Source organism: Azospirillum sp. UENF 112521 (assembly GCF_058780665.1).
Window position 1 is genome coordinate 282,252 of sequence record NZ_JBSNCI010000007.1, and the last position, 55,853, is coordinate 338,104.

The following is a 55,853-nucleotide window of genomic DNA, read 5'->3' on the forward strand; positions in this document are numbered from 1 at the left end:
CAGCCCGCGGGCCCGCGGGCTGTCGCCGCCGTCAGGCTCGCCGATGATGAACCGGTTGTGCGCGCCATGAACGACGACGCCCGGCTCGACGATCTCGTTGGGCGACATCACGACCCCGCCCAACGCCCGCGCCGGCCCGACGTTTCGCCAGAGCGCGGCGTCGGGATCGAGCAGCGGCAGCGGACCGCCGCCCTCCCGCAGGCCGCCTTCCCGCAGGCCATGGTTCCACCACCACGGGATCCCGTTCAACAGGAAGACCGCGACCCCGTCGGGAGCCAGCAGCCGGGCGAGCGCGCCCGCCACCGCTGGCAGGGCCGGCGCCTTCAGCGTGACGACGACGATGTCCTGCGGCGGCAGGATCGACGGGTCGTCGGTCGCCACCGGCACCGCGACGCGGAACTCTTCCCGATCGCTCCGGAAGGTCAGGCCGTGCCCGCGCATCGCGGCCAGGTGAGGACCGCGCGCGACGACGGCGACGCCAGGGATACCGGCGCGCAGCAGCCTCGCCGCCACATGGCTGCCGACCGCGCCGGCCCCGAAGATGCAGATCCGCGGGGTGGTCATCGCGCCGCCGCCGGTCCGATGCAGAAGCCGGCGGCTTCCGGCGTACCGACGGCCCCCGGCAGCGACAGCTCCCAGTCGAGATAGGCGCGCGACGCTTCGAGGTTGCCGCTGTGGCGGTCATGGAGCCAGAACAGATGGTCGATGCGGTCGGCATCGTCGGGGTCGGAAGGTGACGTGACGACCGTAAGCCCGGCGGCCGTCCAGGCCGCCTCGCCGCCGGGAAGGACCGCGGCCGGAATGCCGGCCTCCTCCAGGTCCAGGGCGAGGAGATGGGCGGTCACCGGATCCCGCCCGGTCACCACGACCCCGGCCGCGCGGTCGAACCGTTCCGGCGGGCCGAGGCGCGAGCGGTTGGCCCAGAGCGCTCCCGCCGGGTGGGAGCGGCGGTAATCGCCGCTGGAATCCGAGAAGAGCAGAGCCGCACCGCGCCGCAGCCGGTCGCCCGCCTCGTTGGCGGAAAGGACCTTCGCCCGCGGGGAGGCGACGGGCACCGCATGGGCGGGGGGCGGGGCGGTCCCCGACACCAGCCCGGGCAGGACCAGCGCATCCCAGCCGAGCTGGCGCAGCCAATGCGCCGTCACGGTGGCACGCACGCCGTCGTCGTCGGTCAGCACGATCCGTGCCCCGCGGGTGGCCGCCCATGTGTCGAGTGCCTGCACCAGCTGCCCGCCCTGGGCGGACGGAACCCCGTCGGCATGCTCCCCGGCATGTTCGGCCGGCAGGCGGACGTCGAAGAGATAGGTGGTTCGGGCGGGATCGGCACGCAGCCGCTCCAGCGCGGCGCGGTCGATCACCGGGACGGCGAAGCGCCGGGCAAGGTCGGCAGCGCGCCGCCGCGCCGTTTCGCGGGACCCCGGCCCCACCGGCGGCCGGGGCGGAAGCGGCGTGTCGCGTTCCAGCTCGAAACCGGCAAGGCGCCAGCCCTGGGTTCCGCCCGACAGGGCGACCACGCGGTTGGGAACGCCGGCGTTGATCAGCGCCTGCGCGCCGATGATGCCGCGTGTCCGGCCGGCGCAGGACACGACGACGAGGCTGTCCGGCGAGGGAACGAGGTCGGCGAAGCGGTGGACGATCTCAGCGCCCGGCGCGCTGACGGCACCGGGCACATGGAAACGCTCGAACTCGTCGGCGGTGCGGCTGTCGAGGATCACCAGATCGGCCCCGGCCCGAATGAGCCGGTCGAGTTCGGCCGCCTCGATGTCCGGTGTATGATAGGCATGTTCGACGCATTCGGCGAAGGCCTTGCCCGGCACGTTGACGCTGGGGAAGAGCGGCAGGCCGGCGGCGGACCAGGACTCCACCCCGCCGGACAGCACATGGACACCGGTATAGCCGAGCGCCGAGAGCCGGCTGGCCGCCCGCGCGGCGACCGGCTCTTCGGCCAGCAGGACGATGCGGGTGTCGGCGCGCGGGACGAGCGCGGCGATGTCGAACTCCAGCCGGCTGAACGGAATGTTGACGGCGAGAAGCGGATGCCCCTCGCCGAAGGGGCCTTCCTCGCGCAGGTCGAGGAAGGCGATCTCGCCGCCGTCCTCCAGCCAGTCCAGAAGAGTCCGGGGATCGATGCCGGTCGTCCCGGCTGGCGTTTTGGCCGGGGCGTGGGGGAAGGCAGTCACGGCGGTGCCCTTTCGGTCGAAAACGGAGACGGTCATTCGCGGTAGCCGGGGTTCTGGCGGTCGAGCAGCCGCTTCAGGGCGCCGAAATGCAGCTCGTGGCCCGACGGCACGCCGGGGGCCAGCGGGGTGCCGGTGATGGTGGCGTGGACATGCGCCACCATCTCGCCGGGCAGTTCGCGAAGCGGCTTGCCGGACCATTGGGCGAAGAGCTGCACCCGCGCCGCCCGCTCCAGCGTGTAGAGCCGGTCGTAGGCTTCCGAAATGGTCCGGCCGGCGACCAGCACGCCGTGATGCGCCATGATCAGGATGGTCTTGTCGCCGAGGATGTCGGCCAGACGCTCGCCCTCGGCCGGGTCGCGGGCGAGGCCGGTGTAGTCGTCGTCATAGGCGATCTCGGCGATCAGCTGGGCCTCGGTGTGCCCGATCGGCAGCAGCCGCTGGTCCTGCAGCCGGGTCAGCGCGCTGGTGTAGGGCATGTGGGTGTGGAACAGCGCGGCGTGCTGCGGCTTGCGCCGGTGGATGGGGGCGTGGATGCAGAAGGCGGAACGCTGGAGCGGTCCCTTGCCGTCGAGCAGGCGGCCGTCGTAATCGACGGTGAGCAGGTCGCCGGCCTTGATCTCCGACCAGTGCAGCCCGAGCGGGCTGACATAGAAGCGGTCGTCGTATCCGGGAACCGCCAGGGTGAAATGGTTGTAGATGCCCTCGCTCATCTCCTGGATCACCGCGAGGCGCTGGGCCGCGGCCAGATCGACGCGGGCCTGCCTCTGCTCGGCCGTCTCGAAAGTCGGGTCATGCGCGGGGACGGGCTTGCCGGTGACGGCGTTCATTGGACGGTGTCCTTCTGCAGGAAATGGGGAAGGGACGGGACTGCCGCGCCATCGGGCGCACCATCGGGCGCGGCATCGGTCGCGGAATGGAGATGGCAGGCGACCGCATGGCCGGGGGCGATCTCGGCCAGCCGCGGCGCCTGCTCGCGGCACAGGCGGGTCGCGAAGGGGCAGCGGCCGGCGAAGCGGCATCCGGGCGGCGGATCCTGCGGCGCCGGCAGGTCGCCCGGCAGCAGCCGGGTCCGGTCCAGCCCGCGCCGTTCGGGGTCCATGCGCGGAACCGCGGCGATCAGCGCCTGGGTGTATGGGTGGGCCGGCGACCGCCACAGGGCCGCGCGGTCGGCGATCTCGACGATCTGGCCGAGATACATCACGGCGATCCGGTCGGCGAGATGCTGGACCACCGAAAGGTCGTGGCTGATGAACAGGTAGGCGATCCCGCGCGACGCCTGGAGGTCGGCCAGCAGGTTGAGGATCTGCGCCTGCAGCGAGACGTCGAGCGCCGAGACCGGCTCGTCGCAGACGATCAGGCTCGGCTCCAGCATCAGGGCGCGGGCGATGGCGATGCGCTGGCGCTGGCCGCCGGAGAATTCATGCGGCAGCCGGTCCGCCATCTCCGGGTGCAGCCCGACCTGGGCCATGACCTCGCGCACCCTGTCGCGCCGCTCGCTCCGGTCGCCCCGGCCATGCACGGCCAGCGGCTCCTCCAGGGCGCGGCGGATGCGCTGGCGCGGATCGAGCGAAGCCGCCGGATCCTGGAACACCATCTGGAAGCGGCGGCGGTGCGGGCGCAGATGGTGGCCGCTCAGCCGGCCGATGTCCACGCCGTCGAGCCGGATGGCGCCGGAATGCGGATCGACGATCCGCATGATCGCCTTGCCGAGCGAGGATTTGCCGCAGCCGGACTCGCCGACCAGACCCAGCGTCCTGCCGGCGTGCAGGGAGAAGGACACGCCGTCAACCGCCATCAGGGAGCCGCGCCGGGTGGCGTAGCGGACGCGGAGATCCTCGACCTCGAGAAGCGCGCTCATTCCGCCGCCCTCCATTGGCTGCGGTCGGTCCATCGCGGGACCTGTCGGGGCGTCCAGGCCGGCAGTTCGACCTTGTGGCAGGCGACCGCGGCCCGCCCGTGCCGCTGCAACGGCGGAACGGCGGCGCAGCCGGCATCGGCGTCGGCGCAGCGCGGAGCGAAGGCGCATCCCGGCGGGATCGCGCCCGGCAGGGGCACCAGGCCGGGGATTTCCTGCAGCCGCTGCCGCGGCGGCGGCTCGCCCAGCGTCAGCCGCGGCTTGGCCCCCATCAGCCGGCGGGTGTAGGGGTGCAGCGGGGCGGCGAACAGGCCGGGCGTGTCCTGCTCCTCGACCTTGCGTCCGGCATACATGACCAGCACGCGGTCGGCGGTTTCGGCAACGACGCCGAGGTCGTGGGTGATGAGGATCAGCCCCATGCCGAGGTCGCGGCGCAGCTCGTCCAGCAGGCAGAGGATCTGCGCCTGGATGGTGACGTCGAGCGCCGTCGTCGGCTCGTCGGCGATCAGCAGGGCGGGGTTGGCGGCGATGGCGATGGCGATGGCGACCCGCTGGCGCATGCCGCCCGAGAAGCGGTGCGGATGGTCGTCGAGGCGGCGGTGGGCGTCGGGAATATGGACGAGATCCAGCAGCTCCGCCGCCCGCGCCCGCGCCGCCCGGGTACCGAGCGGGCTGTGGGCGCGCACCGCCTCGGCGACCTGCTCGCCGACGGTCAGCACCGGATTGAGCGCCGACATCGGGTCCTGGAAGACGATGCCGATGCGGTCGCCGCGCACGGCGCGCATCCGTGCCTCGGGCAGGCCGGTCAGGTCCAGCCCGTCGAGCCGCACCCGTCCGCCGATCCGTCCCGGCGGCGCCACCAGCCGGGTCAGCGCCAGCGCCGTCATCGACTTGCCGCAGCCGGATTCACCGACGATGGCCAGCGTCTCGCCGGCCTCGACCGAGAAGGACAGCCGGTCGACGACGACGGCGTCGCCGAAACGGACGGTCAGGTCTTCGACCTCGAGCAGGCTCATGGGTCACCTCACGGGGGTGCGGGGATTGAGGAGGTCGTTCAGGCCGTTGCCGATCAGCATGAAGCCCATGACGGTGAGGAAGATCGCCCCGCCGGGAAGCGCCGTCATGTACCAGGCGGTGCGCAGCATCGGCCGGCCGGCGCCGACCATGCTGCCCCAACTCATCCCGTTGGGGTCGCCGAGGCCGAGGAAGGACAGCGAGGCGTCGGACAGGATCGCCTGGGCCACCAGGATCGAGGCGGCGACCACGACCGGGGCCAGGCTGTTCGGCAGGACATGGAGCAGGACGATCCGCCCGTGTCCCATGCCCAGTGTGACCGCGGCGTCGACATAGTCGAGCCGGCGCACCCGCACCGCCTCCGCCCGCACCAGCCGGGCGATCTGCGGCCAGGCGGTGATGCCGATGGCGAAGCTGATGCTGGCGGTGGTCGGCCCGAGGATCACCACCAGGATGATGGTGAAGAGCAGGCTCGGCATGGTCTGGAACAGTTCGCTGATCCGCATCAGCACGTCGTCGGTGGCGCCGCCGAAATAGCCGGCCAGCACGCCGGCGGCGATGCCGACCAGCAGCGCCAGCGCCGCCGCGGCGATGCCGACGGTCAGCGAGGTGCCGGCGGAATGGGCCATCGCCGCCGCCATGTCGCGGCCGAGCATGTCGGTGCCGAGCGGGAAGCGGGCGTCGATGCCGGGCCAGGTGCCGGCGGGGCCGGCCATGTCGCGCGGATCGCCCGGATAGAGCAGGCCGGCGGACAGGGCGACGGCGACGACGGCGGCCAGCAGCAGCAGGCCGACCAGCAGCGCCCGCGAACCGCGCAGCCGGCGCAGTCCCGGCGTGCGCATCAGGCGCTGGAGGATGCCGCCCGGCATTCCGCCATGGGTCGGGGCGGACAGGCTCATTGACGGACCTCCACCCGCGGATCGAGCGCCGCATAGAGCAGGTCGACCGCCAGATTGACGACGATGACGATGAAGGAACTGCACAGGAAGATGCCGAGCAGCAGGTTGACGTCGCGCGAGAACACCGCCTCCTGCGCCAGCCGGCCGAGGCCGGGCCAGCCGAACACCGTCTCGACCACGACCGTGCCGCCGAAGATGGCGCCGAGCTGCAGGCCGGTGACCGTCACGATGGGCAGCAGGGCATTGCGCAGCACATGGCGGACTACCACGCGGGCCTCGGTCAGCCCCTTGGCCCTGGCGGTACGCACGAAATCGAGCCCGTAGACCTCCAGCATCGCCGAGCGGGTGATGCGGACATAGATCGACAGGAAGAACAGGCTGAGCGTCACGGCCGGCAGCACCAGATGCCGGCCGATGTCCAGCCACTCGTCCCAACGGCCGCGGTAATCCGCCCCCACCGTCACCATGCCGGCCGACGGCAGCCAGCGCAGTTCGATGGAGAACAGCACGATCAGCATCAGCCCGACCCAGAACAGCGGGGTGGCGAAGCCCATGGTGGAGACGACCGAGATCGCCTCGTCCAGCAGGCTTCCGCGCGACCGCGCCGCCACCACGCCGAGGAGCACGCCGATCAGGAGCGCGAACAGGATCGCGGTCAGCGATAGCAGGATCGTCGCCGGCAGGCGTTCGAGGATCAGCTCGCCCACCGGCATGCCCTGGCGGAAGGAATAGCCGAGGTCGAAATGCAGGATGCCCTGGATGTAGTTCAGGAACTGGAGGTGGACCGGAATGTCGAGCCCGTAGAGCCGGCGCAGGTTCTCCATGAACTCCGGCGTCGCCGAGCCGGACTCCCCGGCGATGACGTCGGCGAGGTCGCCCGGCGTCAGCTTCAGCAGCAGGAAGTTCAGCAGCACGATGGCGAAGGCCATCGGCAGTGCCTGGACCAGCCGGCGGAAGACGTAGCGCAGCGATGTCGGCATGGCGTTCTCCGTCCGCAGTCGGCCGCTACAGGGCCAGGCTCTGGCCGCCGTCCACCGCGACCAGCGCGCCGACCATGTAGCTCGCCCGCTCGCTGGCCAGGAACAGCGCCACCTCGGCGATCTCGTGGGCCTCGCCGTAGCGGCGCAGCGGCGTGGCGGCGGCACCGGCGGCCAGCGCCTCGTCGCGGCTGATGCCGAGGCGCTTGGCCTCCAGGGCGAGGTTCTGTTCGATGCGGTCGGTCAGGGTGAAGCCGGGATTGATGGCGTTGATGCGGATGCCGTAGGGCGCGTATTCGCGGGCGAGCCCCAGCGTCGACAGCAGCAGGGCGGCGTTGGCCGAACCGCCCGGCAGATGGGTGCCGGAGGGAATCCGGCCGCCGGTGCCGACGATGTTGACGATGGCGCCGATCTGGCGGGGCGGAGGCAGCCGGGTTTCCGTCCGGCCGTCCGCCCCGGCCCCGGCCCGTCGCCGGAAGCTCTTGAGCACGGCGTCCTGGGCATGGATGTAGGGGAAGAACTTGGCGTCCAGCCCGGCCTTCCAGGCGGCGGCGTCGAGTTCCTCGGCCGGCGTGCGCTTCGCTGCGCCGGCGCTGTTGATCAGCACCTCGATCGGGCCGAAGGGGCGTTCGGCCTCGGCGACGGCGCGGGCCGCTTCGGCGGCGTCGGCGAAATCGGCGGCGACCGTCGCGACCTCCAGCCCCTCGGCGGCCAGGGCGGCCTGTGCGGCGGCGAGGTTCTCACGGCTGCGCGATGCGATGACCACGCGCGAGCCTTCCCGGGCGAAGGCGCGGGCGGCGGCGAGGCCGAGCCCCTTGCTGCCGCCGGTGACGAGGACGACCTTGCCGGCAAGGGCGAGATCCATGGCGAAACTCCTGTTGATCTGGCGGTTCAGGCTGTCGGGCCGGGATGGCGGAAGGCGTGGCCGGGATGGCGCGGCGAAAGCCGGGCGCGGCCGGGACCGAACAGCTTCTCGCGCAGGGTGCCGGGGCTGTATTCGGTCTTGTAGACCCCGCGGTCCTGAAGCTCGGGCACCAGCAGGTCGACGATGTCGGTCAGGTTGGCCGGCTCCACCACGCGGGTGAGGTTGAAGCCGTCGGCGCCGGCCTCGACCCAGGTCAGCAGTTCGTCGGCCACCTGCGACGGCGTGCCGACGACGAAGGGACCGCGCCCGCCGACCTCGCCGAAATCGGCGAGATCGCGCACCCGCCAGACGCGGTCCGGGCTGCGCAGGGTCATCGCCTCGATCTTCGACTGCATGCCGTTGCTCTTGACGTAGCGCACCGGATCGTCGGGGCCGTATTGCGAGAAGTCGATGCCGGTCCAGCCCGACAGCAGGGCGAGCGCGCCGCGGGTGTCGAGATGGCTGCGGTACTCCTCGTACTTGTCGCGCGCCTCCGCCTCGGTCGAGGCGACGATGACGGTGGCGCCGACGAAGACCAGCAGATCCTCCGGGTGCCGGCCATAGGCGGCGGCGCGGCGGCGGATGTCGGCGGCGGCCTCCGCCACCGCGGCCCTGCTCTGGTTCATGAACACGCATTCGGCGTGGCGGGCCGCGAATTCGCGGCCGCGGCCCGAGGTGCCGGCCTGGTAGAGCAGGGGCGTGCGCTGCGGCGAGGGTTCGCTGAGATGGATGGCGTCGAGGTCGAAGAAGGTGCCGTGATGGGTGATCCGGTGGACCTTCTCCGGCCGGACGAAGACCCGGCCGGCCTTGTCGCGAACCGCGGCACCGTCCTCCCAACTGCCTTCCCACAGCCGGTAGGCCAGTTCCAGGAACTCGTCGGCGCGGTCGTAGCGCTGGTCGTGCTCCCGCACCCCGCCGTCGCCGATTGCGCGGGCGGCGCTCTCCAGATAGCCGGTGACGATGTTCCAGCCGACCCGCCCCTTGGTCAGGTGGTCGAGCGTGGAGAAGCGGCGGGCGAGGTAATAGGGCTGCTCGTACCCGACCGACGCGGTGACGCCGAAGCCGAGATCGCGGGTCGCCGCGGCCATGGCGGAGATCAGGACCGACGGGTCGTTGCTCGGGATCTGGGCGCCGGCCGCCAGCGCCGCGTCCGGCGTGCCGGCATAGACGTCGTAGACGCCGGAGACGTCGGCCAGGAAGATGCCGTCGAGCTTGCCGCGCTCGGCGGTGCGTGCCAGCTCGATCCAGAAATCGAGGTCGGTATAGTCGGCGCAGCGGTCCTTCGGGTGGGTCCACAGGCCGGCCCAGGAATGGCCGGGCGCGTTCATGTGGAAGGCGTTGAGACGGATTTCCCTACGGATTTCCCCGTGGCGGGTCCGGCCGGTCATGCCGCGTCCTCCGCCGGCAGATGCCGGAAGGCCGCCGCCGGATGCGGAGCGCTCAGCCGGGCCCGTCCGGGGCCGTAGAGCTTCTCGCGCAGCGTGCCGGGGGCATAGTCGCGCTTGTAGGCGCCGCGGCGCTGCAGTTCCGGCACCACCAGATCGACGAAGTCGACGTAGCTGTCCGGCGCCACCGCGTAGGCGAGGTTGAAGCCGTCGGCGCCGACCTCATCGACCCACGACTGCAACTCGTCCGCCACCTGTGTGGGCGAACCGACGATCACCGGCCCCTGCCCGCCGATGCCGGCATGGCGGGCGATCTCGCGCAGGGTCCAGGAGCGGTTGGGATCGGCGGTGGTGAAGGCCTCGATGGTGGAGACCACGCCGTTGTCGCGGTCCTCGAAGCGCAGGATCTCGTCGGGATCGCGCCCGGCGAGATCGATTCCGGTCCAGCCGGAGAAGAGCACGAGGGCGCCTTCGTGGCTGATGTAGCTCTGGTAGTCCGCCAGCTTGGCCTTCGCCTCCCGTTCGGTCTCGCCGGTGATGACGGTGACGAGCGGGAAGAACAGAAGCTCGGCCGGGTCGCGGCCGTTCTCGGCGGCGCGGCGGCGCACGTCGCGGACGACGGCGCCGGCCACCGTCTTGGTAGGGGCGGCCAGGAAGATGCCTTCGGCGTGCCGGGCGGCGAACTGGCGCCCGCGCTGCGACCCGCCGGCCTGGAAGAGCAGGGGCGTGCGCTGTGGCGACGGCTCGGTCAGGTGGATGGCGTCGAGGCGGTAATGCTCCCCGTCGTGACGGACGCGGTGCACCTTGGCGGGATCGGCGAAGATGCCGGCCTCGCGGTCCCAGAGGACCGCATCGTCCTCCCAGCTGCCCTCCCACAGCTTGTAGACCACCTCCATGAACTCGTCGGCGATGTCGTAGCGCCGGTCGTGGGCGACGATGCTGCGCCCCAGCCCCTTGGCGCCGGCTGCCGACTTGCCGGTGACGATGTTCCAGGCCAGCCGGCCGCGGGTGAGCTGGTCGAGGGTGGACAGCCGGCGGGCGAACAGATAGGGCTGCTCGAAGGACAGGTTGCCGGTGACGGCGAAGCCGAGGTCGCGGGTGGCGTGCGCCATCGCCGGGATCAGCAGGATGGGATCGTTGGTCGGCACCTGCGACCCATGGCGCAGCGCCGCCTCGATCCCGCCGCCATAGACGTCGTTCACCCCGATGCCGTCGGCGAGGAAGACGGTGTCGAACCTGCCGCGCTCCAACGTGCGCGCCAGTTCGACCCAGTAGCCGAGATCCTGGTAGGAGGTCGAGCGGTCGCGCGGATGCCGCCACAATCCCGGCGACTGGTGGACCGGCCGGTTGACGACGAAGGCGTTGAAACGGATTTCCTTGGCCATGCGTTCCTCTCAGGCCGACAGCCAGGCGTCGGCGAGCGAGGCCAGCGCCGCATCGGGGGCCTGTGACAGACCCCGGAGTTTCCGGCTGTGGATGGTGACGTGCCGCATTTCCGACAGCGGCAGGATCGGCAGATCGGTCATTGCGATCGCCTGCAACTCGCCGAACAGCGCCTTGCGTTTTCCGGCATCCGGCTCGACCTGGAGCGCCTTGATGACGCGGTCGGCCTCCGGGTTGTCGTAGCCGGTGTTGTTGGAGGTCGGAACCCCCCGGACATGGTTGGTCGACAGCAGCAGCCGCGGCAATCCCATCTCCGGATCCATCATCACGGCGACGGTGTTGCTGTCGATGTCGTAGGCGTAGTCGGTGTAAACCCGCCTGGTCCAGCTCGGATAGTCCTGGCCGCGCAGCACGAAGTCGATGCCGACCTTCTTCAGGTTGTTGCGGATGTATTCGCCGGCATCCCGATAGGTCTCGCCGAAGGGCAGATAGTCGTGGGTGACGGTGAAGCGGACGCCGTTCGCCCCCCGTGGCAGGCCGGCCTCGTCCAGCAGCGCTTCCGCCCTGGCGGGATCGTGGTCGTGGCGCGGGACGTCGGGATTGTGGAAGCGGGAGAGCTGCGATGGCACGGGGCTCACCGCCGGCTTGCCGAAGCCGTACCAGACCGTGTCGATCAGTCCCTGGCGGTCGATGGCATGGGCAATGGCGCGCCGCACCCGCAGGTCGGCCAGATGCGGGTTCGACAAATTGAAATCGAGCAGGAAGACGTGGGACTGGAAGGCATAGCCGCTGGTGCTGACCGCCAGCGCCGGGTCGTCGCGGAGCCGGGCGACATCGGCGAGCGGGACCGCGGTGAAGGGAGCATAGTGGATCTCGCCGGTCTCCAGGGCCACCGCCCGCGACGCGGCATCGGGAATGATCCGGAAGACGAGGCGGTCGAGGTGGGGCTTGCCCTCGTCCCAGTAGGCGGGATTGCGGTCCAGCACGATGTGCTGGCCCTTCCTCCACTCCTTGAAGATGAAGGGGCCGGTGCCGACCGGCGCGTTGTTCCTGGGGTTCTTCAGGATGTCGGTGTTCTCGTACAGGTGCTTCGGCATCACCTGCGATTCCGCCGCGTTCAGCGCGCTCAGGATCACCGGGGCCGGCGCCGAGAGGCGGAAGATCGCGGTGTGCGGATCGGGCGTCTCGACGTCGAGCAGGGCGGCGAAGGTCACCCGGCCGCGCGCATGCAGCTTCTTCCACAGCTCCAGCGCGCTGAACCGTACGTCGGCGGCGGTGAAGTCCGCGCCATCATGCCATTTCACCCCTTTGCGCAGCCGGAAGACGATGCTGCGGCCGCCGTCCGACACCTCCCAGGATTCGGCCAGCGCCGGCTGCGGCAGCATCTCCCCGTCGTAGCGCAGCAGACCGTCATAGACGTTCGCGCTGACCGAGGCGTTGGCATAGTTGTTGTTGATCGCGCTGGCGAGTGCCGTCGGTTCCGGCTGGATGACCGCCACCAGGGTGCCGCCGCGCACCGGCTGCCCGGCGGCGGGAACCGGTGCCGCGGACGCCACTCCTCCCGGCAGTCCCAGCGCGGCGAGCGCGACGAAGGCCCCTTGTGAGAAGCGGCGGCGCGAGACCGCCGGAAGCGGCGGTCGTGAGGGATTCTTGAGCAACGCGGCCTCTCCCGGCCGGCATCGGCCGGCCTCTGTCCTGATGGCGTTGAGAGCGATCTTGCGGCTGGCATCCGGCCGGACCTGACATTGCCCGTCTGGCCCGGATCCGCACGGGCGGGGGTGGCTGGAGGGTGTCCAGGGGTTCCCGCCCGTCTGGTTTCTACCCTTACTCATTTTTGTCTATAAGATCCATAGACAAAAATATCCCGGTATGTGATTTTATGTATAACAACGATGGACATGCGTAAAACCTGTCCAGATTTCCAGGCTTTCCCGTGGAACCGGGCGGCCCTCCGTGCGGCCCGGCCGTCCAGGGACTTACCCCCGTCCCGACCGTCCGCAGCCCTTCCGCCGCCTTCCGTCTTCCATTCCAGCGTCATGCGCCATCCAGCGAGAGCCGCCATGAGCCCCCCAAGACAGCTGCACCTGAATCTGAACTTCATGAATGCCGGTTCCTACAGCTCTGCCTGGCGACGGCCGGAGAGCGAGGCGGCGGACTTCATCGACCCCGCCTTCCTCGTGCGCCAAGCCCAGCTCGCCGAGCGGGGCACCTTCGATGCCGTCTTCCTCGCCGACAATCCGGCCCTGCCGGACCGGCCGGACCTGCGGCCCTACCAAGCCCTGGAGCCGACCATCGTGCTGGCGGCGATGGCGGCGGCGACGACGCACATCGGGCTGATCGCCACCCTGTCGACCACCTACAACGAGCCCTACAATGTGGCGCGCCGCTTCGCGTCGCTCGACCATGTCAGCGGGGGCCGGTCGGGATGGAACATCGTCACCACCGCTGAAACCGGCACGGCGCGCAACTTCGGTCTCGACGAGGTGCTGCCCCATGACCAGCGCTATGCCCGCGCCGTCGAATTCGCCGATGTCGTGACCGCCCTGTGGGACAGCTGGGAGCCGGACGCCCTGGTCGGCGACAAGGAAAGCGGACGCTTCATCGACGGTTCCCGCATCCGTCCGATCAAGCATCGGGGACGCTACTTTTCCGTACAGGGGGCTCTCAACGTTCCGCCTTCGCCGCAGGGCCGGCCGGTCATCGTCCAGGCCGGAGGGTCGGGCGACGGCCAGGACCTTGCCGCGCGCCATGCCGATCTCGTCTTCTCGGTCGCGCACAGCCTCGATGAGGCCAGGAGCTTCGCCGACGGCTTGCGGGCCCGGTTGCTGCGTGCCGGCCGGGCCCCGGCCGAGGTGGTGATCTGCCCCGGTCTGGTCACCATACTCGGCAGCACGGAAGCCGAAGCCAAGCGGCGCGAGCGGGAACTGTGGGAGAGCGTGCCGATCGATTACGGGCTTGCGCGGCTGGCCCGCACCCTCAACGTCGATCCCGGCCGGCTGAAGCTGGACGAGCCGCTTCCCGCCGACATCCCGTTCCCGGAGAATCACAGCCAGACCTTCTTCAAGGGAACCGTGACGCTCGCCCAGCGGAACGGACTGACGGTGCGCGATCTCGTCAAGGCCCAGGGCGGCGGCGGGACCCAGCACCGCCTGGCCGTCGGCACGCCGGAGCAGGTGGCCGACGGGATCGAGGCATGGTTCCGCTCAGGCGCCGTCGACGGCTTCAACATCATGCCGGACGTCACCGCCTCCGGTCTGGAGGTCTTCGTGGAGGAGGTCGTTCCGCTGCTGCGCAGGCGCGGGATCTTCCGCGAGGCCTACAGCGGACGAACGCTGCGCGATCATCTGGGGTTGCCGCCGCCGTCCGTCCGGCATCGTCGACCGGCGGCAGCCACGGCCTGATGCCGGTCCTGTAACAGCAGACTTTCACACCCAGACTTTTACACCGCCCGATCCAGAAGGAATCGACCATGGTCCTCGTCCGTGGGCGCCCCGCCGCGCGCCCATTCGTCCGTCCGCTCGCCCTTGCCGCCCTGGCCTTCGGACTGGCGGCGCTCCCGCTCCAGGCCGGGGCACAGCAGAGCGCGGCGCCGGTGCGCGGCGGTACGCTGATCGCCACCATCGAACCCCAGCCGTCCGTCCTCACCACCGCCTTCAACAACCAGTATGCCAACGCCGCCCTGTCGACGAACGTGTATGACGGGCTGTTGAGCTATGCCGAGGATCTCTCGGTCCGGCCGAGCCTCGCCGAAAGCTGGGAGGTCGCGCCCGACGGGCTGTCGATCACCTTCAAACTGCGTCACGGCGTCAAATGGCATGACGGCGTCGAGTTCACGTCGGATGACGTGAAGTTCAGTGCGCTGGAGGTGTGGAAGAAGACGCACCCGCGCGGGCGGCTGACCTTCGCCTCGCTGCAGGATGTCGAGACGCCGGACCGATACACCGCCGTCTTCCGCCTTTCCGCGCCGTCGCTGGTGATCCTGAGCGCGTTGAACGCGGCGGAATCCCAAATCCTGCCGAAGCATGTCTTCGAGGGTTCGCCGATCCAGACCAACCCGGCCACTTCCCGGCCGGTCGGCACCGGTCCCTTCCGCTTCAAGGACTGGAAGAAGGGCCAGTATGTCGAGCTGGAACGCAATCCGGACTATTGGGACGAGGGCAAACCCTATCTCGACCGGGTCATCTTCAAGGCCATCCCTGACACCGCGAGCCGTGCCGCTGCGCTGGAAACCGGGGAGGTGCAGTACGCACCCTACGACGCGGTGCCGTTCGGCGACGTCGCCAGACTGCGCAAGGATCCGAACCTGCGGTTCGAGACGCGCGGCTACGATTACCATTCGCAGTTCTACATCCTGGAATTCAACCTGCGGAACCCGATCCTGGCGAACGACAAGGTCCGCAAGGCGGTCGCCCACGCGGTCGACAAGGCGAAGCTGGTGGAAACCGTGTGGTACGGGCTGGGTAAGCCGTCGACCGGGCCGATTCCGGCCAGCGTCAAGACATTCTACACGCCCGACGTCCAGCGCTATGACTTCGACGTCGCGGCGGCGAACCGTCTGCTCGACGAGGGCGGCTATCCGCGCAAGGCCGACGGCATCCGCTTCGCGCTCAACCTCGACTTCACCGCGGTCGGCGACGTGACCTCCCATTCGGCCGAGTTCATCCGGCAGAACCTGAAGGCCGTCGGCATCGACGCGAAGCTGAACAGCACGGACGATCCGACCTATCTGCGCAAGGTCTACAAGGACTACAGCTTCGATTTGAACCTGTTGCAGATTTCGCCGCTGATCGATCCGCAGATGGGGCTGTTCCGGCTTTACTGGACCAAGGCCCAGGCACCGGGCGTCCCTTACGTCAACGCGTCCAGCTATTCCAGCCCGGCGATGGACGGCATCATCGAGGCGATCCGCGTCGAGAGCGATGCGGACAAGCGGAAGCTCCTGTTCCATGACCTCCAGCGTCAGGCGATGACCGACCTGCCGCTGGTACCGCTGTTCGACATGCAGCACTTCACCTTCTACAACCGCAAGGTCCACGGCATCAACACGACCCCGGACGGCGCGATCTCGTCGCTCAAGAATGTGTGGATCGAGCGATGAGCGGCCCTCCCGTGCGTGACCGCGCCGCGCTCGTCGAACTGTCCGCCGAATTCGGCCGGCGCTTCGCCACAGGCGCCGCTGCCCGCGACCTCGAACGCCGGATGCCGTTCGAGGAAATCTCCGAGCTTGCCCGCAGCGGCCTGCTGGCGGCCCGCGTGCCGGCCGCCTATGGCGGGCCGGAAGTGAGCATGGGCGAGTTCGCCCGGATCGTCCTCAACCTGTCGAAGGGCGATCCGAACATCGCGCAGTCCGCCGCCGCGACCTTTCCCAACGTCGAGAAGATCCGCATCTACGGCAGCGAAGCGCAGAAGCGGCGCTATTTCGGCCTGCTGCTGGACGGCCGCCGGCTCAACGGCAACGCGGCGGCGGAGCGTGGCGGCACCCGCATCGGCGACATGGCGACGCGGATTGTCTCCGACGGCGGCGGCTACCGGCTCGACGGGCGCAAATACTACACGACCGGCAGCCTGTTCGCCGAATTCACCCTGGTCACGGCTCTGCTGGAGGGCGGCCGGGCGGCGGCGGTGGTTCCGGTCGACCGCGCGGGCGTCACCGTCATCGACGATTGGGACGGGATGGGGCAGCGCACGACGGCGAGCGGCACCATGATCTTCGAAAATGTCCGGCTCGACGAGGGCGAGGTCATGCCCATTCCCGATTACGGCCGCCGCCGGACCTACGAAGGCGCCTTCGCCCAGCTTCTTCATTCGGCACTCGACACCGGAATCGCGCTGGCGGCGCTGGAGGAGGCCGTCGCCTACGGGCGGACCCATGCCCGTCCGCTGCCCGAGGCCGGGGTCGGGCGCGCGGTCGAGGACCCTTACGTCCAGTACACCGTCGGCGAGATGGCGGTCCTGGCCCATGGCGCCGAGGCGCTGGTCGGGCGCGCCGCGGCGGTTCTGGACGAGGCGGTCCGCCTGTTCCACCGCGACGGCGCCGCCGACCGGCCGCTCGGCGAGGCTTCGGTCGCCGTCGCCGAGGCGAAGTTCGCCGCCAGCGAGGCGTCGGTGAGGGTGAGCGAGATGCTCTACCGGATCGGCGGGGCATCCGCCACCTCGCGGACGCTCAACCTCGACCGGCATTGGCGCAACGCGCGCACCCATACCACCCACGATCCGGTGGCCTACAAGGCCAAGGCAATCGGCAACTTCTACCTCACCGGCGCGCTGCCTCCGATCAACACCAAGATCTGACCCGCACCGGGTCGACATAGTGGAGACGACAATGACCGTTATCGACAGGACCGGCCCACGCCATGGCGAACCCGGGATCGGCAAGGCCGAGGTCCCCGGACCCGGCTCGCCCGCGCTGCGCCGACTGGTCGAGGCCATCGCTGCGGGGGCCGAGGCCCGCGACCGCGGCGAGGCGAGGGCCGGCGAGGCGATCGACCTGCTGCGCGCGGCCCGTCTCGGCGCCTTCCGGCTGCCGCGGCAGGCCGGTGGCGGCGGGGCATCGCTGGCCGACCTGTTCGAGCTGGTGCTCGACCTTGCCGAGGCCGATTCCAACATCCCCCACATCCTGCGCAACCATTTCGCCTTCGTGGAGAAGGCGCTGCGCACCGCGGACAATCCGAAATACGCGCGCTGGCTCGGCCATGTGCGCGAAGGCCGCATCATCGGCCTCGGCGTCAGCGAACTCGGCATCCAGAACATCGGGCTGAACGACGGCGACACCCGCCTTGAGCCGTCCGGGACCGGTTACGTGCTGGACGGACGGAAATACTACAGCACCGGCAACTTCTATTCCGACTTCATCCTGGTGAATGCGCGGACGCCGGACGGCAGGACGGCGTCGGCCTTCGTGCCGACCAGCAGTGAAGGGGTGACCGTCGACGACGACTGGGACGGCATCGGCCAGCGGCTGACCGCCAGCGGCACGACGGTCCTGTCACGGGTGCCGGTGTCGCGGGACGACGTGCTGTTCGGCGCCGACGAGGATGTGCGGCTGCCTTTCCGGGCAACCTTTGCGCAGCTCTACCTGACCGCCATCGTCGCCGGCATCCTGCGTGCCGTGGTGGCGGATGCCGCGGCACTGGTGGCGGGGCGCGAGCGCAACTACTACCACGCCGTCGCCGCCCGTCCGGCCGACGACCCGCTGCTGCAGCAGGTCGTCGGCCGGCTGTCGAGTGCTGCCTATGTCGCCGAGGCCGCGGTGCTCAGGGCGGTCGACGCGCTGGATGCCGCCTTCCGCTCCGCTGTCGCCGGGCCTCCCGATCAGGCGCTTTTCGTCGAGGCGGCACTGCGCACCGCGAAGTCGAAGGTGATGGTGGACGAACTGGCTCTCGATGCGGCGACCCGCCTGTTCGAGGTCGGCGGCGCCTCCGCCATCCGGGCCGGCAACCGTCTGGACCGCCACTGGCGGAACATCCGCACCCTCTCGTCACACAATCCGAATGCCTACAAGGCGCGGGCAATCGGCGATCATGCGGTCAACGGGACCCCGCTGCCGACCGCGGCCTTCTTCTGAATGGACCTCTGTCGGAACCAGCCTGCCTGACCGACGCCGCCGATCAACCGCACCCTGGGGACTATCGTGCCGTCACGTCCTGCCGGGCGACGACGAAGGGTGACAGCATGTCGGCGTTCAGCTCGATGCCAAAGCCCGGACCGTCCGGCACCGTGACGGTCCCGTCGCCGTTGACGGCGGGACGGCCGCAGAGATCCAGCAGCGGGTTGGGGCCGGCATCGAATTCGAGGAACGGATAGCCTCCGGCCGCGCTGCCGCTGCGCAGCGCGGGCAGGGTCGCGGCGTTGTCAGGTTGGCGTTGGCCGCTCTGGCATGGCAGGCTGGCAAGCATGAGCACGACGTCCAATCCCTATCGCGGTTTCCGCTTTCCGGCCGAGATCATCAGCGAAGCGGTGTGGCTGTACCACTGCTTCAGCCTGAGCCTGCGCGAGATCGAGTTGATGCTGGCGGCGCGCGGCATTGAGGTCAGTTACGAGACCATCCGGGAATGGGGCCTCCGTTTCGGGCGCGTCTTCGCCAACACCCTCAAGCGGCGCCGGCCCAAGCCGGGCGACAAGTGGTTCCTGGACGAGGTCTTCATCCGTATCTGTGGCAAGCAGCATTACCTGTGGCGCGCCGTCGATCAGAATGGGGTGGTGCTGGACATCCTGGTGCAGAGCCGGCGCAACACCAAGGCGGCCAAGCGCTTCTTTCGCAAGCTACTGAAAGGACTGCGCTATGCGCCGCGGGTCGTGGTCACGGATAAGCTGAAATCTTACGCCGCAGCGAAGAGGGAGATGAAGCTCGGCAGCGAGCATCGGCAAAGCCGATACCTAAATAATCGCTGCGAAGTCTCACACCAGCCGACCCGACGGCACGAGCGGCACATGAAGCGGTTCAAATCAGTCCGACACGCCCAGCGGTTTCTCTCCATCCACAGCCGGATCCACACTCACTTCCAACTGCGCCGCCACCTGATCTCCGCCTCCGAGTACCGCGTCGCCCGTGCTCGCGCCTTCACCGCTTGGCGCGAGGTGACCGGGCTTGCTCAGGCCAGCTGACCAACGACCCTGCAGCGGGGCGGCTCAGCCTCACTGCGTCCTTGGCTGGTCAAGTTGACAACACCCCGTCCCCTCATGCTCGGTCCGCAAGAGGCCGCGGCGCTGGGGTTCCGTCAGTTTACGGCTTGACGACGATGCCCCAGGGCGCGCCGCCGACCGGAATGCTCTTGATCACCTTGTTGCGCTCCAGGTCGATCACCGACAGATCGTTGCTGATGCCGTTGGTGGTGTAGAGCCGCTTCTCGTCGGGGGAGAAGGCGAGGTTCCACACGCGCTGCCCGACCAGGAAATAGCGCTTCACCTCGAGGCTGGCGGTGTCGATCTCGGCGATGCGGTTTGCCGGACCCAGCGCCACGAAGGCGCGCTTGCCGTCCTTCGTCATCTGGATGCCCACCGCCTGGATGGCCTCGCGCCGGACGCCGGTGACCTCGAACCGGATCTTCCTGATCACTTTGTGGGCCGCCGCGTCGATCACGCTGACCGTGCCGCCGATCTCGCTCGACACCCAGACCTGCTTCCCGTCGTCGGTGAAGCGGGCGACGCGCGGCCGGCTGTCCACCAGCACATTGCCGACGACGGCATGCTTCTCCGTGTCGATGAAGTGCGCCATGTTGGTGGTTTCAGAGGTGTTGACCAGAATCCTGCCGTCGGGGCTGATCCCCATCCCCTCCGGCTCGACGCCGACCTGGATGTTGCCGATGGCCTTGCGTTCGGCGACGTCGATCACCGTCACCATGTTGTCGTTCTCGTTGGCGACATAGAGTTTCGTCCCGTCCGGCGACAGCACGAACAGTTCCGGATCGGGGCCGGAGGGCAATGTGTGGACGATCTTGCCGCTGGCGATGTCCACCACGTCGATGCGGTTGTCGTCGCCGACGCAGACATAAAGCTGCGTCCCGTCGGCGCTCAGCGTGATGCCGCGCGGACGCCGGCCGACCTTGATCTTGGTCTTGATCTGAAGGCTGTCGCCGTCGACCACGGCGATCTGGTTGTCCTTCTCGTTGGACACGAAAATCGTTTCGGCGAGGAGGGGCTCGGCAACCAGGACCGGGCCGGCGAGAAGCAGAAGGGTGCAGGACAGCAGGTGTCGCATGGTGTGGTCCGCCTTGTTGGGTCCGCCCTATCGGTTGAGACGGCATTTGCTTTCCGGCGCATCGTCGCCGAGCGTGTCGAGAGGTGTGACCGGGTGCAGGAACCCCTCCTGCGGCGACACCGAGACCAGCATCCGCGGCCCGGCGATCAGGATGGGTTGGCGCATCTGGCCGTCCCAGGCGCGGAAGGACAGCGCCTCGCCCTTGAAGCCGGCCAGCTCGAAATCGGGGTTGTGCAGATAGCCGGCCAAGCCGTCGAAGCCGGTGGCGCCGGTGCGGGCCGCCGCCTCCCCGACGCTGCGCACCGCCAGCCACGCGGCATAGTCGCGAGGGGTCATCCAGCGTCCGGCCAGCTTTTCGAACCGGCTTTGCAACTGGGTGCCGCCCCACTGTTCGTTCACCCGGGACCAGGCCGTTGCGGTCAGCCCCTGGGTGCCGGCAACCGGGCGCGGATACCAGGTGCGTCCGTCGAGATAGTCGCCGAAATCGCCCGCTTCGTCGGCGACGACCAGCACGTCGTAATCCGGCCCCTGGGTGGCGAGCGGGATGTCGGACTGGATGGTGGTGACGCCGGTGTCGGTGCGCCGGTTCCCGGTGTCGAAGGTCCAGGACTTCTCGTCGACGATCCGGCCGCCGAAGCGCTTGGCCGCGCGGCGGACGGCCTCGGCATAGAGCGCATCGCCCGGGTCGCGGCCGGCCAGCAGGCTCCAGCGCGGCCATTTCTTCCAGGCGAGATACTGCGCCAGCGCATCGGCCAGCATGCGCCGGCTGGGGGCGGTGTGCAGGATGTTGGCGCGGCATTGCTCGTTGCGCAGCGCATCGTCGGTGGCGCGCGCGTTGAAGAGCATCATGGACTTGGCTTCAGGCCGGTCGGCGGCGGCGAGCAGCGCATCGGCCGGCAGATCGGCGACGACGAAGCGCACCCCCTCGTCGGCCAGCGCCTTCACCCCGGCGGCGATGTCGCCGTCCTGCGGCAGGACCTGCTCCACCAGCCGGTAGCTCTGCTTCAGGAAGACTCCGGTCGTGTTGTTGTCGGCGAGCGCCAGCCGGGCCCCCTGAAGCCCTTCGTCGGTCGCGACCGGCTCCAGGAAGCTGAGCGGGGTGCGCGGATCCTCCTGGCGTGCCAGATAGCCGATCAGGACCGCCGTGGCACCGGCCTCCTGAGGCCCACTCCCGTGGGCGGCTGCCGGCGACGCAAGGGCCAGCAGGCCCAAAAGCGGCAGGATGACGGCAACCGGCCGCCGCGGCTTCGATAAGCGGGATCGTCGTTCAGGCCACCGCCAGAATCTCACCATGCCCTCCCTCCGCAAGGTCGCCGATGAACCGATGGGCGCGGGTGGTGCCCATGCGCTCGAACCAGCTTCCGCTTCCCTCCAGGGCGCGCCGCAGCAGGTGCAGGAACAGCCAGTCGCGTGTGCCGCCGTCGGCAAAGCCTTCGGGCGCTTCGTCCTGCGCCCTGCCCAGCAGGAGCGTGCCGCGCCGTATGCCGAATCCCGGATGCGGACCGCAGCCGCCACCGGCAACCAGCGTTCCGGCGACCATGAAGCCGGCGGCATAGGCGCCGACCGGTCCGTCGACGACGACGATGCCGCGGCGCATCCGTTCGGCCGCCCGGTCACCGGCGCTGCCGCCGACGCCGATCAGCCCGCCGCGCATCCCCAGCGGCAAGCCGGGCAGGGCGCCGCCCAATGCATCCCCGGCGTTGCCGGCGATGCGCAGCAGTCCGCCGCTCATCCCGGCACCGGCATGGTTGCCGGCATCGCCCTCCACCAGGATGCGCCCGGACGCCATCCCGGCGCCAACCCGATGCAGGACGGCCTGTCCGGGCCGGATCAGCAGCCCCTCGGCCGCATCGCCTGCCGACACCTCGAACATCCCGCCGACGGTCGCCACCCCGCCGCCACAGGGCAGCGGCAGTCCGGCGACCTCGCCGGCGGTCAGGCCGGCCAGCCGTTCGGGCAGCAGGGCGGACATGTCCACCGCCATTCCGGCATCGCCGCGGAAGGTCAGGGTCATGCCGCTCATTTCATCGCCTCGCCCATCACCTCATGAAGGTGGAAATGGTGCGGCCCCAGCTTGCCGCCGTAATTCCCGGCGGTGATCGCCAGCACGCCGGCCGCCGTCCCACCGGCCGCCGCAGCGGTGATGCCGGCCCGCATCCCGGTGCGGATCGCCGTCTCGTCGATGCCGTCCAGCACCAGTTCCAGCACCGCTTCGACGTTCGGGGCCAGCAGCGTTTCCGGTTCGACCGCCCGCAAGGTCGGGCAGAACCGCGTGTTGGTGGAGGCGATCAGCGCCTTGTATTTCGAGCCGACCTTGGACCCCGACCGCACCACCCCGCCGGGGAAGGGCAGGATGACTCCGGGCAGGGGCCGGATCGCCGCGACCGCCGCCTCCGCCGCGGCGAGGCACTGGCGGTGGCTGGCGGCCAGGATCAGGAAATTGCCACCGCCGATGCCCTTGGCCACGGCGACGCTGTCCTCGCAGACGAACTCGCCGTCCATCACCGGCAGGCGCCAGAAGCGGCGGTCGCCGAATTTCTTGGAAATCTGGTGCCCGTCGCCGAAATAGCGCAAGCCCCCGCCGAGCGGAATGCGCTTCGTTCCCTGCAGGAGTCCGGCATAGCAGGCCGACCCCGGCGAGGTCATGATGCACTGCCCGACCCGGTTGACCACCAGCTTGGCGAGGTCGCCGGTGGACATGCCGAAGATCATCACCGCGGCACCCGGCCGGCTGTCCGGCGTCTCCTCCGGCGTCAGCAGCCGTTCCACCGCCGCCTCGCAGCCGCAGCCGATGACCGAGGTGGCGAAGCCGGTCAGGCTGGATGTCGCCGCATCGACCCAGGCGGGCGTGTCGGCGGTGATGACCAGCCGCGTGTAGGTCATCGGAAACGCCTCGGCGAACGTATCCTCGATGCGCACGCCATTGATCTGCATCTCCGCCATCACGGCACCTCCCGCCGTTGGCAGGGATGGAGCTGCGGGCCGGCGCCATGGCGGATCTCCGCGTCCTGGATGCGGAAATGCTTGATCGGCAGGCCGAGCCGCTCGTCGAAATGGCGGGCGATGCGGCGCTCGATCAGATCGTCGTAGCCGGGGCGCACGACATGGGTGCAGCCCTGCGCCATCGCCACCAGCACGCCGTCGCGCACCACCAGCCGGCCGCCCTTGAAGACCAGATCGGGCCGCTCGAACATCGCGCGGCGGTCCGGCACATCGCTGTAGACGGTGACGTCGGCCGAAGCGCCCGGCGCCAGATGGCCGCGGTCGGCAAGCCCCAGGATGCGGGCCGGCGCCGCGCGGGTCATGATGGCGATCTCGGCCAGCGTGTATTCGCGGGCGATGGAGCCCAGCGTGGTGTGGGCCGGCGCGTCGGGATGGAGTTCGGCCAGCTTCGCCAGCCGGTAGTCGCGGTCCATCAGCAGCCGGATCAGCTCCGGATAGAAGGTGAAGGGCGCGCCGTTGGGATGGTCGGTGGTCAGGAACACCCGCCAGGGATCGTCGAGCAGCAGGAAAAGCTCCAGCCCGATCGCCCATTGCAGCGCGTTGACATAGGACGTGTCGCGGTAGCGGAAGGGGACCACGCCGCAGCCGGCATCGCATTCGATGTCCATCGCCAGCCATTTGCGGGGGTGGGCCAGCGGTGCGGTGTGACGCTGCGCCATGGTGTCGGCCGATGCCGTCACCGTCTGCCCGAACATCACCTGCCCGATGTCCACCGACAGGGTCGGCGTCCGGTTCACCGCCTCCGCCAGCGCCGCGGCACCGGAGGAGAATTTGCGGTCTCCCGCCGTGTCGTAGCTGTGGAACTGGATGTGCGTCATGTGCATCGGCAGCCCCGATGCCGCCTGGATGGTATCGAGCGTCGTCGCGACGTTGCCGGGAACCCCCAGATTGCAGCCATGGACATGCAGCGGGTGCGGCAGCCCCAACTCGTAGACCGCACGGGCCAGTCTGGTCAGGACGCTGCGCGGCGTGACGCCGTAATGCGGCCCGGCCTCGTCCAGGTCGAGCGAGCGGGCGTTGAACTTGAAGGCGTTGATGCCGCCGGGATTGACCACCTTGACGGCAAGGCTCTGGGTCGCCGTCAGCATCCAGGCGACATAATCGTTGACCGCCGCCTGCCCGGCATTGGTGGCGATCAGGTCCAGCAGGAAATCGTCGTTTCCCAGCACCAGATAGCCGCCGGTGTCGATATAGGGGATGTCGCTCATCTCCAGATGCGCATGCCGGGCGTTGGAGCCCAGCATCGCCGGCTCGAAGGCGGCGGTGAATCCCATCTCGATATAGCGGGCGCCGGTGGTGTGGGTGGAGGGCGTGGCGATGCCGCTGCCGCCCCCAATCCTGTCCCCCCGATCCTATCGTGGCCGCAGGCATGGCCGGCGAAGCGGTGCCGGTCGTGCTCCTCCCCCATCAGCAGGCGGGCGAGGTTCACCTTGCCGCCGGCGATGTGGCTGTGAATGTCGATGGCGCCGGCCATCACCACCTTGCCGGTCACGTCATGCACCGCGTCCGGGGTGGCGCCCGGCCCCGGATCGGCGGCGATGCGGCCGTCGCGTAGCCAGAGATCGGCGACCTCGCCGTGCCGCCCGTTGGCAGGGTCGAACAGCCGCCCGCCGGCAAGCTTCGTCAGCATCCGGCGGCCTCCCTGGTTCTGGCGTTTTGGCCGAGTGCCGCCAGCATCCGGCCGATCACGCCGGCGACGCTCGGCAGGCCCCTGCCGATCAGGGCGTCGGCATGGAGAGCGACAACGCTGTCGGCGCGGAACACGTCGCCGGGATGGTCGATGCCAGGGGTGCCCACCGGAATGAACAGCGCCGGCTCCGGCGCAACACTCGTCTCCGGCGGCGCCAGCATGATGACGCTGCCGCCGGTGGCGAGGGGCGGTGTCTCTGGACGGAAAGCGGATATCCACAACGTCACGTCGGCATCGCGCAGGCGCCTGCGCCAGTCGAAGCGTTCCGGATCGTGCAGCGGCCCGCCGCCATCGAAACCGGTGCGCAAGGGAAAGCCGGTGCGCCAGCCGCACGCCTGATTGGCGCCGATCAGGTTGTCGGCCCCGGACAAGGGAAGGCCGGCGCAGCGGGTGGTGCCGTCCACCGTACGGATCAGGCGCACCAGCCCCTCGACGATCAGGTCCGGCTGCGGCCCCTCGAACAGCCCCGCCGCCCACACCACCACCGCATAGCGGGCGGAGCGCAACCGGGCCGCCAACGCCGCCATAGATGCCGCCATCGGATCCCCGTCCCTCGACCGTCCGGCCAATGCTGTCCTCAGCCGGCCGACCAGCGTCGCCAGATCGGTCTCAGCGCCGGTGTCCACCCCGCTTGTTTCGGTCCTGCCGCCAAGGCACCGCACGGTTTCCGGCAGCGGGTCCCCACCCAGGAAGACGACGCTCCGGCCTTTGCCGGCAACGAAGGCCGGTTCCGGGACCACCCAGCGCTCCCACAGGCGCGGAAAGGCCGCGGCCGGGTCCGGCCCGACGACTAGGACAAGGTCGCAGCGGTTGCGCAGCTCCGCCAACGTGGTCACCGACCAGCCGAAGCGGCGCAGGACCGACAGATTGCGGAACAGGGCGTCCGAGCGTTCATGGTCCACGGTCGCGCCGACGTGTTCGGCGAGGCTGAGCGCTGCGAGCACGCCGTCCACATCGGCCGCCAGTCCGGCGATCAGCGGTGCGCGGCTGGCCTCCAGCAGCCGGACCGCCTCGGTGATGGCCTCGTCCATGGAAATGGCGGCTCCGCCCCGACGGGCATCCGTCGGCACCGCCAGGGAGCGTCGGAACAGCCGGTCGGCCTGCGGGCAGCCGCTCGGCCGCGGGACGATGCCGGACGGATCCCGGTCGATCCCGATGTCGCCGCAGCCGAGCCCGCAAAACGGGCAGAGAATGTCGGGGTGGAAGCTCATGGCCCCCCAATCGTCTGAGCGGGATGAGTGAAGTCAGACCGAAGAATTCATCGACCTTTGCGATCTTCGCCACGATCCGCCCAAGCATCGGTTCCGAAATTGAGAATCCGAAGTCTTGGGCATGGTCGGTCCCCGACAGGCAAAGCATCCGCTTCATGCCCGGTTTCCTCCCTGGATATGTCTTGCCCCGTTCGGGCTACCGCACGCGGATACTCGTTCGCGCTACGGACAATTTTGTTCGTAACGCTAACATTGTGCGGTGACCCGCGCAAAGGGAATGCAGATGAGCCACCAGCGCAATCGGATAGGGGAGGTGTGGGTCCGTGCGCCTGCGCGCCTGCATGCCGGCTTCGTCGATCTGAACGGTGGGCTGGGGCGCCGTTTCGGCAGTCTCGGCATTGCCATCGACCGCCCGGCCATCGCCCTGCGTGCCCGGCCCGCCGACCGGCTGACCGTCAGCGGTCCATCGGCGGAGCGGGTCCGCCGCGGCATCGAACGGCTTGGGCGCGAAGCCGGGCTGCCCGACGCCGTGGCGGTCATCGTGGAGGAGGCGATCCCGCCCCATGTCGGGCTGGGCTCCGGCACCCAGACCGACCTCGCCGTCGCCGCGGCACTGGTTTGCCTTGAAGGGCGCGGCACGGCGGCCCGCGATCTGGCCCGCGCGCTGGAGCGGGGAGCCCGGTCCGGCATCGGGCTGGCGGCGTTCGAGCAGGGCGGGGTGCTGCTCGACGGTGGCCGGGGCGGGCTCGACGCCGCGCCGCCGGTGATCGCGCGGGCGCCGTTTCCGGAGGAGTGGCGCATCCTGCTCCTGCTCCATCGCGGCGGCCATGGCCTGCACGGCGCGCCGGAGGCCGAGGCATTCCGCCGGTTGCCGCCCTTTCCGCCCGACGCCGCGGCGCATCTGTGCCGGCTGATGCTGATGGTCGCCCTGCCGGCGCTGGCCGAGGGCGACGCCGACCGGTTCGGACAGGCCATCGGCCAGCTTCAGCGCACGGTCGGCGACCATTTCGCGCCCGCCCAGGGCGGCCGCTTCACCAGCCCCGTGGTGGCGGACGCGCTGGCCTGGTTGGAGGCGCAGGGGATCGCCGGGGTCGGCCAGAGCAGTTGGGGACCAACCGGCTTCGCCATCGTCGGTGATGCCCGGCAGGCGGAACGGCTGGCCGGCGAGATGCGCACGCGCTGGACCGGGTCGCCGCTGGAGGTGATGGTCTGCCGCGGGCGTAATGCCGGTGCGACGGTGCGGAACCTGTCCGCCGAGGCGGACTTCACGCCCGCGATGCGGCGGGCGGCGGGGGAATGACCGGAGGGAGACAGGCATGGGCGCCCCTTATGTGCTGCACATGATCACGCCGCTGGCGAATGTCAGCCCGTTCGACGTCAACATGGCCGTGGATGCCGGCATCGATACGGTGGTGCCCTACACCGGCATCGAGACCGCGCAGGTCGAGGCGCTGACGCAGGATGCCATGTTCTCCCGCGATCCGAAGAACGCGGTGCGCACCGGCCTGTTCATCGGCGGGCGCGATGCGGCGATGGCGCTGGACATGCTGGAGGTGGCGCGCAAGGCGATGTTCCCGCCCTTCCGGATCTCGGTCTTCGCCGACCCGTCCGGCGCCTTCACCACCGCCGCCGCCATGGTCGCCGTGGTCGAGCGTGCGCTGCGGCGGCTGGGGGTGGAGGGCCTGACCGGCCTGGATGTCCAGGTCTATGGCGCCACCGGCGTCGTCGGGGGCATCGCCGGACTGATCGCTGCCCAGGCCGGCGGCAGCGTCACCCTGGTCAGCCATCGCGGCGTGTCGGCCGTGCAGGGCAAGGCGGAGGAGTTCGGCCAGCGTTACGGCGTCACGCTGTCCTGCGCCGACACATCGACCGGCGGCAAGGCGGCGCTGATGGAGCGGGCGGAGGTCGTGCTGGCCTGCGGCAAGGCGGGGGTGACGGTGCTGACCGCCGACGATCTGCGCGCGGCCAAGCGTCTGCGCGTCGCCGCCGACATCAACGCCGTGCCGCCGGCCGGGGTGGACGGGGTCGGCGTGCAGGACGACGGCGTTTCCCTGCCTGCCCAACCGAACGCCGTCGGCATCGGCGCTCTCGCCATCGGCAACGTCAAGTTCAAGGTCCAGCACCATCTGCTGGAGCGGATGCAGACCGGTGGCACCGCCGTCGCCTTCGATTTCCAGGATGCGATGGACGCGGCGCGCACCATCGCCGGAAAGGGCAAATGATGACTCGACCTGCGATGACCGGGCGCCCCAGCCTGTCGGTCCTGTCCGCTCCCCTCGCCGCCGCCCTGGTCGCCGATGCGGTGCGGTTGCGGCTCGGTATCGACCGTGTGGCCGGCGCCACCGTCGTCGATGGCGGGATCGCCCATCCCGGCGGGCTGGAGGCCGGACGCCGCATCGCCGAGCTGTGCATGGGCGGTCTCGGCCGGGTGACGCTCCAGGCCGACACCCGGTCGGACCGCTGGCCGTTCCAGGTCGCGGTGCACAGCACCGACCCGGTGCTGGCCTGCCTCGGCAGCCAATATGCCGGCTGGAGCCTGTCGCACAAGGACGAGGGCGGCTCCTTCTTCGCGCTCGGCTCCGGTCCCGGCCGCGCACTCGCCCGCAAGGAGCCGCTGTTCGACGAGCTGGGCTATGCCGACAGCGGCGACCATGCCGTGCTGGTGCTGGAAAGCGGCACCGTGCCGCCGGCGCCGCTGGTCGAACGGATCGCAATCGGGTGCGGGGTGGCGGCGGAGCGGCTGACGCTGGTGCTGACGCCGACGGCCAGCCTCGCCGGCACGGTGCAGATCGTCGCCCGCGTGCTGGAGGTCGCCATGCACAAGGTGCACGCACTGGGCTTCCCGCTGGACCATGTCGCCGACGGCATCGGCGTCGCCCCGTTGCCGCCGCCCGGCAAGGGCTTCGTCGAGGCGATGGGGCGGACCAACGACGCCATCCTGTTCGGCGGCACCGTCCAGCTCTTCGTCACCGGACCCGACGATGCCGCCGCCGATCTGGCCAAACGCCTGCCCAGCACGGAGTCCCGCGATTACGGCCGCCCTTTCGCCGAGGTGTTCGCGGCGGTGAACAAGGACTTCTACGCCATCGACCCGCTGCTGTTCGCCCCGGCGCGCGTGGTGGTCACCGCGCTCGACAGCGGCCGCAGCTTTCACGGCGGGCATCTTGCCTCGGAGATGCTCGACCGGTCCTTCGGCGGGGCGGAGGGTGCGGGAACGGAGCGATGAGCGCTGTCGCCGCGGAACTGTTCATGGCCGTTTGCCGGGCGGAGGTGATGGCGCTGAAGCCCGGCAACGTCCATGTGCATGCCGCCGGCCATGGCATGACGGTGGAGGATTTCCTGTTGTCGGCGGAAGCCGCGGCGCCCGAGATCGCCCGCTCCGGTGCCCCGGTCGGCGACCGCATCCTGCGGGCGGTGCAGGCAACCCGCAGGGCTGTCGGCTGCAATACCAACCTGGGCATCCTGCTGCTCTGCGCCCCGCTGGCCCGCGCCGCCGAGAGTCCAAAAACGCACTCACTGCGCGACAGGCTGTCCAGCGTGCTGGCGGCGCTGACGGTCGAGGATGCCGAGGCCGCCTTCGAGGCGATCCGCCTCGCATCGCCCGGCGGGCTCGGTCGTGCCGCGGAGCATGACGTCGCCGGCCCGGCGACGGTGGATCTGCGGACCGCCATGGCGGCGGCCCGGTCGCGCGACCGCATCGCCGCCCAATATGCCGACGGCTTCCGGGATGTCTTCGACATCGGTGTCGCCCGCGCCCGGTCGATGCCGGACAGCGACGCCGTCACGGTCGCAGAAGCCGTTTATCTGGAGTTCCTGACCGCCTTTCCCGACAGCCATATCCTGCGCAAGCAGGGAGAGGATCGCGCCACGGCCGTGCTGTCCGAAGCCCGCGAGGTGCGCCGGCAGGTCGCCGCGGCATCCTCGGCGGCCATCCGGCGGGGGCATCTGTTCGTCTTCGATGCGCACCTGAAATGGCGGGGCATCAACCCCGGCACCTCCGCCGACCTGACCGTCGCCAGCCTCTTCGCCCATCGTCTGGAGCATGCGCAGGCCGGCTACGAGGGAGCGCAGTCATGACGTCCGCGCTCGATGTCTGTGGCTCGGCTGGACGGGCTGGGCCTGTCGCCGTGGGGATATTCCTCGTCACGGCGGCTCTGGCAGCATCGGCGGAACCGCTGGCCATGACGGAGGTCGCGCCCGGGGTCTTTGTCCACCAGGGGGCCATCGCCGAGCCGGCGCCGGACAACGCTGGCGACACGGCCAACATGGGCTTCATCGTCGGCGACAGCTTTGTCGCGGTCATCGACACCGGCGGCACGCCGGAGCTGGGGGTGCGTCTCAGCGAGGCCATTGCGGCGCGGACCGGCAGGAAACCGGTCATCGTCATCAACACCCACATGCACCCCGACCATGTCTTCGGCAACGCCGCCTTCGCCGGCGTGCCCATCGCCGGCCATGCCAACCTGCGCGACGCGCTGGCCGCCCGCCAGGAAGTCTACCGTCAACGGCTGACCGAGGAGCTGGGTGCCGGGGCGGCGGCCGGGATCGCCCCGGTCCGGGTCGACCGGCCGGTGGCCGAAGAGGTGCGGGTCGACCTGGGCAACCGCATCCTCGTGCTGACCGCCTATCCGACCGCGCACACCAACAACGACCTGACCGTCTTCGACCGTAAGACGGGGACGCTGTTCACGGGCGACCTGCTGTTCGTCGACCATGTCCCGGCGGTCGACGGCAATGCCATGGGCTGGCTTCGGGTGATCGACCGGCTGGAGCGGGTGCCGGCGGTGCGTGCCGTCCCCGGCCATGGACCGGCCCGCGTGGCCTGGCCGGGAGCGCTGGATGCCCAGCGGCGCTACCTGACGGTGCTGGTGGAGGGGGTGCGCCGGGTGTTGAGGGCGGGCGGCGGCATCCAGGACGCCGTCGCCCATGTGGCGGAGGAGGAGCGGGAGCGCTGGCTGTTGTTCGATGCCTACAACCCGCGCAACGTCACGGCGACCTTCGCCGAACTCGAATGGGAATAGGAGCGGGAGCGATGATGCGATATCCGCCGATGGGGCTGCTGGCCGGCCTCCTGATCGTCCTGTCCATGCCGGGTCATGCCGCCACCGATGCGGCGGAGGATGCCGCGCGCTGGGACATGCTGCACGACATGTATTTCAAGGACCGCCCGGTCGAGGAGGCCGGCGCCCTCATCCGCATAGAGGCGCCGGCCCGTGCCCATGACGCCGCCCTGGTCCCGGTGCGGATCGAGGTGGAGCCGTCGCTTCGCCTGAAGTCGCTGTCCCTGCTGGTCGACAAGAACCCGGTGCCGCTGGCCGCCACCTTCCGCTTCGGACCGGCCAGCGCCGGCAGCGGCATCGAGACCCGCGTGCGCGTCAACGAATACACCAACATCCATGCGGTGGGCGAGACGGAGGACGGCCGCTTGCTGATGACGGCGGTCTACGTCAAGGCCGCCGGCGGCTGCTCCGCTCCCGCCGTCAAGGACCCGCAGGAGGCGATGGCGCGTCTCGGTCGCATCAAGGTGAAGCTTCCGGAGACGCTGTCCCCCGGCAGCTCCGCCACCGCCCAGGTGATGGTCAGCCACCCCAACAGCAGCGGGCTCCAGTTCGATCAGGTCAGCCGCACCTACATCCCCGCCCACTATATCCAGTCGATCGTCATCCGCGCCGGCGGCCGGACGGTGCTGGAGGCGGACACCGACATTTCCATCAGCGAGGATCCGAACCTGCGCTTCAGTTTCCTGCCCAGCGCGGGCGGCAGCCTGGATGTGGTCGCGCAGGACACCAAGGGCGCCACCTTCACCCACAGCGTTTCATTGAGCGCCGGTAACGCCAAGGACGGTCCGGCGTTGTAGCCTTCCCTCAGAAGCACTGGCGGTCGGCAGCGACCTGGGCCTGGCGGAAGCGGTCCATCAAATCCTTGGCCCATCCGGAGCTGCGGAAGATCCCGGCCCGTTCGCCCGGCTGGTCGGCCATCACCTTCACCGTCTCGATGGCGGTGTAGTCGTCATAGGTGATGCGGTCGGCGATGGCGTCGATGCTGCACGCGCATTTCTCCATGACGATGTGCGACTGCCCGTTCGACGCCATGCAGGCGATCACATAATCGGCCCGCGCCGCCGTGGGATAGTCGTTGGCCGGGCCGGCGGCTGCCGGGGCAGCCGACAGCAAGGCCGTGGCGAGGATGAACGCGATGCGAACAGGCATGCCCAAACCCCTTCCATCCCGGTCCATCGGGCTTGCGCCCTTGGGCCCTCGATGATTGCCGTATAAACAATCATGGATACGGATGGAATTGGCAGGCTCAAAAGAGGTGGGCCTCTTTCGGGGAGATGCGATGGTATCGCCGGATCCTGTGAGGTCAGATCTGGCGCGGTTCGCACTTCCAGCGGCGCACAGTGTATTTCGGGTGCTGCTCCGCCCATTCGGCGGCGCGGAACAGGCCGTTGCGCGAACAGGCCATCACATTGACGAACGGCTCCTGGAACTGCGGGCGTTCGACGGTGCAGCGGTCCGGACTGGAAACAAGGCAAACCACGAAGATCAACTCGATCATGACAACTCCAGCCGTCATGGAGTGGGGGAGCGACCTCGGTTGGGCGCCTCGATCCGGCGGGCGGCCGTCCAGGTTCATGAGCGGGGTTATGTTGCGCTGCACACAAAATCTGTGCAGGAGTCAAGCATGGCTTATGGAAAACCAATTTTGCCTTAACAAGGCGGGGAGGCCATCGTCCCGGTGCGGCACCTTCCGGTGGCCGCTGCGCTGTGTCGCAGGTGCCGCCTCTTCCCCTGCCATGCCGTCCGGGGCTAAAGCCATGCTTTCCAGGCTTCGTCCGGCAGACCGGGGGCGGACCGCCTTCTGCTGCGACGGATCGATGACCCGCGTTTCGTGCGACTGCGATGTTCTGGTGGTGGGCGGCGGCAACGCGGCGCTCTGCGCCGCAATCGCCGCCCGCCGGGCCGGGGCTGCGGTCCTGCTGCTGGAGGCCGCGCCCAGGTCGCTGCGTGGAGGAAACGCCCGCCACTCCCGCAACATGCGGGTCATGCACGACGCACCGACACCGTGGGTGCAGGGGTGCTATCCGGCCGACGATTACCGGGCCGACCTGCAACGGCTGGCCGGGGCTGCCGCAACGTCCGCCGATGGCGGGCTGGCGCGCCGGTTCATCGACGCCAGTGCCGACATTCTCGATTGGCTGGCCGGCAACGGCGTGCGGTTTCACCGCGGCACCGACGACGTCCTGCCCTACAGCCGCAAGACCGCCTTCTTCCTGGGCGGGGGAAAGCTCTGGTCAACGCGCTCTACGCCATGGCGGAAGCGCTGGGCGTCGTCGTCCGCTACGACAGCACCGTGCGCGCCCTGCATCTGCGGGACGGGCCACCGGCCGTCACCGTCGGCGATGTGGGCATCGCCATACGGGCAGGAGCGCTCGTCGTCGCCTCCGGCGGGTTCCAGGCCGATCCCGGCTGGCTTCGGCGGCAGTGGGGCGGGGCTGCCGGCGCAGTCACGGTCCGCGGCACCCCGCATGCGACGGGCGTCCCGCTGAAGGCACTGCTGGAGGAGGGGGCGGACCCGGTTGGGGCGGCCGACCGCTGCCATATGGTGGCCGTGGATGGCCGCGCTCCGCCGTTCGACGGCGGCATCGTCACGCGGCTGGATGGCCTTCCCCATGGCATCGTCGTGGACCGGGACGGCCGGCGTTTCGCCGACGAAGGGGCGGTCGTCGGGCCGTCGCGCTACACGGCCTGGGGCGAGCTGGTGGCCCGCTGCCCCGGTGCCGTCGCCTTTTCGGTCTTCGATTCCGCCATTGCCGGGCGGTTCCGGCCCTCCATCTTCCCGGCGATCCAGGCGGACAGCGTCGGCGGGCTGGCCTCGGCTCTGGGCATCGGTCCGCCGGCGCTGGAGTCCACGGTGGCGGCCTTCAACGCCGCGGTCGCCGGCGGCGGCGCGACGGCGGGCATCCATCCGCCGAAGACCCGGCTGGCCGCGCCGGTCACGGTCCCGCCCTTCGGCGCCTACCCGGTGCGGGCCGGCGTCACCTCCACCTGCCTGGGGGTGCGGGTCGATGGGCAGGCACGCGTGCTGCGGCCGGACGGGACGGCCATCGACGGAGTCCATGCCGCCGGAATCATCATGGCGCCCAACATCCTGGGAACGGGTTATCTGGCGGGGAGCGCCATGACCATCGGCGCCGTGTTCGGCCGCATCGCCGGTCGGGAGGCCGCAGCTCATGCTCTGCGCTGACGATACCCAACGGATCGCGGCGGATGCCCGCCGGGCGCTGGACATCTGCAACGCCTGCCGGTTCTGCGACGGCTACTGCGCCGTCTTCCCTGCGCTGAAATCGCGGCGGTCGGTGTCGGTGGAGGATCTGGCCTTCCTGTCCAACCTCTGCCACAACTGCAGGTCCTGCTATCATGCCTGCCAATACGCGCCGCCCCACGCTTTCGACCTCAACCTGCCGAAAAGCCTGAGTCTGGTCCGGCAGCAGTCCTATCGCGACCATGTCTGGCCGCCGCTGCTCAGGGGACGAGTGCCCCATGCGGGATGGTCCGCGGTTGCCGCCATGGCTGCCGTCGTCCTGTCGGCGGTCGCCCTCGTGGTCGTTCCGGCCCTGCTGTGGGTCCCGCCGGAGACGCTGTTCGCGCGACAATCGGGGCCGGGCGCCTTCTACCGGCTGGTGCCGTGGAAAATTATCGCCGGTGTCGCCGGGGGGGCGATGCTGTGGTCGCTGATCGCCATCGGCTTCAGTGTCGCATCCTTCTGGCGCGGCATGGGACCGGCCCCGGCCGGCGTGCCGCTGTTGCCGGCGCTGCGCGATGCCCTGTCCGACGCCGCCACCTTGCGCAATCTCGGCGGCGGCGGGGCCGGCTGCAACGACCGGGATGACGGCTTTTCCCAGGCGCGTCGCCGCTTCCACCACGCGCTGTTCTACGGGATGGCGCTGTGCTTCGCCTCGACCGGCGTGGCAACCGTGTACGATCATCTGCTGGGGTGGCCGGCACCGTATCCGCCGGCGAGCCTGCCGGTCCTGTTCGGCAGTCTTGGCGGGGTCGGCATGGTGATCGGCACGGCTGGGCTGGCCTTGCTGAAGCTGCGCGCCGATCCCGCGCCTGTGGCGGCGAGCCTTACCGGTGCGGACTGTGCCTTGCTGGCGCTGCTGTTCCTGGTGGCGGCCAGCGGCCTGGGGCTGATGGCTCTGCGCGAGACGGCGGCGATGGGACCGCTGCTGCTGGTCCATCTCGGCCTCGTCCTCGGCTGGTTCGCAACGCTGCCCTACAGCAAGTCCCTGCACGCCCCCTTCCGCTTCGCCGCCCTGTTGCGGGCAGCGATGGAGCGGCGGGGCAGGGGCAGGGGCTGACTTGCCGCTGCCCCACGTCCCGACAGACGGTCAGTCGTGCCCCAATTCCCCATCGACCCGGCGCCAGATCCCTTGCGGGTTGCCGTCGCGCAGGGCCTCCGGCAGCAGCTCTGCCGGGATGTCCTGGTAGCAGACCGGGCGCAGGAAGCGGCGGATCGCCAGCGTGCCCACCGAGGTGCTGCGCGGGTCCGAGGTCGCCGGGAACGGGCCGCCATGCACCATCGCGTGGCAGACCTCCACCCCGGTCGGCCAGCCGTTCGCCAGGATGCGGCCGGCCTTGCGCTCCAGCGTCGGGATCAGCCCGGCCACCGCCGCCTTGTCCGCCCCATCCATCTGCAAGGTCGCCGTCAGTTGCCCCTCCAGCCTTTCCGCCACCGCCGTCATCGCCGCCACGTCCGCGCAGCGGATCAGCAGCGAGGCGGCGCCGAACACCTCCTCCTGCAACTCCGTGCCGGCCAGGAAGGCCTCCGCCGTCGTGGTGAAGAAGGCCGCCTGCGCCTGGTTCGGCCCGCTGCAGGCCAGGCCGCGCGCCAGCGTCGTCACGGCACCGCTGCCGGCCAGCTTGGCGACGCCGCTGTCGAAGGCGGCATGGATGCCCGGCGTCAGCATGGTCGAGGCGACGCTGCCGCCGATGGCCTCCACCGCAGCATCGACGAAGCGGTCGAGGTCCGGCCCGTCCACCGCCAGCAGGATGCCGGGGTTGGTGCAGAATTGCCCGGCCCCCATGGTCAGCGAGGCGACGAACGCCTTGCCCAGCGCCTCGGCGCGCGAGGCCAGCGCCGCCGGCATCAGGAAGACCGGGTTGATGCTGCTCATCTCGGCATAGACCGGGATCGGTTCCGGCCGCCTGGCCGCCACCCCCATCAGCGCCAGCCCGCCGCCGCGCGAGCCGGTGAAGCCGACCGCCTTGATCCGCGGATCGGCGACCAGCGCCGTGCCGATCTCGTTGCCGGTGCCGAACAGCAGGGAGAAGACCCCCTCAGGCAGGCCGCAGGATGCCACCGCCGCCTGAACGGCGCGGCCGACGAGTTCCGAGGTGCCGGGATGGGCGCCATGGCCCTTGACGACCACCGGGCAGCCGGCGGCAAAGGCGGACGCGGTGTCGCCGCCGGCCACCGAGAAGGCGAGCGGGAAGTTCGACGCACCGAACACCGCGACCGGCCCCAGCGCGATGTGCCGCTGGCGGATGTCGGCGCGCGGCAGCGGCGTGCGGCTCGGCAGCGCCGGGTCGACGCGGGCCTCGATCCAGCTTCCTTCGCGCACCACTTGGGCGAACAGGCGGAGCTGGCCGACGGTGCGGCCGCGCTCGCCCTCCAGCCGGGCGCGCGGCAGGCCGGTCTCGGCCATGGCGCGGGTGATGAGGTCGTCGCCGATGTCGAGGATGTTCTGGGCGACCGCCTCGAGGAAGGCGGCGCGCTGCTCCAGGCCGGTCTCGCGGAAGGCGTCGAAGGCGGCCCAGGCCAGCGCGCAGGCGCGCTCCACCTCGGCCGCACCGCCGCCGCTGAAGACGGGGTCCAGCGCCTCGCCGGTGGCGGGGTCGACGGCGCGGAACCCGCCCTGGCCGCCGCGGTGCGCCGTGGCGCCGATCAGCATCTCGCCGGTGATGATCATCTTGGGGTCTCCTTCAAGGGCGGAGCGCCGGGGGAGGGGCGTCCGCCGACAAGAGCGGCCGAACATTCGTTGGAGAGGCGATCTATCATGACATCAGTCATCATACAAGTGGGGCGGTGCGGAGCGGCCCCGATCTGCTGCCTTTCCATGGGCCGGCAGGCCGGCTTGTCTATTGTCGTATAGGTTTTGTGGGTGTTAACTCTGGGCATGGAGTGGTGACGGGCGGTCCGTCCCGGAACCGGGTTTGGGTGAGGATGGTGATGACAGCGCGCAGGCGCCGGGACCCGCTGGCGAAGCAACTGGTGGATGCCCTGGCCGAACGGATCTCCAGCGGACAGTTCAAGAGTGGCGACCGGCTGCCGAGCGAACAAGACCTGATCGACGAATTCGGTGTCAGCCGCACCGTGGTGCGCGAGGCTATCGCCAACCTGAAGGCGGTCGGCATGGTCTCCACCCGGCAGGGGCTGGGGGCCTTCGTCCTGCGCGACGCCGCGATCCTGCCCTTCCGCATCGAGGAATTGACGTTGGAGGCGGTGAACGAGGCGATCTCGGTGCTGGAAGTCCGCATCAGCCTGGAATCGGAGGCCGCCTATCTCGCCGCCATCCGCCGCGACGATGCCCAGCTTGCCCGCATGCGCGAGGCGCTGGACACGATGACGGCGGCGGTGGAGGCGGGAGAGGATGCCATCGACGCCGATCTGGCCTTTCACAGCGCCATCGCCGCGGCGACCGGAAACAAGCATTTCCTGGCCCTGTTCTCCTATCTCGGATCGTTGCTGATCCCGCGCGCCCGCGTGCGCTACGGGCATCTGGAGGGGGATTCGCGCCGCCAATACCTCCGGCGGATCAACGACGAGCACCAGACCATCTACTCCGCCATCGAACGCCAGGACCCGGAGGGCGCCCGGGCCGCCATCCGCCTGCATTTGAACGGCAGCCGCGACCGGCTGCGCGCCGGCGGGGATTTCAAGGCGGCCGCCGCCACGGGCTGAACGTTCGCCCGTTTCGGGTTTGCGGGATCAGGGGACGCTGTCGGACCGCCGGCCGCGTCCCTTTTGCTTTGTGGACCGGCTTTCGCCATGTCCGGATTGGTGGGGAGGCGGATTGCCGTCATCCGCATCAAACCACTTGTATGATGACTGATATGATGATAATCGTCCTGTCATCGGATGACGACGGTGTCGGACGGATCGCCGCGAGCCCGGCCCGGATCCTCCAGACACGCCATCGTTCAAAAGCCACCATGCCCGCAGCCTTTCCCCTGCGGATCGTGTCTCCACCGTTTTCCAAGGATGCTCCCGATGGAACCGCAAGCCCTGAAGGCCGTCGTCAGCGAAGGTCTCCTGTCGTTCCCGCTAACCGATTTCACCGCCGACGGCACCTTCGAGCCGGGCGGCTATGCCCGCCGCCTGGAATGGCTGAAGCCCTACGGCGCGTCGGCCCTGTTCGCCGCCGGCGGCACCGGCGAGCTGTTCTCGCTGACGCCCGACGAGCACAGGAGCATCGTCTCGCTGGCCGTCGAGGTCTGCGGCAAGGAGGTGCCGATCATCGCCGGCGTCGGCTATTCCACCCGCATCGCCATCGAGATGGCGCGGGCCGCCGAGAAGGCCGGGGCCGCCGGCATCCTGGTGCTGCCGCACTACCTGACGGAAGCCGACCAGGAGGGCGTCGCCGCCCATGTCGAGGCGATCTGCAAGTCGGTCGGCATCGGCGTCATCATCTACAACCGCGCCACCTGCAAGCTGGGCGCCGACCGTCTGGCGACGCTGGCGGAGCGCTGCCCCAACCTGATCGGCTTCAAGGACGGGCTGGGCGACATCGAGATGATGACGACCATCCGCCGCAGGATGGGCGACCGCTTCAGCTATCTGGGCGGCCTGCCGACCGCCGAGGTCTACGCCGCGGCCTATCGCGCCATCGGCGTCCCGGTCTATTCGTCCGCTGTCTTCAACTTCATCCCGCGCACGGCGATGGAGTTCTACCAAGCGGTCGCCGTCGGCGACACCGCCACCACCGACCGGCTGCTCGACCGGTTCTTCCTGCCCTATCTGGCGATCCGCAACCGCAAGGCCGGCTATGCCGTCAGCATCGTCAAGGCGGGCGCCGCCATCGTCGGCCGTCCCGCCGGCCCGGTGCGCGCGCCGCTGATCGACTGCACCCCGGCCGAGGTGGAGGACCTGCGCGCCCTGATCGACGCGCTGGGACCCCAGTAAGCCGCTAAACCCGCGGCAACGAGCCATCGCCGGACGGGCAGGCGCCGGGCTTCAGTTCCCGACGCCGGACACAAGGTGCAGCCAGCAAGCCGGATCCGCCAATCGGGTCCGGGAACGGACTGCCGCGCCTGCCCGCCCTCATGCCTTGAGGGAGGAAATTTCATGACAATCGAGAGCACCGCCGCCAACGCCGAGCGCGCGTCCTATTCGACCGCTGCCGCCGCCGCCGCCCAGCCCGCCGCCAAGCGGACCAACGTCCGCTATCTCATCCTCGCGATGCTGTTCCTCGTCACGGTCATCAATTACGCCGACCGGGCGACCCTCTCCATCACCGGTCCGGTGATCTCGAAGGAGCTGGGCATCAGCGCCGCGGAGATGGGCTTCATCTTCTCCGCCTTCGGCTGGGCCTATGTGCTGGGCCAGCTGCCGGGCGGCTGGCTGCTCGACCGCTACGGGTCGAAGATCGTCTATGCGCTCAGCATCTTCATTTGGTCGGCCTTCACCCTGATGCAGGGCAGCATCGGCTTCCTGGCCGGCGGGACGGCGGTCGCCATGCTGTTCGCGCTGCGCTTCGCCGTCGGTCTGGCGGAGGCGCCGTCCTTCCCCGGCAACAGCCGCGTCGTCGCCGCGTGGTTCCCCGGCCAGGAGCGGGCCACCGCGTCCGCCATCTTCAACTCCGCCCAGTATTTCGCGACCGTGATCTTCGCGCCGCTGATGGGCTGGCTGACCCATTCCTTCGGCTGGCACTGGGTGTTCGGCGTCATGGGCGGGCTGGGCATCATCATGGCCGCGGTGTGGATGAAGACCGTCTACGCGCCGAAGGATCATCCCCGCATCAATCAGGCCGAGCTGGACTATATCGCGGCCGGCGGCGGCCTGATCAACATGGACGACGGCCGGAAGAAGGCGGCTTCGGCCGAGAGCGGAGCGAAGTGGGATTACATCCGCCAGCTCTTCGCCAGCCGCATGATGGTCGGCATTTTCCTCGGCCAGTTCTGCATCAACGCCATCACCTACTTCTTCATCACCTGGTTCCCGGTCTATCTGGTCCAGGCCCGCGGCATGTCGATCCTGAACGCCGGCTTCATCGCCTCGATCCCGGCGATCTGCGGCTTCGCCGGCGGCATCCTGGGCGGCGTGATGTCGGACGCCATGCTGCGCCGGGGCTATTCCCTGACCGCGGCGCGCAAGACGCCGATCGTGCTGGGCATGCTGATGTCGATGGCGATGATCGCCTGCAACTACACCGACCTTCAGTGGGTGGTGGTGTCGCTGATGGCGCTGGCCTTCTTCGGCAAGGGCATCGGCGCGCTGGGCTGGGCCGTGATGTCGGACTGCGCGCCGAAGGAGATCACCGGCCTCAGCGGCGGCGTGTTCAACATGTGCGGCAACATCTCGTCGATCACCACGCCGATCGTCATCGGCTACATCATCCAGACCACCGGCTCCTTCAACGGCGCCCTGGTCTTCGTCGGCGCCAACGCCCTGATCGCCGCGGTCAGCTATCTGGTCGTCGTCGGCGAGATCAAGCGGATGGAACTGAAGCGGTAATCGTCGCCTTCGAGCGGTCTGGCAGAGGGTCTTTCCCATGTATATCGGCGAACAGCTCATCAACCCCACCGACAAGCGCCTGCGCCTGTCCGCCCAGCTCGGCGCCCGGGGCATCGTCATCGACAGCCGGCCGAACGCGCCGGTGATGGCCGGCGGCGACGTCGAGGCCGGGCTGTGGGACGGCCGCAAGGTCGCCGACCAGCGCAAGTGGGTGGAGGGCCATGGCCTGACGCTGGATTGCCTGGCGCTGGACGTCGGCTCCATCCTGCTCGACAGCCTGCGGGCGCCGGAGAAGGCGGCGGCCACCGCCGAGCGGCTGCGCCACAACATCCGCGCCGCCGCCGACGGCGGGGTCGACACGGTGAAATACACGGTCGCCATGGTCGGCATCACCCGCACCGGCGTGGTCGACGGCCGCGGCGGCATGAAGTGCAGCACTTTCCGCGCCGACGAGTACAAGGCGGAGAACGATGCCCGCTTCTCCTACTGGGGCACCGTTCTGCCGGAGGACGAGACGGGGACCAAGCCGTCGCCGCTGGACGCGCGCGGCGCGCCGGAAACCTGCGGGCAGGTGATGGCGGGCGAGGCCGGCGGCGTCAGCGAGGCCGACGGCTGGCGCGCCATCGAATATCTGGTCGAGGCCATCCTGCCGACCGCCGAGAAGGCCGGCGTGAGGCTTGCCTGCCACCCGCACGACCCGGCCTATCCGCCGGGGGGCCTGAACGGCGTGCATCATGTGCTGGGCTCGCTCGACGGACTGCGGCGCTTCGTCAATCTGGCGCCGGAGAGCAAGTCGCTCGGCTTCAACTTCTGCCAGGGCACCATCGCCGAGATGTCGCGCAACCCGACCGAAACGGTGCTGGAGGCGATCCGCGAGTTCGGCCCGCAGAACCGCATCTTCATGGTCCATTTCCGCAACATCAAGGGCGGCTACCTCGACTTCCGCGAGGCGATGCCGGACGAGGGGTCGGTCGACATGGCAGCCTGCATCCGCGCCTACCGCGAGGTCGGGTACCAGGGCATCCTCTGCCCCGACCATGTGCCCTTCTCCGAGCTGGACCCCGACCGCGAGCGCTTCTTCGCCTTCGCGCTCGGCTACACCCAGGCGCTGCTGCAAGCCGCCTGACCCGCCCCTCCCGCCTTTCCCGCTTTTCGAGACACCGCATCATGGCAATTCAGATGTCGTCGCCCAAAGTCACCGAAATGCTGGTCGTGCCGGTCGCCGGCCAGGACAGCATGCTGCTGAACCTGTCGGGCGCCCATGCGCCCCACTTCACCCGCAACGTGGTGATCCTGAAGGACAGCACCGGCCATACCGGCGTCGGCGAGGTGCCGGGCGGCGAGCGGATCCGCCAGACGCTGGAGGATGCCCGCGCCCTGGTGGTCGGCCAGCCGGTCGGCGCCTGGAACGCCATCCTCAACAGCGTGCGCCGCGGCTTCGCCGACCGCGATTCCGGCGGGCGCGGTTTGCAGACCTTCGACCTGCGCATCACCATCCATGCGGTGACGGCGCTGGAGGCGGCGCTGCTCGACCTGCTGGGCCAGTTCCTGGAGGTGCCGGTGGCGGCCCTGCTGGGCGAGGGGCAGCAGCGCGACGCGGTGGAGATGCTGGGCTACCTGTTCTACGTCGGCGACCGCAACAGGACCGATCTGGGCTACCGCGCCGAGCCGGACGCCAAGAACGACTGGTTCCGTCTGCGCAACGAGGTGGCGCTGACCCCTGACGCGGTGGTGCGGCTGGCCGAGGCGGCGCACGACCGCTACGGCTTCAACGACTTCAAGCTGAAGGGCGGCGTGCTGCGCGGCGAGGAGGAGATCGAGGCGGTGACGGCGCTGGCCAAGCGCTTCCCCCAGGCCCGCGTCACGCTCGATCCCAACGGCGCGTGGTCGCTGGAGGAGGCGATCCGGCTGTGCAAGGGGAAGGGCGACGTGCTGGCCTATGCCGAGGATCCCTGCGGCGCCGAGCAGGGCTTCTCCGGCCGCGAGGCGATGGCGGAGTTCCGCCGCGCCACCGGCCTGCCGACCGCCACCAACATGATCGCCACCGACTGGCGCCAGATGGGCCATGCCATCCAGTTGCAGTCGGTCGACATCCCGCTGGCCGACCCGCATTTCTGGACCATGCAGGGGTCCGTCCGCGTCGCCCAGATGTGCCATGAATGGGGCCTGACCTGGGGGTCGCACTCCAACAACCATTTCGACATCTCGCTGGCGATGTTCACCCATGTCGCCGCAGCGGCGCCGGGCCGGATCACCGCCATCGACACCCACTGGATCTGGCAGGACGGCCAGCGCCTGACGAAGGAACCGTTCCGCATCGAGGGCGGTCTGGTCGCCGTGCCGCAGAGGCCGGGGCTGGGCGTCGAGATCGACATGGACGAGCTGGCGAAGGCGCACGACCTCTACAAGCGGCACGGGCTGGGTGCCCGCGACGACGCCACGGCGATGCAGTACCTGGTCCCCGGCTGGACGTTCGACAACAAGCGGCCGTGCCTGGTGCGGTGAGGTTGTGAGTTTTCGATGAGGGTTCATCCCCTCTCCCCCCCGGGGAGAGGGTTAGGGTGAGGGGGTCGCGCGGCGGCCTCTACCCGAGAATCCAACCCGTGCATCCCCCTCACCCCGACCCTCTCCCCGGGGGGAGAGGGGGATATCCCGACACAGTCAGGGCAAGCCATGACCCAGAAGCCTCTCTACATCCTGGTCCATCCCGAGGACAACGTCGCCATCGTGGTGAATTCCGGCGGGCTGCCGCCGGGGACGGAGTTCGAGTGCGGGCTGGTCCTGACCGACTTCGTGCCGCAGGGGCACAAGGTGGCGCTGGCCGACCTGGACGAAGGGGCGTCGATCGTCCGCTACGGGCAGGTGATCGGCACCGCCGCCCGCCCAATCCGTCGCGGCGCCTGGATCGAGGAATCGCTGGTCCGCCTGCCGCAGGCGCCTGATCTGGACACGCTGCCGCTGGCGACCGCCGTGCCGCCCGACGCCCCGGCGCTGGACGGCTACACCTTCGAGGGCTACCGCAATCCCGACGGGACGGTCGGCACCAAGAATGTGCTGGGCATCAGCATCAGCGTGCAGTGCGTCGCCGGGGTGATGGATTTCGCCGTCGAACGCATCAAGAAGGAATTGCTGCCGAAATACCCCAACGTCGATGACGTCGTTGCCCTCAACCACACCTACGGCTGCGGCGTGGCGATCAACGCGCCGGGCGCCGCGGTGCCGATCCGCACGCTGCAGAACCTCGCCCGCAACCCCAACCTGGGCGGGGCGGTGATGGTGGTCGGGCTCGGCTGCGAGAAGCTCCAGCCGGAACGGCTGCTGCCGGCCGGGGTCGAGCCGAGCATCGTCACCTTGCAGGACGAGCGTCACCAGGGTTTCGGCGACATGGTCGCCTCCATCCTGGAGATGGCCGACCGCCGGCTGGCCCAGCTCAACGAGCGGCGGCGCGAGACCTGCCCGGCGTCGGATCTCGTCGTCGGGCTGCAATGCGGCGGCAGCGACGCCTTCTCCGGCGTGACCGCCAACCCGGCGCTGGGCTATGCCGCCGACCTGCTGGTGCGGGCCGGGGCGACGGTCATGTTCTCCGAAGTGACGGAGGTGCGCGACGCCATCCATCTGCTGACCCCGCGCGCCGTCGACGAGGAGACCGGCCGCGCCCTGATCCGCGAGATGCGCTGGTACGACGATTATCTGGAGACCGGATCCGCCGACCGCAGCGCCAATCCGACCCCCGGCAACAAGAAGGGCGGCCTCGCCAACGTGGTGGAGAAGGCGCTGGGCTCCATCGCCAAGTCCGGCACCAGCCCGATTGCCGGCGTGCTGGCGCCGGGCGAGCGGGCGACGCGCAAGGGGCTGCTCTATGCCGCCACGCCGGCCAGCGACTTCATCTGCGGCACGCTGCAACTGGCGTCGGGCTGCAACATCGAGGTGTTCACCACGGGGCGCGGCACCCCCTACGGCCTCGCCATGGCGCCGGTGATCAAGGTGGCGACGCGGACCGAACTGGCTGCGCGCTGGCACGACCTGATCGACGTCGACGCCGGCCGCATCGCCACCGGCGAAGCCACCATCGAGGATGTGGGTTGGGAGCTGTTCCGCCTGATCCTTGAGGTGGCGAGCGGCCGCAAGCAGACCTGGGCCGACCATTGGGGGCTGCGCAACGCGCTGACCCTGTTCAACCCGGCGCCGGTGACCTGAGTTGATCTGACCCGAAGACCCCCGCGGCGGAGATGACCGGAGCAACCGGCGCCCGCGGCGGGAGGAGGATATGCTCACAAGGGAGGATACCATGGGACGCCCCACCGGCATCGCTCTGGCGATGCTGCTGACTTCCGCCGCCTTCGCCTTGGCTGTTCCGGCGCAGGCCGATAGTTTCGCCTACGTGTCAAACGCCGGCAGCAACTACATCAGCGTCTTCCGGCTGGACGGCACCACCGGCGCCATGACCCCGCTGGGGACGGTGCCCTTCGTCGGGGTGGACAAGCCCGGCTCCTCCACCCCGCTGGCGCTCAGCCCCGACCGGCGCTTCCTCTATGCCGGCGTGCGCTCGCAACCCTATCAGGTGCAGATCTTCGCCATCGACAGGGCGACCGGCACGCTGAGCCATCTCGGCAGCGGCCCGCTGGCCGACAGCATGGCGAACATCGTCACCGACCGCAGCGGCAAGTACCTGTTCGGCGCGTCCTACGGCGGCGACAAGGTGGCAGTGAACCCAATCGGGCCGGACGGCAAGGTCGGACCGCCGCAGCAGGTGGTGGCGACCGGCAAGAACGCCCATTCGATCCAGCCGTCGCCCGACAACCGCTTCGCCTTCGCCACCAACCTGGGATCCGACCGGCTGGTGCAGTTCCGCTTCGACGCGGCCACCGGAGCCTTGAGCGACAACGATCCGCCCTCGGTGGCGCTGCCGGCGAAATCCGGTCCGCGCCACATCGTCTTCCATCCCGACGGACGCCTCCTCTATCTGGTGGACGAGCTGGACGCCGCCGTCGCGGTGTTCGCCTACGATCCCGCGACCGGCAGGCTGACGGAGAGGCAGCGCCTGCCGTCCCTGCCGGCCGATTTCAAGGGCGAGCCCTGGGCCGCCGACATCCACACGACGCCGGACGGCCGGTTCCTCTACATCTCCGAACGGCGGACCAGCACCATCCGCTCCTTCCGGATCGACCCGGAAAGCGGCCTGCTGACCCCGCTCGCCAGCGTGGCGACGGAGGAGCAGCCGCGCGGCTTCAACATCGACCCGACCGGCCGGTTCCTGGCGGCGGTGGGCGAGAAGTCGGACGGCATGACCGTCTACCGCATCGACGGCGGCAGCGGCGCGCTGACCCCGCTCGCCCGCTATCCGGCCGGCAAGCAGCCGAACTGGGTGGAGTTCGTCGCCGCGCCGTAATACCAAGGTCAGAAAGTTTTGACTTTCGACCCTGGTATCGGCCGCGCGGGCACATGCCCGCGAAGCCAAGGCCCGCGGACGCGGGCCTTGCGGGCCGGTCAGCCGGCCCGCACCTGTGCCAGGAAGCGGCCGACCTCGCCGCGCAGGCTTTCGGTCTGCATCGACAATTCCCGCACATTCTCCAGCACTTCGTAGGCGACCGTGCCGTTCCGTCCGGCGGCCTCGTTCACGCCGCCGATGCTGGACGACACCTCGTGGCTGCCCCGGGCGGCCTGCTGGATGTTGCGGCTGATCTCGCGGGTCGCGGCCCCCTGCTGCTCGACCGCCGAGGCGATGGAGGTGGCGACGTCGTTGACCCGGCCGATGACCTGTGCCACGCCCTTGATCTCGTGCATGGCCTGGGCGGTCTCGCTCTGGATGCCGGCGACCTGGGCGGCGATCTCCTCGGTGGCCTGTGCGGTCTGGTTGGCGAGCGCCTTGACCTCGGTGGCCACCACGGCGAAGCCGCGCCCGGCCTCGCCGGCTCGGGCCGCCTCGATGGTGGCGTTCAGCGCCAGCAGGTTGGTTCTGGCTGGCGATGGAGTTGATCAGGCCGACCACGGCGCCGATCCGCTCCACCGCGCCGGCCAGCCCCTCGACCTTGCCGTTGGCCCGTTCGGCGCTCTCGACCGCCTCGCGGGCGATCTCGGCCGACGAGCCGACCTGTCGGCTGATCTCGTTGATCGAGCTGGTCAGCTCCTCCGTCGCCGCGGCGACGGTCTGGACGTTGGCGGAGGTCTGTTCGGTCGCCAGGGTGACGGCGCCGGCCAGCCTGCCGGTCTCGTCGGCGGCGCGCGTCATGTCCTGGGCGCGCCGTTCGATGGCGTCCGCCTCGCCGGCGACATCGTGGATCAGGTTGCCGACGGTCTGTTCGAAATGGCTGGCGAGCGTCGTCATCGCCTCCCGCTTCTCGGCCGCGGCGCGCTCCGCCTGCTCGGCCTGGCTGGCTTCCAGGCTGGCCTTGGCCTGGGCATTCTCCTTGAACACCTGGAGCGCCTGCGCCATGCCGCCGATCTCGTTGCGCCGCGCCGCCTCCGGGAAGGTGACGCCAAGGTCGCCGGCGGCCAGCGCCGTCATCTTGTCGCGCAGCCGGTGCAGCGAGCGCACGATGTCGCGGTTGACCAAAAAGGCGATCAGCACCAGCGCGGCGATCAGCGCGGCGGTGGCGGCGCCGGTCCTGGCCAGGAAGTCGTGATAGGCGGCGTCGATGTCGTCGGTGTAGACGCCGGAACCGACGATCAGGCCCAGTGGCTGGTAGCGCTGCACATAGTTGGTCTTCAGCAGCGGGACGTCGGACCCCAGCTTCGGCCAGACATAATGGATGATGGCGTTGTCCTGACGGCGCAGCGTGTCGACGATCTCGCGGACGAAATACTTGCCGGCCTTGTCCTGGAGCCCCATGCGGTCGGTGCCGACCGCCTTGTGGTTGGAGGGGTTGGCGACGGCGATGCCGTTGAGATCGTAGGCGAACAGGTAGTCGGCGCCGTCATGGTAGGACATCGCGTGCACCGCGGTGCGGAAGCGCGCCAGCGCCTGCTCGCGCGGCAGGGTTCCCGCCTCGACCTCGGCATTCAGCCCCTTCGCCATGCCGACCGCCAGTTCCACCGCCGAGCGGATGGTGTCGATGCGGTCGTCGATCATGCGCTGGTGGGCGAAGCTGCTGCTGATGGCGATCACCACGGCCGGAGCCAGGACGGACAAGGCGACCAATGCGGTCAGCTTCGCCCGGATCGTCAGATTTTCCAGGAGTCTCATGGGTGCCTTCATGTCGCGCGCGTCGGGGGGCGGCAACTGATATACTACGAAAGAGGAGGGCGGGTGAAATCGGATTGGCTGATTTCAGAAATATACTGACGTTATCCAGTTAAAAAATTATTCCAGCCACGTTACCGCTTCGCGGCGGCCTCCATGCTGGAGAAGTGGGCGAGCGTCGGGCCGGCGACCTCGCGCAGCAGGGCGGCGAAGCGCTCCGCCGCCGGCGACAGAGAGCGGCCGGTCTTGCGGATGAAGCCGATCCGGCGCACCAGCCCGGCGGTGCGGATCGGCTCCACCACGATGCCCTCGCAGGAGGCGGCGTCGACGGCGGATTCCGGCAGGACCGAGACGCCGAGCCCGGCCCGCACCATGCCGACCGCCGTCGACATGTAGTTCGCCTCGCAGGACAGGCTGATCTCCAGCCCTTCCTTCTCCAACGCCCGCTCGACCAGCGACCGCACGCTGGTGCCGCGCGCCGTCAGGATCATCGGGAAGGCGACGATGTCCGTCAGCAGCAGCGGGCGCCGGCCGTTCAGCGGGTGGTCGGCGGGGAAGAAGGCGCACATGCGGTCGCAGAGGAAATCGATCACCTCGACGTCGCGGTCGGGGCCGACCCGGCTGCCGATCCCGAAATCGACCTCCTCCGCCTTGACCAGCTGGATGATCCGCTCGGCGACGACGTCGCTGACCCGGACGTCGATGTTGGGGTGGTCGGCGGCGAAGCGGCGGATGGCGATGGGCAGCAGCCCGGCGGCGACCGACGGCAGGGTGGCGACCGACACCGACCCGCGCCGCAGCCCGGCCAGATCGTGGCTGACGCTCATCACCGCATCCAACTCGGCCAACACCCGTTGCAAGGCCGGCAGCAGGTCGCGGCCGGCCTGGGTCAGCACCACATGGCGCTTGTTGCGGTCGAACAGCCGCACGCCGAGGCTCTCTTCGAGCTGGCGGATCTGCACGGTCAGCGCCGGCTGCGACAGGTTGACCTCCGCCGCCGCCCTGGTGAAGCTGCCGAGACGCGCCACCGCGACGAAGGCCTTGATATGTCTCACTCCCTGGAGCATGGCCCGCCTCTTATAGAAAAATCAAATTACCGTGATACAACAAATTCATTTCTCTAATCTGATTGTGGGTTCGTACAGTGTCAATCGCGGACACCGCTTCGGCATGGTGCGGCAAAGTGGCTGATCTGTAAAAAGCCCCGCTGCCAGTTCCCCTGCCTGCCGGCTTCGCAAAAGATGAAGTTCTTTTGAAATCCGCTCGGGTGGCGTTACTCGGGGACCGGAACCGGTCGCCGCAGGGGCCCGCCGTGCGTCTTCGCCTGACGTGAAGAGATCGCGCAGCAGGCGGAAAACAACAATAACAACGGCCATGGAGGAGGTTACATGCTCGCGCTATTAGGCTTGGCAACCATCGTCGTTCTGCTGGCGGCGATCATGACCAACCGGATGTCGCCGCTGGTCGCGCTGATCGCCGTGCCGATCATCGCGGCGCTGGCGGGCGGCTTCGGCCTTGAAACCAGCAAGTTCATCATTGCCGGCATCCGCTCCATCGCGCCGACCGCCGGCATGTTCGTCTTCGCCATCATCTTCTTCGGCGTCGTTACCGATGCCGGGATGATGGACCCGATCATCGACCGCATCCTGCGGGTGGTCGGCACGCGGCCGGCACGCATCACCATGGGCACCACCCTGCTGGCTTTGCTGATCCATCTCGACGGGTCCGGTGCGGTCTGCTTCCTCATCACCATTCCGGCGATGCTGCCGCTCTACGACCGGCTCGGCATGGACAAGCGCATCCTGGCGCTGTGCGTGTCGATGGCGGCGGGCGTCAATTTCCTGCCCTGGACCGGGCCGATGATCCGGTCCGCCGCGGCGCTGAAGGTGCCGGTGACCGACATCTTCAATCCGCTGATCGCGGTGCAGGGCGTCGGGCTGCTGTTCATCTTCACCGTCGCCTTCCTGCTCGGCAAGCGCGAGGAGCGGCGTCTCGGCCTGTCCTCAAGGCCGCTTGCGGCGGGACAGGCCCGCTCGGTCGGCGCCATGGGCGCTCCCGAAGCCGTGGGTCCGGTCGGGCCGGCGCCGCGCGTGCTGACGCCGGAGCAGATCAGGATCCGCCGTCCCAAGCTGTTCTGGGTCAATCTGATCCTCACCGCCGTCATCATGGCCGTGATGATCGAAGGGGCGGTCGATCCGGTGGTGATGTTCATGGTCGGCACCGTGCTGGCGCTGATGATCAACTATCCCGACGTCAAGATGCAGAAGGAGCGCGTCGACGCCCACGCCAAGGCGGCGCTGATGATGGCGAGCATCCTGCTGGCGGCCGGCGTCTTCACCGGCATCATGACCGGCACCAAGATGCTGACGGCCATGGCCCAGTCCGCCGTCGCCTTCGTCCCGCCGGAGATGGCGCAGCATGTTCCCTTCGCGCTGGGCATCCTGTCGATGCCGCTCAGCCTGCTGTTCGATCCGGACTCCTATTATTTCGGCATGATGCCGGTGATCGCCGAGGTCTATAAGACGCTGGGCGGCGACCCGATCCAGATCGCCCAGGCCTCCGTTCTCGGCCAGATGACCGTCGGCTTCCCGGTCAGCCCGCTCACCCCCGCCACCTTCCTGGTCGTCGGCCTGTGCGGCATCGGGCTGGGCGAGCACCAGAAATTCTCGATCCCCTATCTGTTCGCCGCCTCGGTCGTCATGACCGTCGCCGCGGCCATCCTCGGGGTCATCCCCTTCTGACGCGGGTCCAAGGGGTCCGCACACAGGAGTACCATCATGAAGACCATCCGCATCGGATCGGGCGCCGGCTATTCGGGCGACCGCATCGAGCCGGCCGTTGAACTGGCCGAGAAGGGTGACATCCAGTATCTCGTCTTTGAATGCCTGGCGGAGCGCACCATCGCCATCGCCCAGGGCGCCAAGCTGAAGGATCCGGCCCAGGGCTACGATCCCCTGCTGGCGGAGCGCATGCTGGCGGTGCTGCGGCCCTGCCATGAGAAGGGCATCCGCATCGTCACCAACATGGGGGCGGCCAACCCGGCCGCCGCCGCCGCCAAGACGCGGGACATCGCCCGGTCGCTCGGCCTGGAGGGGCTGAAGATCGCCGCGGTGTCCGGCGATGACGTGCTGGAGACGCTGAAGTCCGGCGACCACCGCATCGAGGAAACCGGCGAGCCGGTGTCGGCGATGGCCGGCAGTCTGGTCTCGGCCAACGCCTATCTCGGCGCCGCTCCCATCGTCGAGGCGCTGAAGGTCGGGGCCGACATCGTCATCACCGGCCGCGTCGCCGACCCGGCCCTGTTCCTCGCCCCGCAGATCTTCGAGTTCGGCTGGTCGATGGAGGATTGGGATCTCCTCGGCAAGGGGACGGTGGTCGGGCATCTGCTGGAATGCGCCGGGCAGATCACCGGCGGCTATTTCGCCGATCCCGGCGTGAAGGACGTCGCCGCCCTGGCCCGGTTGGGATTCCCGATCGCCGAGGTGGGGGAGGACGGCAGCGCCGTCATCACCAAGGTGGCGGGATCCGGCGGTGCTGTGACCACCGCCACCTGCAAGGAACAGCTGCTCTACGAGATCCACGACCCCGCCGCCTATTTCACCCCCGACGTGGTGGCCGACTTCTCGCGCGTGCGCTTCGCCCAGGAAGGGCCCGACCGGGTGCGGGTGGCCGGCGCCACCGGGCGCCCGCGGCCGGCCACGCTGAAGGTCTCGGTCGGCTATCGCGACAGCTTCATCGGCGAGGGGCAGATCTCCTACGCCGGTCCCGGCGCGCTGGCGCGCGGCCGGCTGGCGCTGGAGATCGTGCGCGAGCGTCTGGCGCTGACCGGCGTTGAGGCGACCGAGCTGCGCTTCGACCTGATCGGCGTCGATTCCATCCACGGCACCGCACTGTCCACCGCGGGTGGGCAGGAGCCCTACGAGGTGCGGGTGCGGGTGGTCGGCCGGACCGGCAGCCTGAAGGAGGCGCAGCGCATCGGCAACGAGGTCGAAACCCTCTACACCAACGGCCCGGCCAGCGGCGGCGGCGCCACCAAGTCGGCCAAGGACGTGGTGGCGATGCTGTCGGCCCTGCTGCCCCGCGAGCTGGCGAAGCCCGCCATCGCGTTTATGGAGGCCTGACATGAAACTCCGCGACATCGCCCATTCCCGCACCGGCGACAAGGGCGACATCTCCAACATCTCCGTCATCGCCTTCGACGAGGCGGACTATCCGCTGATCGAGGCCCATGTCACCGCCGACCGCGTGAAGGAGCTGTTCCACGAGGTCGTGCATGGCGAGGTGGTGCGCTACGAGATCCCCAGCATCGGCGCGCTGAACTTCGTGATGCGGCAGGCGCTCGGCGGCGGCGTGACCCGGTCGCTGGCGCTCGACGCCCATGGAAAGTGCCTGGCGTCGGCGCTGCTCGACCTCGAAATGCCCGACGTCGCCCGGCCTCTCCGGGCAACGTGACGGGAGACGCGCGTCACTCGCGGCCGCGCCGGGCTTTGCCCAGCGCGCTGCCGGCCGACGCGAACATGATGCAGGCGATGGCGACCCACTGCACTGCGCTCAGCCGCTCGCCCAGCATCAGGAAGCCGATCAGTGCCGCCACGGCGGGGGAGGCGCTGACGGCAAGGCCGAACACATGGCTCGGCAGGCGGCGGAGCGCCATCATCTCCAGCAGATAGGGCACCATGCTGGACAGCACCGCCACCGCGAGACCGGTGAGGAGCACGGCCGGAACCAGCAGCCCGGCGCCGGCATGGGAAATCCCCAGCGGGACGGTGAAGCTGGCCGCCACCAGCATGCCCCAGGCCACCGCCTGCCCGCCCGGCAGGGCCGAGGCGCGCTTGCCGAACACGATGTAGAGCGCCCAGCAGAAGGCCGCCGCCGCCGCATAGGCGACACCGGCCGGGTCCAGCGCGGCGGATGCCTGCCGCAGCGGCAGCAGCAGGACAAGCCCGGCCGCGGCGCAGGCGATCCACAGGAAATCCTTAAGCCGGCGCGACCCGAGCAGGGCGACCGCCAGCGGCCCGGTCACCTCGATGGCGATGGCAATGCCGATGGGGATGAGTTCCATCGCGCGGTAGATCGACAGGTTCATCGCCCCCAGCGTGGCGCCATAGACCAGCAGGTTGCGCAGATCCCCGCGTCCGGGCAGGCTGCGCCACGGGCGCAGGATCGCCATCAGCATCAGCGCCGACAGCCCCACCCGCAGGCCGGTCACGCCCTCTGCCCCGACCAGCGGGAACAGCGATTTCGCCGAAGCGGCCCCGACATATTGCGACAGCAGCGAGGCAAGCAGGAGCAGCAGCGGCAGCGCCGCCGGTTCGGGCCGGGTAGTGGAGGGGGATTCTATGGAGGCGTTCGCCACGCGCGGGCTCCCGGCGGAAGGTTCGGTGGAAGAGGTCCGGTGAAAAGATACTGTGACGATGGGGCAGAGAGCGCTTAAGTTTGAGGCTTCCGACGCACCGTTCTTTCGCCGAAGCCGCCATGCGCTCAACAATCGCTCGCCCGCCGGATCAGCTCGACGAGCAGGACCGCGCGATCCTGCGCATCCTGCAACTGGACAACAAGACCTCGCAGCGCGAGATCGGCGAGGCGGTGCATCTCTCCGCGCCGGCCGTGCAGCGCCGCATCGCGCGGATGGAGGCGGCCGGCATCATCCGCCGCAACGTGGCGGTGGTCGATCCGGCCGCGGTGGGGCAGGGGGTGACAGTGGTGGTAGAGGTCCAGACGATCAACGACCGCTCCCCCGTCATCGCCGCCGCAAAGCGCCTGTTCCGCGAGGCGGCGGAGGTTCAGCAATGCTATTTCGTCACCGGGAAGGCCAGCTTCGTCCTGATCCTGCTGGTCCCCGACATGGCGAGCTACGAGGTTCTGTCGCGCCGGCTGTTCGCCGACAACGAGCTGGTGCAGTCCTTCCAGACGATGGTCGTGCTCGACCCGGTGAAGGTGACGCTGGAGGTGGATCTATAGGGCGGCCGGACTGTCAATCCGTCCACTCCTCGTATTCCCAATCCTCGGCATCGGGGTCGGCGGTCCCCAGCGGCGCAACGGTGGCGCCGGCGTCGAGCGCGGCCGCCAGCCAGGGCTCGACGCTGGTGACCGGCGACAGGCGGCACCAGCGCCGCCGCCGGCCGTCCCACCGGCAATGGCCCTGCCGCTTCATCTCCTCCCGCAATTCCCATGCCGGGATGGCGGGAAAGCGCAGTTCCAGGCCACGGTCGCTCTGCACGATCTCCACACGCTCTCCGGCGGCGGTGGTGTGGGTCAGCCCGTCCTCCAGCACCTTGCGCAGGGCGGTGGCACGGTCCTCGCGGACGCGCGCCTCCGCCTCCCGTTGCCGGCGGCGTTCGGCCATGGCGTCGGCGATCCAGTCCGGCGGCTCCTCCAGCACGCGGAAGCCGGCGCCGCCACGGGGGCCGGGCGCCTCCTCCAGCAGCCCGTCGCGCAGAAGGTCGGCAAGCAGCGATTTCAGCCGGTCGCGGTCGGCCGGGATGCCGGGCAGGCGGTTCGCCGCGGCATCGGCGACGGTGAAGCGCTCGCCGGCCCCCCAGCCCTCATGGATCGCGGCGGCCAGGGCGTGCAACTCGGCGATGCGGCTTCGCTGGTCGGCCAGATGGCCGGCGACGATGGGGTTGGGCGGCAGGTCGGCCCGTCCGGTCAGGCCGCAGGTCCGGCACTGCCAGGCGCCGGGATCGGACAGCAGCAGCTGGGGGGCGCAGCGGCGCTTGCGGCAATGCTCCTCGCTGCCCGCTTCCGGCAGGCCGCGCCCGCTGTCCAGCAGGGCGCGGATGGCGTCGAGCGGCGTGTCGGCGACATCCCGCAGCCGGTCCAGCACATCGGCGGGCAGCCAGACCTCCGCACCTCCGCTCTCGTCGGCGGAGACGAAGCGGCTTTTCAGAGCGCGGCGTCTTGCGGGCGTCAGCAGGGCCAGCGCCCGCTCTGCGGTGTAGCTCTCGTCGAAGGTGTCGGCGAGCAGCTCCGCCAGGTCGCCGAGCGTCGCCGGCGAGGCCAGTGCGTCCCCGTCCCCGGCGGCGAGGATTCGACGGGCCTCGCCAAGGATTTTCGTGTTTTCGTCCGCCCCCATCGCCATCTACGTCCCGATCCTCGTCCAGTCCGCGTAGCAAGCTGGGCATGCGCGAAATGCCAGTCAAGCGCCGGCTGGACAGTCGGCGGAGGCCGCCTGCATCAGGAACGGCCCGGTGAGGCGCGGTGTTGAACGGGTGCATCGAACGGTGCCAGAGACGGAAAGGTTTTCCCATGTCAGACAGCACGCATTTCGCCCCGCCCGGCCCGCTCGGCTTCGGCGGAGCGCCCCTGGGCAACATGTTCGAGGAGGTGACCGACGAGACGGCCGCGGCAACCCTCGACGCCGCCTGGGACGCCGGCATCCGCTATTTCGACACGGCTCCCGAATATGGTCCCGGCATTTCCGAACACCGGTTCGGCCATGTCCTGCGCAGCCGTCCGCGCGACGAGTTCGTTCTGTCGACCAAGGTCGGCCGGCTGCTGCGTGCCGACGCCGGCAAGGGCGGCCGGCATGGCCCCTTCGTGAAGGGCCTGCCGTTCCGCGTCGATTACGAATACAGCGCCGACGGCGTGCGCCGCTCCATCGAGGACAGCCTGCAGCGGCTTGGCATGGCGCGCATCGACATCGCCTACATCCACGACTGCGCCGAGGATGCCCATGGCGACCGCTGGCTGGAGGTGTTCGACACCGCCATGAAGGGGGCCGCCGTCGCCTTGAC

The 55,853-nt window shown here is 69.5% G+C and carries 50 protein-coding genes and 2 pseudogenes (2 of these 52 cut by a window edge); 25 read left to right on the top strand and 27 right to left on the bottom strand.

Features of this window, described 5'->3' with window-relative positions; all coding sequences use genetic code 11:
* The 11 genes in view from ACWPN8_RS30040 to ACWPN8_RS30090 are tightly spaced (at most 26 nt apart) and all read right to left on the bottom strand, a layout consistent with a single transcriptional unit that may run on beyond the window.
* Positions 1–564: the 5' portion of a ketopantoate reductase family protein gene (locus tag ACWPN8_RS30040; protein WP_492243423.1), read on the bottom strand. Its footprint begins 438 nt before the window's first position; 564 of the gene's 1,002 nt are visible here — the first part of the coding sequence; the start codon lies at positions 562–564; the stop codon falls past the left edge of the window.
* Positions 561–2,216 (bottom strand): rhodanese-like domain-containing protein, encoded by a 1,656-nt coding sequence (locus tag ACWPN8_RS30045; protein WP_492243424.1) that lies wholly within the window; start codon positions 2,214–2,216, stop codon positions 561–563. The genes ACWPN8_RS30040 and ACWPN8_RS30045 overlap by 4 nt, the downstream gene beginning before the upstream one ends.
* A complete protein-coding gene (locus ACWPN8_RS30050; protein WP_492243425.1) occupies positions 2,213–3,007 on the bottom strand; it encodes a class II aldolase/adducin family protein in 795 nt (264 codons plus the stop codon). Before ACWPN8_RS30050 ends, ACWPN8_RS30045 begins: the two co-directional genes overlap by 4 nt.
* Positions 3,004–4,038 (bottom strand): ABC transporter ATP-binding protein, encoded by a 1,035-nt coding sequence (locus ACWPN8_RS30055; RefSeq protein WP_492243426.1) that lies wholly within the window; start codon positions 4,036–4,038, stop codon positions 3,004–3,006. Before ACWPN8_RS30055 ends, ACWPN8_RS30050 begins: the two co-directional genes overlap by 4 nt.
* Positions 4,035–5,051, bottom strand: coding sequence for an ABC transporter ATP-binding protein (locus ACWPN8_RS30060; RefSeq protein WP_492243427.1), 1,017 nt, complete (start codon positions 5,049–5,051; stop codon positions 4,035–4,037). The genes ACWPN8_RS30055 and ACWPN8_RS30060 overlap by 4 nt, the downstream gene beginning before the upstream one ends.
* 3 nt (positions 5,052–5,054) lie before the next feature.
* Complete coding sequence (locus tag ACWPN8_RS30065) at positions 5,055–5,948, bottom strand: ABC transporter permease (RefSeq protein WP_455180355.1); 894 nt, start codon at positions 5,946–5,948, stop codon at positions 5,055–5,057.
* Positions 5,945–6,928 carry an ABC transporter permease gene (locus ACWPN8_RS30070; RefSeq protein ID WP_492243428.1) on the bottom strand — a complete coding sequence of 328 codons (984 nt, stop codon included), beginning with the start codon at positions 6,926–6,928 and terminating at the stop codon, positions 5,945–5,947. Before ACWPN8_RS30070 ends, ACWPN8_RS30065 begins: the two co-directional genes overlap by 4 nt.
* Positions 6,929–6,953: 25 nt before the next feature.
* On the bottom strand, positions 6,954–7,790 hold the full coding sequence (locus ACWPN8_RS30075) for an SDR family NAD(P)-dependent oxidoreductase (protein WP_492243429.1): 837 nt from the start codon (positions 7,788–7,790) through the stop codon (positions 6,954–6,956).
* Positions 7,791–7,816: 26 nt separating this feature from the next.
* Positions 7,817–9,217, bottom strand: coding sequence for an LLM class flavin-dependent oxidoreductase (locus ACWPN8_RS30080; RefSeq protein WP_492243430.1), 1,401 nt, complete (start codon positions 9,215–9,217; stop codon positions 7,817–7,819).
* Positions 9,214–10,599: an LLM class flavin-dependent oxidoreductase gene (locus ACWPN8_RS30085; RefSeq protein WP_492243431.1), complete on the bottom strand. Its 1,386-nt coding sequence runs from the start codon at positions 10,597–10,599 to the stop codon at positions 9,214–9,216. Before ACWPN8_RS30085 ends, ACWPN8_RS30080 begins: the two co-directional genes overlap by 4 nt.
* 9 nt (positions 10,600–10,608) lie before the next feature.
* A complete protein-coding gene (locus ACWPN8_RS30090) occupies positions 10,609–12,255 on the bottom strand; it encodes an ABC transporter substrate-binding protein (RefSeq protein ID WP_492243432.1) in 1,647 nt (548 codons plus the stop codon).
* A gap of 402 nt (positions 12,256–12,657) precedes the next feature.
* Here ACWPN8_RS30090 and ACWPN8_RS30095 point away from each other — a divergent pair, with 402 nt between their 5' ends.
* From ACWPN8_RS30095 to ACWPN8_RS30110, 4 genes are all read left to right on the top strand, one after another.
* Entirely contained in the window at positions 12,658–13,998 is a 1,341-nt protein-coding gene (locus tag ACWPN8_RS30095) for an LLM class flavin-dependent oxidoreductase (RefSeq protein WP_492243433.1), read from the top strand.
* 68 nt (positions 13,999–14,066) lie between these two features.
* On the top strand, positions 14,067–15,695 hold the full coding sequence (locus ACWPN8_RS30100; protein ID WP_492243434.1) for an ABC transporter substrate-binding protein: 1,629 nt from the start codon (positions 14,067–14,069) through the stop codon (positions 15,693–15,695).
* Positions 15,692–16,888, top strand: coding sequence for an acyl-CoA dehydrogenase family protein (locus ACWPN8_RS30105; protein WP_492243435.1), 1,197 nt, complete (start codon positions 15,692–15,694; stop codon positions 16,886–16,888). Before ACWPN8_RS30100 ends, ACWPN8_RS30105 begins: the two co-directional genes overlap by 4 nt.
* Positions 16,889–16,919: 31 nt before the next feature.
* Positions 16,920–18,161: an acyl-CoA dehydrogenase family protein gene (locus tag ACWPN8_RS30110; protein WP_492243436.1), complete on the top strand. Its 1,242-nt coding sequence runs from the start codon at positions 16,920–16,922 to the stop codon at positions 18,159–18,161.
* A 61-nt stretch (positions 18,162–18,222) separates the two neighbouring features.
* On the opposite strand, the gene ACWPN8_RS30115 is transcribed toward ACWPN8_RS30110, so the two are convergent.
* On the bottom strand, positions 18,223–18,498 hold the full coding sequence (locus ACWPN8_RS30115) for a hypothetical protein (RefSeq protein WP_199237439.1): 276 nt from the start codon (positions 18,496–18,498) through the stop codon (positions 18,223–18,225).
* On the opposite strand from ACWPN8_RS30115, the gene ACWPN8_RS30120 reads away from it, so the two are divergent.
* Positions 18,491–19,201: an IS6 family transposase gene (locus ACWPN8_RS30120; RefSeq protein WP_492243437.1), complete on the top strand. Its 711-nt coding sequence runs from the start codon at positions 18,491–18,493 to the stop codon at positions 19,199–19,201. The two genes, ACWPN8_RS30115 and ACWPN8_RS30120, sit on opposite strands and share 8 nt — an antisense overlap.
* Positions 19,202–19,319: 118 nt before the next feature.
* Here ACWPN8_RS30120 and ACWPN8_RS30125 read toward each other — a convergent pair whose 3' ends face one another.
* The 7 genes from ACWPN8_RS30125 to ACWPN8_RS30155 are packed head-to-tail and all read right to left on the bottom strand — an operon-like array spanning position 19,320 to position 26,198.
* The gene (locus ACWPN8_RS30125) at positions 19,320–20,294 is read right to left on the bottom strand and encodes a PQQ-dependent catabolism-associated beta-propeller protein (RefSeq protein WP_109095615.1); all 975 of its coding nucleotides are present in this window, start codon (positions 20,292–20,294) and stop codon (positions 19,320–19,322) included.
* 27 nt (positions 20,295–20,321) lie between these two features.
* Positions 20,322–21,587 carry an ABC transporter substrate-binding protein gene (locus ACWPN8_RS30130; RefSeq protein WP_492243438.1) on the bottom strand — a complete coding sequence of 422 codons (1,266 nt, stop codon included), beginning with the start codon at positions 21,585–21,587 and terminating at the stop codon, positions 20,322–20,324.
* Positions 21,562–22,317 carry a formylmethanofuran dehydrogenase subunit C gene (locus ACWPN8_RS30135; protein ID WP_492243439.1) on the bottom strand — a complete coding sequence of 252 codons (756 nt, stop codon included), beginning with the start codon at positions 22,315–22,317 and terminating at the stop codon, positions 21,562–21,564. The genes ACWPN8_RS30130 and ACWPN8_RS30135 overlap by 26 nt, the downstream gene beginning before the upstream one ends.
* Complete coding sequence (gene fhcD / locus ACWPN8_RS30140; RefSeq protein ID WP_492243440.1) at positions 22,314–23,237, bottom strand: formylmethanofuran--tetrahydromethanopterin N-formyltransferase; 924 nt, start codon at positions 23,235–23,237, stop codon at positions 22,314–22,316. Before fhcD ends, ACWPN8_RS30135 begins: the two co-directional genes overlap by 4 nt.
* Positions 23,237–24,616 (bottom strand): formylmethanofuran dehydrogenase subunit A, encoded by a 1,380-nt coding sequence (locus ACWPN8_RS30145; protein WP_492243497.1) that lies wholly within the window; start codon positions 24,614–24,616, stop codon positions 23,237–23,239. Before ACWPN8_RS30145 ends, fhcD begins: the two co-directional genes overlap by 1 nt.
* Positions 24,502–24,927, bottom strand: coding sequence for a hypothetical protein (locus ACWPN8_RS30150; RefSeq protein WP_492243441.1), 426 nt, complete (start codon positions 24,925–24,927; stop codon positions 24,502–24,504). The genes ACWPN8_RS30145 and ACWPN8_RS30150 overlap by 115 nt, the downstream gene beginning before the upstream one ends.
* The gene (locus ACWPN8_RS30155) at positions 24,921–26,198 is read right to left on the bottom strand and encodes a formylmethanofuran dehydrogenase (RefSeq protein WP_492243442.1); all 1,278 of its coding nucleotides are present in this window, start codon (positions 26,196–26,198) and stop codon (positions 24,921–24,923) included. Before ACWPN8_RS30155 ends, ACWPN8_RS30150 begins: the two co-directional genes overlap by 7 nt.
* 283 nt (positions 26,199–26,481) lie before the next feature.
* Here ACWPN8_RS30155 and ACWPN8_RS30160 point away from each other — a divergent pair, with 283 nt between their 5' ends.
* Genes ACWPN8_RS30160 through ACWPN8_RS30185 form a run of 6 tightly spaced genes read left to right on the top strand, consistent with a single transcriptional unit; the run spans position 26,482 to position 32,055 of the window.
* The gene (locus ACWPN8_RS30160) at positions 26,482–27,498 is read left to right on the top strand and encodes a beta-ribofuranosylaminobenzene 5'-phosphate synthase family protein (RefSeq protein ID WP_492243443.1); all 1,017 of its coding nucleotides are present in this window, start codon (positions 26,482–26,484) and stop codon (positions 27,496–27,498) included.
* 16 nt (positions 27,499–27,514) lie between these two features.
* Positions 27,515–28,420 (top strand): NAD(P)-dependent methylenetetrahydromethanopterin dehydrogenase, encoded by a 906-nt coding sequence (locus ACWPN8_RS30165; protein WP_492243444.1) that lies wholly within the window; start codon positions 27,515–27,517, stop codon positions 28,418–28,420.
* Complete coding sequence (gene mch, locus ACWPN8_RS30170; protein WP_492243445.1) at positions 28,417–29,424, top strand: methenyltetrahydromethanopterin cyclohydrolase; 1,008 nt, start codon at positions 28,417–28,419, stop codon at positions 29,422–29,424. The genes ACWPN8_RS30165 and mch overlap by 4 nt, the downstream gene beginning before the upstream one ends.
* Positions 29,421–30,275 (top strand): triphosphoribosyl-dephospho-CoA synthase, encoded by an 855-nt coding sequence (locus ACWPN8_RS30175; RefSeq protein WP_492243446.1) that lies wholly within the window; start codon positions 29,421–29,423, stop codon positions 30,273–30,275. The genes mch and ACWPN8_RS30175 overlap by 4 nt, the downstream gene beginning before the upstream one ends.
* On the top strand, positions 30,272–31,219 hold the full coding sequence (locus ACWPN8_RS30180; RefSeq protein ID WP_492243447.1) for a quinoprotein relay system zinc metallohydrolase 2: 948 nt from the start codon (positions 30,272–30,274) through the stop codon (positions 31,217–31,219). Before ACWPN8_RS30175 ends, ACWPN8_RS30180 begins: the two co-directional genes overlap by 4 nt.
* Positions 31,220–31,230: 11 nt before the next feature.
* The gene (locus tag ACWPN8_RS30185) at positions 31,231–32,055 is read left to right on the top strand and encodes a quinoprotein dehydrogenase-associated SoxYZ-like carrier (RefSeq protein ID WP_492243448.1); all 825 of its coding nucleotides are present in this window, start codon (positions 31,231–31,233) and stop codon (positions 32,053–32,055) included.
* Between the two features lie 7 nt (positions 32,056–32,062).
* Here ACWPN8_RS30185 and ACWPN8_RS30190 read toward each other — a convergent pair whose 3' ends face one another.
* Both ACWPN8_RS30190 and ACWPN8_RS30195 read right to left on the bottom strand, forming a co-directional pair.
* On the bottom strand, positions 32,063–32,407 hold the full coding sequence (locus tag ACWPN8_RS30190) for a hypothetical protein (protein WP_492243449.1): 345 nt from the start codon (positions 32,405–32,407) through the stop codon (positions 32,063–32,065).
* A gap of 154 nt (positions 32,408–32,561) precedes the next feature.
* The gene (locus tag ACWPN8_RS30195; RefSeq protein ID WP_492243450.1) at positions 32,562–32,756 is read right to left on the bottom strand and encodes a hypothetical protein; all 195 of its coding nucleotides are present in this window, start codon (positions 32,754–32,756) and stop codon (positions 32,562–32,564) included.
* Positions 32,757–33,075: 319 nt separating this feature from the next.
* On the opposite strand from ACWPN8_RS30195, the pseudogene tcuA reads away from it, so the two are divergent.
* A pseudogene (gene tcuA / locus ACWPN8_RS30200) lies at positions 33,076–34,445 on the top strand (FAD-dependent tricarballylate dehydrogenase TcuA).
* Positions 34,432–35,562 carry a tricarballylate utilization 4Fe-4S protein TcuB gene (tcuB, locus tag ACWPN8_RS30205; RefSeq protein ID WP_492243451.1) on the top strand — a complete coding sequence of 377 codons (1,131 nt, stop codon included), beginning with the start codon at positions 34,432–34,434 and terminating at the stop codon, positions 35,560–35,562. The pseudogene tcuA and the gene tcuB overlap by 14 nt, the downstream one beginning before the upstream one ends.
* 30 nt (positions 35,563–35,592) lie before the next feature.
* On the opposite strand, the gene ACWPN8_RS30210 is transcribed toward tcuB, so the two are convergent.
* Positions 35,593–37,173 (bottom strand): aldehyde dehydrogenase (NADP(+)), encoded by a 1,581-nt coding sequence (locus tag ACWPN8_RS30210; protein WP_492243452.1) that lies wholly within the window; start codon positions 37,171–37,173, stop codon positions 35,593–35,595.
* A 260-nt stretch (positions 37,174–37,433) separates the two neighbouring features.
* Between ACWPN8_RS30210 and ACWPN8_RS30215 the strand changes: the two genes are divergently transcribed.
* The 7 genes from ACWPN8_RS30215 (at position 37,434) to ACWPN8_RS30245 (ending at position 46,326) form a co-directional block, all read left to right on the top strand.
* On the top strand, positions 37,434–38,165 hold the full coding sequence (locus ACWPN8_RS30215; protein WP_492243453.1) for a FadR/GntR family transcriptional regulator: 732 nt from the start codon (positions 37,434–37,436) through the stop codon (positions 38,163–38,165).
* A gap of 309 nt (positions 38,166–38,474) precedes the next feature.
* Positions 38,475–39,386 (top strand): 5-dehydro-4-deoxyglucarate dehydratase, encoded by a 912-nt coding sequence (gene kdgD, locus ACWPN8_RS30220; RefSeq protein WP_492243454.1) that lies wholly within the window; start codon positions 38,475–38,477, stop codon positions 39,384–39,386.
* A gap of 162 nt (positions 39,387–39,548) precedes the next feature.
* Positions 39,549–40,937 (top strand): MFS transporter, encoded by a 1,389-nt coding sequence (locus ACWPN8_RS30225; RefSeq protein ID WP_109446646.1) that lies wholly within the window; start codon positions 39,549–39,551, stop codon positions 40,935–40,937.
* A gap of 37 nt (positions 40,938–40,974) precedes the next feature.
* The gene (locus ACWPN8_RS30230; RefSeq protein WP_109446648.1) at positions 40,975–42,063 is read left to right on the top strand and encodes a mannonate dehydratase; all 1,089 of its coding nucleotides are present in this window, start codon (positions 40,975–40,977) and stop codon (positions 42,061–42,063) included.
* A 53-nt stretch (positions 42,064–42,116) separates the two neighbouring features.
* Positions 42,117–43,442, top strand: coding sequence for a glucarate dehydratase (gudD, locus tag ACWPN8_RS30235; RefSeq protein ID WP_492243455.1), 1,326 nt, complete (start codon positions 42,117–42,119; stop codon positions 43,440–43,442).
* Positions 43,443–43,610: 168 nt separating this feature from the next.
* Positions 43,611–45,134, top strand: a complete 1,524-nt coding sequence (gene garD, locus ACWPN8_RS30240; protein WP_109446652.1) for a galactarate dehydratase — start codon at positions 43,611–43,613, stop codon at positions 45,132–45,134.
* A gap of 91 nt (positions 45,135–45,225) precedes the next feature.
* Positions 45,226–46,326 (top strand): lactonase family protein, encoded by a 1,101-nt coding sequence (locus tag ACWPN8_RS30245; RefSeq protein ID WP_492243456.1) that lies wholly within the window; start codon positions 45,226–45,228, stop codon positions 46,324–46,326.
* Between the two features lie 98 nt (positions 46,327–46,424).
* Here the strand turns inward: ACWPN8_RS30245 and ACWPN8_RS30250 are convergent, their stop codons facing one another.
* The 3 genes and pseudogenes from ACWPN8_RS30250 to ACWPN8_RS30260 form a co-directional block, all read right to left on the bottom strand.
* The gene (locus ACWPN8_RS30250; RefSeq protein ID WP_492243498.1) at positions 46,425–46,886 is read right to left on the bottom strand and encodes a methyl-accepting chemotaxis protein; all 462 of its coding nucleotides are present in this window, start codon (positions 46,884–46,886) and stop codon (positions 46,425–46,427) included.
* 505 nt (positions 46,887–47,391) lie between these two features.
* Positions 47,392–48,132 (bottom strand): annotated as a pseudogene (locus tag ACWPN8_RS30255) (cache domain-containing protein); the annotation flags it as partial.
* 119 nt (positions 48,133–48,251) lie between these two features.
* Positions 48,252–49,184, bottom strand: a complete 933-nt coding sequence (locus ACWPN8_RS30260; RefSeq protein WP_492243457.1) for a LysR family transcriptional regulator — start codon at positions 49,182–49,184, stop codon at positions 48,252–48,254.
* 321 nt (positions 49,185–49,505) lie between these two features.
* Here ACWPN8_RS30260 and ACWPN8_RS30265 point away from each other — a divergent pair, with 321 nt between their 5' ends.
* From ACWPN8_RS30265 to ACWPN8_RS30275, 3 genes are read left to right on the top strand one after another with little or no spacing between them, the layout of a single operon-like run.
* On the top strand, positions 49,506–50,858 hold the full coding sequence (locus tag ACWPN8_RS30265) for a CitMHS family transporter (protein WP_492243458.1): 1,353 nt from the start codon (positions 49,506–49,508) through the stop codon (positions 50,856–50,858).
* Between the two features lie 36 nt (positions 50,859–50,894).
* On the top strand, positions 50,895–52,238 hold the full coding sequence (locus ACWPN8_RS30270; RefSeq protein ID WP_492243459.1) for an acyclic terpene utilization AtuA family protein: 1,344 nt from the start codon (positions 50,895–50,897) through the stop codon (positions 52,236–52,238).
* 1 nt (position 52,239) lies between these two features.
* Positions 52,240–52,569: an AtuA-related protein gene (locus ACWPN8_RS30275; protein WP_492243460.1), complete on the top strand. Its 330-nt coding sequence runs from the start codon at positions 52,240–52,242 to the stop codon at positions 52,567–52,569.
* 13 nt (positions 52,570–52,582) lie between these two features.
* Here the strand turns inward: ACWPN8_RS30275 and ACWPN8_RS30280 are convergent, their stop codons facing one another.
* Positions 52,583–53,473 (bottom strand): EamA family transporter, encoded by an 891-nt coding sequence (locus ACWPN8_RS30280; protein ID WP_492243461.1) that lies wholly within the window; start codon positions 53,471–53,473, stop codon positions 52,583–52,585.
* Positions 53,474–53,592: 119 nt separating this feature from the next.
* On the opposite strand from ACWPN8_RS30280, the gene ACWPN8_RS30285 reads away from it, so the two are divergent.
* Positions 53,593–54,078 carry an Lrp/AsnC family transcriptional regulator gene (locus ACWPN8_RS30285; RefSeq protein WP_109446666.1) on the top strand — a complete coding sequence of 162 codons (486 nt, stop codon included), beginning with the start codon at positions 53,593–53,595 and terminating at the stop codon, positions 54,076–54,078.
* Positions 54,079–54,091: 13 nt separating this feature from the next.
* Here the strand turns inward: ACWPN8_RS30285 and ACWPN8_RS30290 are convergent, their stop codons facing one another.
* A complete protein-coding gene (locus ACWPN8_RS30290; protein ID WP_492243462.1) occupies positions 54,092–55,192 on the bottom strand; it encodes a hypothetical protein in 1,101 nt (366 codons plus the stop codon).
* A 173-nt stretch (positions 55,193–55,365) separates the two neighbouring features.
* Here ACWPN8_RS30290 and ACWPN8_RS30295 point away from each other — a divergent pair, with 173 nt between their 5' ends.
* A protein-coding gene (locus ACWPN8_RS30295; RefSeq protein ID WP_492243463.1) for an aldo/keto reductase crosses the window boundary here: on the top strand, positions 55,366–55,853 show its 5' portion. Its footprint extends 499 nt past the window's final position; only the first 488 of its 987 coding nucleotides appear in the window; the start codon lies at positions 55,366–55,368; the stop codon falls past the right edge of the window.

Bases quoted from the DNA above. Each gene is read 5' to 3' on its own strand.
- ACWPN8_RS30045 (WP_492243424.1), bottom strand. From the start codon at position 2,216: ATGACCGTCTCCGTTTTCGACCGAAAGGGCACCGCCGTGACTGCCTTC.
- ACWPN8_RS30050 (WP_492243425.1), bottom strand. From the start codon at position 3,007: ATGAACGCCGTCACCGGCAAGCCCGTCCCCGCGCATGACCCGACTTTC.
- ACWPN8_RS30055 (WP_492243426.1), bottom strand. From the start codon at position 4,038: ATGAGCGCGCTTCTCGAGGTCGAGGATCTCCGCGTCCGCTACGCCACC.
- ACWPN8_RS30060 (WP_492243427.1), bottom strand. From the start codon at position 5,051: ATGAGCCTGCTCGAGGTCGAAGACCTGACCGTCCGTTTCGGCGACGCC.
- ACWPN8_RS30065 (WP_455180355.1), bottom strand. From the start codon at position 5,948: ATGAGCCTGTCCGCCCCGACCCATGGCGGAATGCCGGGCGGCATCCTC.
- ACWPN8_RS30070 (WP_492243428.1), bottom strand. From the start codon at position 6,928: ATGCCGACATCGCTGCGCTACGTCTTCCGCCGGCTGGTCCAGGCACTG.
- ACWPN8_RS30075 (WP_492243429.1), bottom strand. From the start codon at position 7,790: ATGGATCTCGCCCTTGCCGGCAAGGTCGTCCTCGTCACCGGCGGCAGC.
- ACWPN8_RS30080 (WP_492243430.1), bottom strand. From the start codon at position 9,217: ATGACCGGCCGGACCCGCCACGGGGAAATCCGTAGGGAAATCCGTCTC.
- ACWPN8_RS30085 (WP_492243431.1), bottom strand. From the start codon at position 10,599: ATGGCCAAGGAAATCCGTTTCAACGCCTTCGTCGTCAACCGGCCGGTC.
- ACWPN8_RS30095 (WP_492243433.1), top strand. From the start codon at position 12,658: ATGAGCCCCCCAAGACAGCTGCACCTGAATCTGAACTTCATGAATGCC.
- ACWPN8_RS30100 (WP_492243434.1), top strand. From the start codon at position 14,067: ATGGTCCTCGTCCGTGGGCGCCCCGCCGCGCGCCCATTCGTCCGTCCG.
- ACWPN8_RS30105 (WP_492243435.1), top strand. From the start codon at position 15,692: ATGAGCGGCCCTCCCGTGCGTGACCGCGCCGCGCTCGTCGAACTGTCC.
- ACWPN8_RS30110 (WP_492243436.1), top strand. From the start codon at position 16,920: ATGACCGTTATCGACAGGACCGGCCCACGCCATGGCGAACCCGGGATC.
- ACWPN8_RS30120 (WP_492243437.1), top strand. From the start codon at position 18,491: ATGAGCACGACGTCCAATCCCTATCGCGGTTTCCGCTTTCCGGCCGAG.
- ACWPN8_RS30125 (WP_109095615.1), bottom strand. From the start codon at position 20,294: ATGCGACACCTGCTGTCCTGCACCCTTCTGCTTCTCGCCGGCCCGGTC.
- ACWPN8_RS30130 (WP_492243438.1), bottom strand. From the start codon at position 21,587: ATGGTGAGATTCTGGCGGTGGCCTGAACGACGATCCCGCTTATCGAAG.
- ACWPN8_RS30135 (WP_492243439.1), bottom strand. From the start codon at position 22,317: ATGAGCGGCATGACCCTGACCTTCCGCGGCGATGCCGGAATGGCGGTG.
- fhcD (WP_492243440.1), bottom strand. From the start codon at position 23,237: ATGGCGGAGATGCAGATCAATGGCGTGCGCATCGAGGATACGTTCGCC.
- ACWPN8_RS30150 (WP_492243441.1), bottom strand. From the start codon at position 24,927: ATGCTGACGAAGCTTGCCGGCGGGCGGCTGTTCGACCCTGCCAACGGG.
- ACWPN8_RS30155 (WP_492243442.1), bottom strand. From the start codon at position 26,198: ATGAGCTTCCACCCCGACATTCTCTGCCCGTTTTGCGGGCTCGGCTGC.
- ACWPN8_RS30160 (WP_492243443.1), top strand. From the start codon at position 26,482: ATGAGCCACCAGCGCAATCGGATAGGGGAGGTGTGGGTCCGTGCGCCT.
- ACWPN8_RS30165 (WP_492243444.1), top strand. From the start codon at position 27,515: ATGGGCGCCCCTTATGTGCTGCACATGATCACGCCGCTGGCGAATGTC.
- mch (WP_492243445.1), top strand. From the start codon at position 28,417: ATGATGACTCGACCTGCGATGACCGGGCGCCCCAGCCTGTCGGTCCTG.
- ACWPN8_RS30175 (WP_492243446.1), top strand. From the start codon at position 29,421: ATGAGCGCTGTCGCCGCGGAACTGTTCATGGCCGTTTGCCGGGCGGAG.
- ACWPN8_RS30180 (WP_492243447.1), top strand. From the start codon at position 30,272: ATGACGTCCGCGCTCGATGTCTGTGGCTCGGCTGGACGGGCTGGGCCT.
- ACWPN8_RS30185 (WP_492243448.1), top strand. From the start codon at position 31,231: ATGATGCGATATCCGCCGATGGGGCTGCTGGCCGGCCTCCTGATCGTC.
- ACWPN8_RS30190 (WP_492243449.1), bottom strand. From the start codon at position 32,407: ATGCCTGTTCGCATCGCGTTCATCCTCGCCACGGCCTTGCTGTCGGCT.
- ACWPN8_RS30195 (WP_492243450.1), bottom strand. From the start codon at position 32,756: ATGATCGAGTTGATCTTCGTGGTTTGCCTTGTTTCCAGTCCGGACCGC.
- tcuB (WP_492243451.1), top strand. From the start codon at position 34,432: ATGCTCTGCGCTGACGATACCCAACGGATCGCGGCGGATGCCCGCCGG.
- ACWPN8_RS30210 (WP_492243452.1), bottom strand. From the start codon at position 37,173: ATGATCATCACCGGCGAGATGCTGATCGGCGCCACGGCGCACCGCGGC.
- ACWPN8_RS30215 (WP_492243453.1), top strand. From the start codon at position 37,434: ATGACAGCGCGCAGGCGCCGGGACCCGCTGGCGAAGCAACTGGTGGAT.
- kdgD (WP_492243454.1), top strand. From the start codon at position 38,475: ATGGAACCGCAAGCCCTGAAGGCCGTCGTCAGCGAAGGTCTCCTGTCG.
- ACWPN8_RS30225 (WP_109446646.1), top strand. From the start codon at position 39,549: ATGACAATCGAGAGCACCGCCGCCAACGCCGAGCGCGCGTCCTATTCG.
- ACWPN8_RS30230 (WP_109446648.1), top strand. From the start codon at position 40,975: ATGTATATCGGCGAACAGCTCATCAACCCCACCGACAAGCGCCTGCGC.
- gudD (WP_492243455.1), top strand. From the start codon at position 42,117: ATGTCGTCGCCCAAAGTCACCGAAATGCTGGTCGTGCCGGTCGCCGGC.
- garD (WP_109446652.1), top strand. From the start codon at position 43,611: ATGACCCAGAAGCCTCTCTACATCCTGGTCCATCCCGAGGACAACGTC.
- ACWPN8_RS30245 (WP_492243456.1), top strand. From the start codon at position 45,226: ATGGGACGCCCCACCGGCATCGCTCTGGCGATGCTGCTGACTTCCGCC.
- ACWPN8_RS30260 (WP_492243457.1), bottom strand. From the start codon at position 49,184: ATGCTCCAGGGAGTGAGACATATCAAGGCCTTCGTCGCGGTGGCGCGT.
- ACWPN8_RS30265 (WP_492243458.1), top strand. From the start codon at position 49,506: ATGCTCGCGCTATTAGGCTTGGCAACCATCGTCGTTCTGCTGGCGGCG.
- ACWPN8_RS30270 (WP_492243459.1), top strand. From the start codon at position 50,895: ATGAAGACCATCCGCATCGGATCGGGCGCCGGCTATTCGGGCGACCGC.
- ACWPN8_RS30275 (WP_492243460.1), top strand. From the start codon at position 52,240: ATGAAACTCCGCGACATCGCCCATTCCCGCACCGGCGACAAGGGCGAC.
- ACWPN8_RS30285 (WP_109446666.1), top strand. From the start codon at position 53,593: ATGCGCTCAACAATCGCTCGCCCGCCGGATCAGCTCGACGAGCAGGAC.
- ACWPN8_RS30290 (WP_492243462.1), bottom strand. From the start codon at position 55,192: ATGGGGGCGGACGAAAACACGAAAATCCTTGGCGAGGCCCGTCGAATC.